Origin of the sequence: Caproiciproducens sp. CPB-2, assembly GCF_036287215.1 — a bacterium.
Classification (GTDB): Bacteria; Bacillota; Clostridia; order Oscillospirales; family Acutalibacteraceae; genus Caproiciproducens.
This window is the reverse complement of the sequence record NZ_CP142860.1, coordinates 628,772-686,442: the sequence shown is the minus strand read 5'-3', so window position 1 is coordinate 686,442 and position 57,671 is coordinate 628,772. Positions and strand designations below refer to the sequence as shown.

Sequence of the window (57,671 nt, the reverse complement as noted above, 5' to 3'; positions counted from 1 at the left end):
GATTTTTTGGAGGATGGGTAATTGACCTGAATATCCCAGAATTCTATCGTCCGGGAGTATTCATCGAAAATCTGATGTGTTCTGGAAAGGACCTCGTTCGGCGTAGGATCGCCGCCGGGCGAAAGAAATTCCACAATCTTCTCATTGGTCGAAACGATGGCGGATTCCTCAAACATCAGAAGCTCGATATAAAACTGGGTAATAGATTCAAATTCGATGCGGTCTGTAATTTCAAACGGAAACGTGTCCGATATCTGAATGAAAATATTGGAATAAGCGTACCCGTGGGCGTATTCATACTGCGCCATCCCATGCTCGTTCTCCACGATTTCCACAACGTCCCGGTCTATGACCCTGCCCATGTTTTCACCCTGCTGATAAATGGTCTCCATAAACAGCAGGGAAGCGAGCTCGTTGTTTTTAATCCGACCGCGCTGCCCGGGGATGGTGACAAACGCCTTCGGCGTACCCCTTTTCAGCACCTGATACCCGCGCTCAAGATATTCGTAAAAATTTTCGGTATCCCCGTTGTCCGTCTTAACCGTAAACTGGTTCCTGACAACGCTGTCCAGAAAATGGCTGAGCAGAAAGGGGCAGGAGAGGGACACCACCGACACAACGCCGCAGCTGCTCTGGCAGTCGACGGAAAGGATCAGGTCCACATAAGCGGGTTGGCCGATTTCGCCGCCCCCGGTCAGGTAAGTATCCGGCGTCGTCTCACCGGTAACGACGATTTTGATTTTTCCGAGGTAGTACCGCCGGATACGCTCCTTGAAGCCGCTGCCGTTTTTCGGGAAATCGTTTTGCTTTGGAACCCCCGATTCGAAATGCGTGCGGAAATCGAGCAGGTCCAAAAGCTGCGCCATGGTTTTATCGTATTTTCCCTGGCCCGCGTTTTCCAAAACGGAGAGGTCGCGGTACTCAATCGGAAAGCTCACATACACATCCGGAACGATGCTCCATTCCGACTGCCTGGTACGGAGCATTTCCCTGAGCAGGCCGTTATACAGAATCGGTCCGTCATAGGGGTGGGTCCGGTAATAAATAAAATAGTCCGTATTGCCTTCGGCGCGGGACTCCTCCGTGTTGTTGGCAAGACAGATATATTTCTGATAGGCAACCAGCTGCTCCCGGGTCACCTGTGCGATGACCGCCCGGCAGCGCTCCGACGGTTTTTTGATAAAGCTGTAAACGGCGCTGTTTTTTTCCACCCGAAAGCCCTGTATTTCCGCCGGACGGTGCGGAATCTGCTTTTCGCCGAACACAGCGGAAAGCGTTTCCTCATTGGGAACCGCCAGAGAAAGCTGTTCCGCATTTTCCGCGCCGGAGCTTTCCAGCAGCGGATTTCCCTTGACCAGATAATAATCCCCGCTGATCCTGTCAATGCGAAACCCCAGCTTTTTGTAAATGCCAAGGGATTCCGGGTTGGAAATATCGCTCAGCAGGGAATGGTTCGGGCAGCTTTCGCGCACAAACTGAACCAGACGGGTAGCCAGTCCCGCACGCCTGTGCGCTTCGTCGACACCCAGCGAAAGAAGATAGGTAGTGCGGACCCCGCATTCCTCCGCTTTCAGCTGAAGAAATCTGCGGTCCGACATGGTGGACGGATGGGTCAGCTGAAAGCGGGACCTTCCGCTCGCCTCATACCCGAAAAACCGGGACATCTGCCGCGGATTGGACTTGTTCAGCCGGTCGTAATCGAAAAAAAGGACGAAAGCGATCAGGCGTCCGTCTTCCCGGATGCCATACGCCCCGTCTTCCGCGCCGCAGTAAGAGACGGCGTCCAGAAAATTTTTCTTCAGCTCCGATTTTCTTTCCTGTTCCTCCGGGATCATCTTTTGAAAATATAAATCATTGATAAAGCAGGAAACCGCCAGATCGGCGGCCTGTTCCCGGTCGGATTCGGAAATTTCGGTTATTTCCATGCGGATTCCTCCACTGTCACGAAATACTTTTCAAGTACGTGAACGGGGTGATAGGACAGCTTGGAGGTCCTGAGCCCCAGGTCGCCGATATCCTCCTCACGGTTAATATAAGTCACTCTCTCATCCGCCTCATGTACGGCAAACTCCTTTACCATTACCTGATAAGAGCCTTCATATTCCTTCAGCGCTTTTTCAATATGGACAAACAGGGTGTCCCCCACGATTTCCCCCACGGAGAAGGCAACGATTTTTCCCTCCACCTCGATAAAGCCGCCGCACAGTCCGAACCGCTCAAAATACGGGAGGATTTCCTTCGCCCGGAAGGATTCTTCTTTGGCGATGGGGTTGTCCTTGACGTGCTCCTGTGCATAGCTGCCGAAAAATTCGATCACTCTGTCAATATTTCCGTTTTCAATAGGAACATAGCGGTAATCGGGATACAGCTTTTTAAACTTATTGATATGGTTGCGCTGGCCGCTGAACCTTCTTCCGGCAAACGTCTGCATGTCGGAACACAGGTACAGATAGTCGAACCAGTCGCGGTTTTCCGTGTGGGTAATTCTGCCGCCGTACCTTTTTTCCAGTACGCCGAGCGCGTTCAGCGGCACCGTACAAAAATAAAGGGGGATGTCCTTTTCCCTTGCATAATTTTCCAGCTGCGTCAGCGCACCGTCAACGGAGCCGGGGCCGACCGGGAAAGTAAACGCGACCGCCCCGTTCAGATATGTAACTTTGAAAAGCAACATATTTTCATAGATATCATACTCGCTGTAGAAAAATTTCCTCCACATAAAGATTCCTGCGATAGAATAGTCGCAGGTCCTGAACTGCTGGTACTCGAAATACTTGGATAAAGCCAAAATATTATCGGCTTCGATTGGTTTGAATGAAAGCATACATTCTCCTTAAATTATCTCTTTCTTTTGAGGATCGTTCCTATTATACCACAAAACTCAAAATTTCAGCCCAGGGGCAGCAAATTTTTTACGGGTCGAAAACTTCGCTTTGGCAAACAAACAAAAAAACGGAAAGAGCATATGCGGAAACCGCCCGTTCTATGGGCCTTTCCGGATATGCTCCCTGATTTTGAAGTCGGCCTTTTCACACAGCCGCGATTTTGATACGGTTACGCCGCCGCAATCAGCCTGGCGCTCACGCCGTGCGGCTTGGCGCCGTTTTCCACAGTGATCTGTGCCTGGACCGACTGGCCGCCGATAATTTCAAAAATAACGGCCCCGACACCGGTCTGCCTGCCGGTCACCACATACAGGTCCAGCCCATTTTTATTCTTTCCGGCATAATCGACTGTGGTGCAGGCGTTCTGGGAATGGACATTGAGTTTCTTGCGGTCGATTCCGCCGATTTTAACGCCGATATAGTATTTTCCGCCCGGGCTCAGGGTGTAAGAAGAGGTGTCCACCACGATGCTGCCCGCGGCGATGGCCGTTATCATTTTCTCTCCGCCGACATCGATGGTCACTCCGCCCTTCGCCACGCCGGTTACGGGATACACCCAACCGGTTTTTCCGTTTTTATTATACGCGGCACCGGCTCCCACCGTTGCCACGGAGGAATTGTAGGACATGGCGACCGGCGGCGTTTTGGAATCCGTAACGGCCAGAACCCAGTAGGTGTCGCCCGCTCCGATGGTAACGGCATAGGTATCCAGCGTCAGCCCGGAATCGGAGGGCTGCGACGACTGCGTACCGTAGGTCAGGATACAGGAGTCGGACCGGTAATCCGCCAGTCTGTCTCCTCTTTGGTCCACAAGGTAAGCGATCAGAGTCGCCTTATAGGACTCGGACGACGTGCCCCTTGCGGATACCTGGCAGGAAAGCCCGCTTCCGCTGATCGTGAAGCCGCTGGTTTCCCCGTGCAGCTCCCAGACGACCTTCGTTCCTTCCGCGAACTGCGAAAAGGAAGGCTTTACGCTCGCCACGACCGTAACCGGATTTTTGCCGTCCAGCGCAACGGAGGATTTGCTCAGGGTAATTCCTTCTTTCAGGTTGCTGTCCAGTACAAATTCATCCATATCACCGTCGTCCGACGTTTCTCTTTCCAGTTCAAAATCATATAGGACGACTTCGTCTTCGCCCACCATGCCTCTGTCGGCCTGAAAGGCCGTCTGGCCGTCTCTGGCGGAATTGTTGAAATTCAATAACGGCTTATCCGATATCCCGTTGTGGATAGTCAGCTTTCCGGTATTGAAGGAGAGCGTTCCGGGTCCCGTCAGCGTATCCAGTTCCAGCCACGAGGTGGTGACAAATTCGCCTTTCTGGGCAATCGTCAGATTGCCCGCGTACACACTGCCGTTTGCCGTCACCGTGCTGCCGGCATCCACCACAATGGAGCTCATGTCCGTAATGTAGGGCAGCTTTCCGCTGTAGCTCTTCAGATTGAGCGTCGCCGTATCTTCTCCGTCCAGTTCTTTGACCTTCAGTCCGTTTCCGGTCAAATTAATCGTGCCGTCGGCCTGAATGGACCCCGAAATCGTACTGCCCGTGCTGCCGGAGGCATCCACTTCATTGCCGATGACTGAGCCGACGACGGTTACTTTCCCGCTGATCGTCACCTTCTGGTAAGACCGGGCGTCGCGCTTAACGGTGCCGCCCCTCAGCGTCATATCCCCGTTTGCTTCCAGAGAGCCGACGGTTCCGTCCGAAAGCTCCACCGACCCGTCGCAGTCGACGTCACTCATGGTGCCGCCGGAAATGGTCACCTTACTGCTGCCGGACACCGTAACGTCCTTGATCTCCCCCGCCTTAATGGTCAGGTTGCCGCTGGCGATCACGTTGGAATCGGTCACTTCCGTAAAATTGTCCTCGTTCCATGTAGTGCTCCACGCAGAAACAGCTCCCTGGTAGGTTTTTGCACCATGCTTATCGATAATTTCATCACTGGACGCCGCCTGTACAGCCACCGGCGCCGACAAAACGATCACCGCCAGCGATAATAAAACGGAAAGGATCTTTTTCAATCAAATTCCTCCTTCTGTGAGCAAAGAAAACCCGTTTCGGCTTCTGTTTTACCTTATTATAAAATATATCGGCCCGTTTCCCGATTTATAAAGGGTGTTTTCCCTCGGGCCCCGGACAATGTGGAGATGTTTTCCATATTCCCTATTATAATGAATCGATGCAAAAACCGCAAGCTTAAAACAAACTGATGGGGAGCTTTCATTTTACGGGAAATATCCCGAAGCAGGGCAAAGCACGGATTCCGGGATGCCGGGTTAAGCCAGCAAATGCCTGACGGCGGCCCAGATCAGCGGCACCGCTTTCTCAAAAGAGTAGGAAAGGCACAGCCTCTCCGTAAATTGATGTGCGTCCCTGCCGTGGGGCCCGACGTTCAGAAACGGGATGTTGAGCTGTGCGATCGTTTCCAAAGGGATCCGGTACCCGGAACCCCATACGGGAAAATCCTTCGTCAGGCCGGCAACGTCAATCCGGGCGGACAATCCCAGATAGCTCATGTCGGACAGCCCGGGAAAAAACGGCTCCGTCAGCAGGGTTTCCCCGTACTGCGTCCGGGCCGTCTCCACAAGATACCCCGCCGTTTCCGCCGCCCTGCTGTCCGGAGACGGAAGGTCGGAGTGCGGGTAAAACGGAGGCGCATAGAAAACAATCACCATCGGCCCCCGGTACGGGTAAAAGGTATGGGCCTCCCTGACAGCCGCGACCGACAGGTCCCTCAGGTCCGCGCCGAGATTTTCCGTCTGCAGCTTATGAATATATTCCTTCATATGCCGGTCAAATTCCCGCCCGCGCGCTTTCAGGCAGCAGTCGTACAGTTCCTGAAAGGAAACCACCTTTGGTTCCACGGAAGGCAATGGGACGGGGTTCCCGGTGATCCGCGCGTATTTTCCGGCGTTATTCCGAATATCTTCCAGAGCTGCGGAAAAGGCGTCCTCCGCCGCTTGGATCATGCGCTCCATCACCTGTGCGGGCGTCTGCGTCAGGGTCATGTAGTTGAAATACGCATACGCCGCGGGCGGCGTCTGTACGGAATAGGCCGTTCTGACATCCGCCTGCTTTAAGCAAACCGGCGGCGGAACATGTGTCCCCCCGGCAAAATCGCACAGCTCCGGGTTCGAGTCCACCCTTTCGATGATTTTGGAGGTCAGAAGGTTGGGGTTTAAGCCCGCGAACGGCTCACAGGCGTGCGTTTCCCTGCCGACGCAGTAGAATGCCGGAAGCAGCTTTCCCACCGTTCCGGTATAAAGATACTTTCCCCCATCCCCCGGATATTTTGGAAAATGGGGCTCGGACACGAGGCAGCAGCGGTAATCCAGCCGTTTTTCCCTTTTCATGGACAAAAGCAGTTCCACCGCGGCCAGCATACCGGCTGAATTTGCTTCTTCATCCGGGACGGAAAGGAACAGCAGATTTCCCTCAAAATCAGTCAGATGCTCCCCGGCCCTTCTCAGCATTTCCAGATCGGCCGCAATGCCGAACTTCATGTCCATGGTTCCCCTGCCGAATAAATAATCGCCGGATTTCAGATCCCTTTTCGCTTCTTCGGGCAGCCGCACCTCGGGATGGGTCCTTAAATAATGCGTATAAGCCGCCGGGTCAAAGGCAAATCCTTTCAGTACCCCGAATTCTTCAACGCCCACAACATCAAAATGGCTGAGCAGAACCACCGTTTTTTCGCTCTTTATCCCACCCTCAAGAAGCGCGTACACAAAGCTTCTGCGGCAAGGGTCACCCGGCACCGGGCAGAACCGAACCTGGTGCGGACGGGAATGAAAATACGGAATTTCTTTCAGCATCGCAGCGATTTTTTCAGCCATCTTCCATTCGCCGTCGGTTTCCGAAACGCTCGGCACCCCGCATAATTCCAAAAAATTTTGATAAATTGTCTCATTCAGCATGAACTATCCCCATGGTCTTTCTTCCATTCTATTTTAATTTTTCGACTGCATTTTTCATTATATTCTCAGCCGCCGCTGTTTTCAACAGCGGCGAAAGCGTCGAAAAACTTGTCAGGTGTTTTCAACGGCGGAATGGATGAATTGCAGAAGATGCCCGGAACAAAACCGCCCCGCCGGAAACTCGGCGGGGCTATGTGCGCTTTTATTTCTTTTCCAGTGAGAGGCAGATGCCGAGCAAAAATTCCCCCGCCAGCATTTCAAGGCAGGCGGCCTGTTTCAGGCTTGTATCCGCCGTAAAATCGCCGTGTATCAGCGTCGGCGTGGAAATGTCGGCCCGGATTCCCTTCCCGGACAGATCCGTACAGGCCGTCGCGGCGAGCATATTGCTGAGCTCGGACACCGCGCTCTGCACCATTTCATCGAACCGGGAAACCTCCATCCCGCCCATCATGGCGGAAGCGATCGAATTCGCGCAGTCCTCCTGCATGGTAAAATACACGTTTCCGTGAAGGTCGCCCGTAATACCGACTATCACTACGATACCGGGGGAACGGATCAAACGGCCGCATTCCGTTTCCCCTTTATACTGAACGTCCGGTATTCCGAGCTGTGGCATTACATTTAGAAAAGCAGTGGAAAACGATTCTGTATAATCTTTATTCATCAGTTCACGCCCCTGTTAAACCCTACATTGAAATAGACTTCCCCGAAATCGGTCGCCGCCCTCGCGGAAGAAACCGTATCCAGCACCGATTTGGATATTTTAATACATTCACCGTAAACAATCGTCGGGGGCGCTACGCGCAGTCCGAAAAGCGAATTGTTTTTATTCATCAGCGAACAGGCGTTGCCGGCGATAATATTGGGAAGCTCCCCCATCACATTGATCATCTGCTCCTTTGTCGGCTCCTCTTTTTTCAGCAGAAATTTTGCTATGTTCCCGGCGGTGACCTCGGACATGTCCAGGATCATCCTGCCGCCATACTTGCCGATAATCCCCATGACAACCGACATGCCCCTCGAAACCTGTTCTTCTTTGGTGGTTTGCTTTTCCTGAAAGTCGGGAACGGATTTGAAAAACCGATTGAACGTATCGGACAGCGCTTCCCGAAACACATTGTAATACAGGCCGTCAAGCTGTACGAACAGCTCGTCGTCGGACATTGCCCTCTGAATCGCCAGACAAAGCTCCTCTTCATCCACGGGCTTTTGCACATAACCGGATATTCCCGCCTTCTGCGCCCTACGTACAATTTCGTCATCCATCATGGAGCTTACAATGATTACTTTTACATCGGGGTCAACCGCGCGGATCGCCTGCGTACATTCAATCCCATCCGCGCCCGGCATCGTCATGTCCATTGTAACAAGGTCCGGTTTCAGCCTGGAAACCGCCTCTACGGCTTCCTCCAGGGAATTGGCGCTTCCTTCGACAAGAAATCCTCTGGAAGTAAGGGTGTTGGTCAGCATGGCAACCGAGAAAGGGGAGTCGTCAACCACTACAATTCTGATTTTTTTCACATTCATCCCAGCTTTTTATATGATCTTAGTTGATGGGGCTTTTTCAAAAATCGGAAATCATCTGTCACAAATTTTGTCACATAAATGAGTATAAGGTATTTTTTTGCAATTATCAATCCGGAATTTAACCATTCTTTTTCCTGTTCCCACTACAAATTCTAAAACAAAAGCACAGAGACCGGTGCCCCGTTCCCTGTGTCTCTCTGTGAACCTGCTTGCCGCCAAGCACTCCACCCTTGGAAAGGTATTCGCCATTGCGCATTTATCCGTAAAGTCTTATAGCAATTTCATTTCCGTTCGCGAAGAAAACGCGTTCCTCCCCCGCCTACGGCGGGGGAGGAACGCAACCTTGTTGCAGAATCAGCTGGAAATGCTGTAAAAAAATGATTATTTTTTTACTTCAGGTACTTGCAATCGGAAGAAAAAGGGTGTATATTAATAATAGAAAACAATAACAGTTATTATTATTAAATTATAATTAGGAGGTCAAACAAATGCCAGCTTTTGCAAATCCCTTTCAGGGAAATGTCGAACGGAAATTGACAAAGGAGGAGCTGATCCAGGCAATCCGGCTGGATATCGCCGGTGAACTGGAGGCGATCTACCTTTACGACGCACATGTGCAGGCCACGGACAATGTAATGGCCAAGGAAGTGATCGGCGATATACGCGACGAGGAAAAAGCGCACGTCGGGGAATTGATGACGCTGCTGCGGAACCTCGACCCGAAAGAGGCCGAATGGTTCGCTTCCGGGGAATCGGAGGTAAAAGAAATGCTGGAGGGACTCGGCCTTTCCGGTCCGCCCGCACAACAGAACGCCGAAACACACGCAGAGCTTACCGTAGGCGGCCTGCTTAACCAATAGAATATAGGAGGTATCATCATGAGTTACTTATCCAGAGAAAATGCTCCGATCGGATCGGACCTATGGAAAAAAATCGACTCCGAGGTAATCAGTGCGGCACGCTCCGCGCTGACGGGAAGAAAATTTCTACATATCTACGGCCCGCTGGGAATCGGAGCGGAAAGCATCCGGGTGGACGATTCCCAATCGGCTGACGAAGCCGAGGCGGACGGCCTGATTACCGCGAAGGGCAGAAACTACGTTCAAATCCCCACGCTGTACGAGGACTTTGCCCTTTTAGCGAAAGATTTGGAAAGCGACGGCAAGACCGGTTACCCGACCGACCTTTCCGGCGCGGCTTATGCCGCGGAAACCTGCGCGAGAAAGGAAGACCGCCTGATCTTTTTCGGCAGCGAAGCAAACGGATACGAGGGGCTGCTGACGGCGTCCGGAATCCACAGGATCAAACGGTCGGACTGGGCCGCCGATGAAAACGCGTTTTCCGACCTTGCCGCCGGCCTGGAATGGTTCACGGCAAACGGCATTTACGGCGCCTACGCGCTGATCGTCAGCCCGGACCTTTTCCTGAAGCTGCAGCGGATTCAGCCGGGAACCGGTCTGCTGGAAATCGAGCGGATCAGTCGGCTGTTAAAAGGCAATGTGTTCACCTCGCCGGTGCTCGGCGCTGAAAAAGCGGTTCTCGTCTGCTCCGAACCCAGATACATGGACCTGGTCATCGGACAGGATCTGGCGGCCGCCTATCTGGAGCAAAAGGACCTGAACCATCGTTTCCGCGTTCTTGAGACGGTGCTGCCGCGCATCAGGCGCAAAGAAGCCGTCGTGGCTTTTGAATAAATCCACTGTGAAGTCTTTGCAGGTCGGACCTGTATGATCAATAGAATCATAATATGGATGAATGAAGGAGAAATGTAAAATGTCTGAAGTTGCTTTCTATCGTTGTGAATTATGCGGAAATATGGTGGCCCTGATCAAGAAGGGCGACGGAACGCTTACCTGCTGCGGTCAGGAAATGACCAAGCTGGAAGCCAATACCACGGACGCCGCACAGGAAAAGCATGTGCCGGTCGTTACCCGCGAGGGCGGAAAAATCAAGGTATCCGTCGGTTCGGTGCTGCACCCGATGCTCCCCGAGCACCACATTGAATGGATTGCCCTTGTCACGGACGACAGGGTGGAAATCGCCTATCTGAAGCCCGGCATGGAGCCAAAAGCGGAATTCAATGAGTCCGCCTCCGGCACCGTCTACGAATACTGCAACCTGCACGGCCTGTGGAAAGCGGATTTTTAACGCTTTCCGGGCTTTCACATACAACCTCAATCGGAAAAGAGCCTTGCGGAAAACCGCAAGGTTCTTTTCCTTTACAGACCAGCCGGCAGCTGACCAGGAGCACCGTTCAGGGAACCGGGCCGTTTTTGCCCGGGTGCGGGAATTTCAAAGATAGCGCACACGGCGAAGCAAGGGGAATTCTCTGTATTTAGCGAAAGTACACAAATTATCTTTCGTTTATTCCTGAAATTTTTCTCAGAAAACACTTGCATTCTCAGGTAATAAAGAGTATATTATAAACAACAAAAACAATAACAATTACTATTATTGAATTTTAGGAGGTTTTCTTATGACAAGCAATTTCAGTATCAACAATATGAACGGTATCTCGAACAAGGACGAAGTTCGCTTCGGCATCAACAACATGAACGCACTTACGGACAGGAATGACATTTCCCTCCGCTACGACAATGAGAACGGCGTATCCGAGCTGGACTCCGCCATCTACCACATCAACAACATGAATGGCATCTCGTTCACATCCGCGCATTCTTCCCCGGCACTGACCCTGTTCAGAATTTTAAGCTCCGTGGCAAAGGGGGATTCCTGCCGCCGTCGCCTGCAGCCCGCAGAGGCCAAGTAACGAACCGGATATTTTAAGAATACCATCAGTATCTTATCAAAATTAAGGAGGAACAAAGCAATGTCCGTAAAAAATGCAATGACTTTCGATTTTCTTCATTCCGCGTACGGCGGGGAAAGCATGGCGCACATGAGATATCTGATCTGGGCAGATGCGGCCCGCAAAGAGGGCTTTCCAAACATTGGAAAGCTGTTTGAGGCAATCGCCTATGCCGAAAGAGTACACGCGGGCAACCATTTCCGCGAAATCGGCGGCAGCACTGCGGACGCCACAGTGACCGCCGGAGCAGTTTTCGGAACCGGTAAAACGGTGGAGAACCTTCAGGGCGCGATTAACGGCGAGCTTCACGAAGTGCAGCAGATGTATCCCGTTTACCTGAACGCCGCAGAATTTCAGAAGGAACCCGGCGCGCAGCGTTCCTTCCACTTTGCGCTTGAGGCGGAGAAGATTCACGCCGCACTGTTCCAGAAAGCGCAGAACGCCGCAAAGGAAGGGAAAGATGTCGAACTGAAATCCGTTTACGTCTGCCCGGTCTGCGGCCACACGATTCTGGACGGCGCGCCCGACAGCTGCCCGATCTGCGGAGCAAAAAAAGAACTGTACGTAAAGTTCTGACCGATAAATGCCACATCGGAAATTTGATCCCTATCGAAAACAGAACAGCCGCTCCGATGAAAGGAGGATGCCTTATCGTAAGGCATCCTCCTTTTTTCGTCAATGCGCGGGTTCCTCTCCCGCTGCGGGGAATACTGACGGCGGAGCGGAAGTGTGGTATAATAGCCTCACCCGCCGGAGGGAACCAGCCGGCGGGAAAGAAAGGTATCCTATATAAATGAAAAATAAATTGACCGCAGCCATCTGCGTTTTAAACTCCAAATATATTCATTCCTCCCTTGCGCCGTGGTGCCTTTCGGCGGGCGTGGACGCCTACTGCGGGCCGGAAATTTCCGCTGAGGTTGTGGAGGGCACGATCAATGAGCGGCTGGAGGACGTCGCACAGCGCATCCTGGCGCTGAACCCGCGGGTCATCGGCTTCAGCTGCTACATCTGGAATATTTCCGCTACAAAGGAGCTGATACGGCTTGTGAAGAGCCGCCTGCCCGGCGCCGTCGTCGTGCTGGGCGGCCCGGAGGTAAGCTACTGCGCGGAAAAGCTGCTGTGCGGGGAGCCGGAGGTGCAGTACGTTCTCTCCGGGGAAGGCGAAAAGCCTTTCGCTCTTCTGCTGAACGCAATCAGCCGTGGGGAGACACCTGAAAACATCCCCGGGGTCTACCGCCGCCGCGGCGGAAAGGTAATAGCCGTTCCTCCTTATACTCCGGAGGAAGACCCTCCTTCACCGTACACCCCGAAATACCTGAACGCGCTGAAGGGGCGCATCGCGTACCTGGAAACCAGCCGCGGATGTCCCTATTCCTGCGCTTTCTGCCTTTCCGGGCGGTGCGGCAGCGCACGCTTCTTTCCCTTGGACAGGGCCAAGAGGGAATTGCTGCTGCTGGCCCGCAGCGGCGCAAAGACGGTAAAGCTGGTCGACCGCACTTTTAACGCAAACCGCGGACGGGCCATCGAGCTGTTCCGCTTCATCATCGCGAACTACGGAACCGAAATTCCCGCCGGAGTGTGCTTTCATTTTGAAATCGCGGGCGATCTTCTGGACGAGGAAACGCTGAATCTTCTGGCGCAGGCACCCGTCGGCGCCATGCAGATGGAAATCGGGCTGCAGAGCTTCAACCCAAAAACGCTTGCCGCCATCAACCGGAAAACGGACGTGGAGCGGCTGAAGAAAAACATCCGCCGCCTGATCGCCAACGCGAATATGCATATTCACATCGACCTGATTGCGGGCCTGCCCTATGAGGATTTCTTCAGCTTCGCCGAAAGCTTCAATACCGCCTACTTTTTGGGGCCCAACATGCTGCAGCTGGGATTTTTAAAACTGCTGTACGGCGCGCCCATGCGGGAAAACCCGGAGGAATTTCCCTGCCGGTATGATGAACAGCCGCCGTATGAGGTAATACGGACGCCCTGGCTTTCCGAAGAAGAGCTGCTGCGGCTGCATCACACGGAAGACGCTTTAGAACGCCTGTACAACAGCGGCCGCTTCCGCAGGACGCTCGCCTATCTTCTGGAAAAGAGCACAATGACGCCGTTCGGGCTGTTTGACCGGTTCGGCGAATTCGCCGCCCGAAAGGGAACGGATGAAATCCCGCTGGACGACTACACAACCCTGCTCTTCGCCTTTTTCAGCGGGCAGAGCGGCATTGACAGGGAGGTTTTGCGCGACAGGATGGTCTGCGACCGGCTGGCCACCAACGCTTCGGGCAGGCTCCCGCCCGTCCTGCGCGTCCGTGATCCCGCGCTGGGAAGGGCAATCCGCGAGCTTGAGGATACAGACCGTCCCTCAAAAGGGATAAAAAGGGGATACGCACTGCTGTACACCGGGCACTGCCTGGTTTATGCGGATTATAAAAACCGGAACCCTGTCAGCGGGGAATATCCTCTCTTTGAATTCCGGCCCGAACTCTGGAAAGAATCCATGCAGTCCACCGGACGTTAAGGCTGTCCGGCGGACTGTTTTTTAATTCATTCTGTACAATCGGATTCCCTTTTATAAAATAATTCCCACAGCAGTCTTATAGTTACGAAATTGCTCTTTCAATTTTTCCAGAATCTGCACTTTTTTAAATTTACATAAAATCCATTTCAAAATCCGGAGAAAAAGGGTAAATATTGACCTTGCACATCTGAGAATTTTTGATTATCATAGATGTGCTTCTGTTATAAAAATAACATTCATTTGCCTTTCAAGGGAAAAGTGTTGTGTATTTGGTGTGTTTGCAGAAGAGAAACATGGAGAAATGGTGGTTTTATTGCAATGATCGTTACTCTCATAATCTTTCCTTTTATTGCAGCTCTGATTCTATCCATGGTCAAACCGGGAAAACCGCGGGATATGGTTGTATTTTCAAGCTGCGCCGTCCTCGTCGTGATGGTGGTCGCCTTTTCCGTAAGTTCCCTGCTTGGCGGGGCGGACCAGGCTTACCTTGCGGAAACCCGGCTGCTCGACAAAGCGATGCTTCTGGCGGAATTCGGGCTGATGGGTCTTGTGTTTTATTATTCCTTCCGGTATAAGCAGTATTACTGTGCCCTGCTTTCGGCGGCGCAGACCCTGCCCGTTGCATGGATGGAGCTTACCGGTCGTTCTGCGGAAGGCGGAAACCATATTATTGTAGACGACCTCACGATTATCATGTGTATGGTGATCGGTATTGTGGGGTGCCTGATCTGCGTATACGCGGTGGGATACATCAGGGAATACCACAAGCATCACACCGAGTACAAGGACCGGTCGCCCTTTTTCTTCGCCATGCTTTTTGTGTTTTTGGGCGCTATGTTCGGATTGGTTTTTTCCGGCAATCTCACCTGGATCTATTTCTTCTGGGAAATCACCAGCATCTGTTCGTTCCTGCTGATCGGCTATAATCAGACTCCGGAGGCGATCCGGAATTCTTTCCGCGCGCTCTGGATGAACCTTTTGGGCGGCCTCGGCTTTGCGGGGGCCATCCTGTACTGTTCTCTCAAACTGGATATCGCCAATATCCGGGAGCTGGTCATTCTGGGCACAGGGAACCAGGCAGCGCTCATCCCGGTGATTCTGCTGGCTTTCGCGGCGCTGACCAAAAGCGCGCAGATGCCGTTTTCCCGCTGGCTGCTGGGGGCTATGGTCGCGCCGACGCCTACCTCCGCCCTGTTGCATTCCGCAACGATGGTCAAGGCCGGCGTTTACCTTTTGATCCGCCTTTCCCCCGCGCTCAACGGCAACCTGGCGGGGATCATGGTCACCACTATCGGCGGGTTTACCTTTTTTGCCGCTTCCCTGCTCGCCATTTCGCAGAGCGACGGCAAAAAAGTGCTCGCGTATTCCACCATTTCCAATCTGGGCCTGATTACCGCGTGCGCGGGCGTCGGCCTGCATGAAGCCGTATGGGCGGGTATCCTGCTTCTGGTGTTCCACGCGGTTTCCAAATCGCTGCTGTTCCTTTCGGTCGGCGCGGTGGAAAACAGCACCGGCAGCCGTAATATTGAGGATATGCACGGTCTGATCGTCAAGCTGCCCAAGCTTGCCTTCGTGATGATCGTGGGAATCTGCGGAATGTTCCTCGCGCCCTTCGGCATGCTGATTTCCAAATGGGCGGCGCTCAAGGCGTTTGTGGATTCCAAAAGCGTCTGGCTGGTGATTTTCCTGGTATTCGGAAGCGCCAGCACGCTGTTCTACTGGGGAAAATGGCTGGGCAAGCTGGTCGCGGTGATCCACCGTTCCGAACGGCTGCCCGACAAGCTGGAAAAAAGCGACTGGTTTTCGATTTACACGCTGGCGATCCTGGTCATTGCCCTGTGCGTTTCTTTCCCGCTGCTGTCCACTTATCTGGTGCAGCCCTTCCTGATTCAGACGTTCCATGAGCCTTTGATGACGCTCATCAGCAGCAGCGACCTCAAGATCATGTTCCTGATGTTCTGCACCATTCTGGTTCTGCCCGTCATGGTGCGCCTGCTGACCTTCGGCAAAAGAAATAAAATCGTCATCTCCTATATGAGCGGTGCCAACACCGGCGACGACCGTCATTTTACGGATTCCTTCGGGCGGGAATCATCCATGTATCTTGCGAACTGGTATATGGAGGATCTTTTCGGGGAAAAGAAGATATTGAAGCCTTCGCTGGTTCTCGCCTCCGCCGGCTTGATTATCCTGATGATCGTTGCGATCGGAGGTGTAATTTAAGATGCAGATTTTACTGAAAATTATATTGTTCCTGATTCTGGCCCCCGTTCTGGGCGGCCTGCTCTCCGGATTCGACCGAAAAATCGGCGCGCGGTTTCAGGGCCGTCAGGGTCCGCCGCTGATACAGCCCTTTTACGATCTGCACAAGCTTTTTTCCAAGCAGTCCGTCGTGGTAAACGGCGTACAGGATTTTCTGGTCGGCGGATTCTTTGTATTCGTCGTATTTACGGGATGCATTTTCTTCGCGGGCGGCGACCTGCTGCTCGTCTTTTTCGCGCTGACGCTGGCAGAGGTGTTTTTGATCCTGTCCGCGACCTCGGCGAATTCCCCCTACAGCGCCATGGGCGCGCAGAGGGAGCTGGTACAGATGATGGCCTACGAGCCGATGATGCTTCTGGCGGCGATCGGGTTTTATATTGCCGACGGCAGCTTCAACGTGGTCGATATCGTACACACCGGCACTTCCGCCATTGCCGTTCTTCCGGGCATGTTTTTCGGATTTCTCTATATCCTGACGATCAAACTGCGCAAATCGCCTTTCGATATCAGTACCTCGCACCACGCCCATCAGGAGATGGTAAAGGGCCTTACTACGGAGCTGTCCGGCAATGTTCTGGGGCTGGTGGAGCTGGCGGGCTGGTATGAAGACGTACTTCTGCTCGGTTTCATAGGACTGTTCATCATCAACCTTCAGTGGTGGAGCATTCTCGCCGCGGTGCTGGTATGCGCTTTGTCGTTTGTCCTTGAAACGTTTATCGACAATCTTTTTCCCCGTGTCAAATGGGATAAAATGCTCGGTTCCACCTGGCTGGTCACACTGGTCGCAGGCGGCATTAACCTGCTGATCCTGACGCTCATTCATTAAGGAAGGTGCTTTCGCGAATGATGAAGATATCAAAGTCCCCCTGGCTTCTGCATTACGACGGCTCCAGCTGCAACGGCTGCGACATCGAGGTGCTGGCCTGCCTGACGCCCGTTTATGATATTGAACGCTTCGGCGTCGTCAACACCGGCAACCCCAAACACGCCGATATCCTTCTGATTACCGGCGGCATCAACCATCAGAACGAGCTGGTGGTAAAACAGATTTACTCCCAGATGCCGGAAATCAAGGTGGTCGTCGCGGTCGGCATCTGCGCCTGCGACGGCGGGATTTTCAAGGAGTGCTACAATATCCTGGGCGGCGTGGACAAGGTGATCCCCGTGGACATTTACGTTCCCGGCTGCGCCGCAAGACCGGAAGCGATTATTGACGGCGTGGTCAAGGCTGTCGCGCTTCTGGACAGAAAACGCGAGCTGAAAAAATTCGGCGCGGCGGCGCTGCACAAGGAGGCTTAATCATGCCGGAAAATATCATTATCCCCATTTCTTCCGAAGTCCTGCTGGAAGAGGTCCTGAAAATGAAGGGCGGCGGCTGCCGTCTGGTACAGATCTGCGCCACAAGAATCCCCGACGGCTACGAGCTTTCCTATTCGTTCGGAAAGGATTTCGATTTGTACACCCTGCGCTTCAATATCGGCGAAGAGGTTGAAATCCCCAGCATCAGCGGCATTTATCCCGCGTCCTTCTTATATGAAAATGAAATTCACGATCTTTTCGGCGTACCGATCAAGATGATTTCCCTCGACTATAAAGGCGGCCTGTACCGCACCGAAAAGAAAACGCCTTTTAAATAAATCGTAGGAGTGATACCAGATGTCCAAACGCAGCATTGTACCGTTCGGCCCTCAGCATCCGGTCCTTCCGGAACCGATCCATCTCGACCTGGCGCTGGAAGACGAAAAGGTGGTGGAGGCGATCCCCTCCATCGGCTTTGTGCACAGGGGCCTTGAAAAGCTGGTGGAGAAAAAAGACTTTAATGAATACGTATATGTCGCGGAGCGAATCTGCGGAATCTGCAGCTTTATGCACGGAATGGGTTACTGTGAATCGGTGGAAAATATCATGGAAGTGGAAATTCCGCCCCGCGCCAAATACCTGCGCACCATCTGGTGTGAGATGTCGCGGATTCACAGCCATCTTTTATGGCTCGGCCTGCTGGCCGACGCGTTCGGCTTTGAAAGCCTGTTCATGGAAACATGGAGAATGCGCGAAAAGGTGCTGGATATGTTTGAATATTCCACCGGCGGCCGCGTGATTTTCTCGGTCAATAAGATCGGCGGCCAGCGCAAGGATATGGACAACGACATGATCCGGGAGTTTCTCTCTGTCTTCGCCGACATGGAACGCGATCTGAAGGAGCTCGTCAAAACCTTTCTGAATAATTCCGCGGTCAACAGCCGTCTGCGGGACGTCGGTTTCCTGACCAAGCAGCAGGCGTTCGACCTCGGCGCCGTGGGACCGTTTATGCGTTCCAGCGGCATCAGCCGCGACACCCGCAAGCTCGGCTACGCCGCGTACCCCTTCCTCGATTTCGAGCCGATCACGAGCGACGTAGGCGACTGCTACGCGCGGACCGACGTGCGTATCCGGGAAATCTTCCAGTCCATCGACCTCATCCGCCAGGCGGCGGCAAAGATTCCGAACGGCGAGGTTTCCGTCCCGGTCAAGGGCTTCCCGCAGGGGGAATATTTCATGCGGGTAGAGCAGCCGCGCGGCGAAGCGATTTACTATGTGAAGGCAAACGGAACCAAGTTTTTAGACCGGGTGCGGGTGCGCACCCCTACGTTTGCCAATCTGCCGGGAATGCTGGAAACCATGAAGGGCTGTCAGCTTGCCGACGTCCCCATTTTGATATTGACGATCGATCCCTGCATCAGCTGTACCGAAAGGTGATGAAACAATGAGTTTACTGACTTTCGCAAAAATCGAACTGCACAATTTATTTTCAAAACCGGCTACCCGGCCTTACCCGGAGCAGCCGAGAGAATATCCCCCGCGCACAAGGGGCCATATTGAAAACGACGTGGACGCCTGCGTTTTCTGCGGGCTTTGTTCCAAAAAATGCCCGACCGGCGCCATTCAGGTAAACCGGGGAGAAAAAAGCTGGTCGATTCAGCGCTTCAGCTGCATCCAGTGCGGCTGCTGTGTGGAAAGCTGCCCCAAGAAATGCCTTTCCATGCATCAGAGCTACACCGAGCCCGCTCAGCGCAAAACCATCGATACCGTTTGCCAGACCCCCGTGGAAAACCAGAACGCGTCTTAGGAACCATTAAGAACGAAAAGGAGCCGTTATCATGCACGATTATCATAAAGCCGCCGATTTTCTGAAGGAAGCCTCCGAAAAAGCGGAAGCGGCGGGAAAAAAGAAGGTTACAGCCATCAACATTGCGGTAGGGGAAGATTCCGGGTACTCGGGAGAAAGCATCCAGATGTACTTTGAGGATTTATCCAAGGGCACCGTCTGCGAAGGCGCGCAGATGAATGTCCGTTCCGTCAAATCGAAGCTGCGCTGCCCCAAATGCAACGAGCTGTTTGAACGCAGGCGCTTTGATTTTTCCTGCCCCACGTGCGGCACTCAGGGAGAGCCGAGTGAAGTGGGCAGAGAAGTAAAGATAGAGAGCATTGAAATGGAATGAATGTTTTCATTACCGTTTCCGGCATCGTACAGGGTGTGGGATACCGTCCCTTTGTAGCCGGGCTGGCGCACAGGCTGGATATTTCCGGCAGCGTGCGCAACAGCGGCGGGATTGTTGAGATCGCCGCCTGTGGGGAAAAACAGCGGGTGAAGGAATTTCTGCATTCCCTTCACACCGAAGCACCCAACGGCGCGCTGGTGACGGAAATCAAGACAGAGCCTCTGCCGGAACAGCGCTTTGACGGCTTTTCCATTCTGAAAAGCGGCAGAGACGCGCAAAACGAGGCGGGCACGCCGATGATTCCGCCGGACCTGCCGATGTGCGACGAATGCAGAAAAGAGCTGTATTCGCCCGAAAACCGGCGCCGGGGATATCCGTTTATCAGCTGCGCTTCCTGCGGGCCGAGGTTCAGCATTATGAACGCCCTGCCTTACGACCGCGAAACCACCACCATGAAGGACTTTGCCATGTGCCCCGACTGCGAGCGCGAGTATGCATCCGGGCGCAGGCGCCACGCACAGACGATCTCCTGCCACAGCTGCGGGCCGCAGCTGCAGCTGCTTACCGGCGGAATCACGCTGGAAAAGCAGGAGGCCCTGGAACGGGCGGTCACCCTTCTGAAGGACGGGGCTGTTCTCGCCGTAAAAGGCATGGGCGGATATCAGTTTGTCTGTTTCCCCTGCCTTGAAGACACGGTGGAGCGCCTGCGTCTTTTAAAGGGACGGGAAAAGAAGCCCTTTGCCGTTATGTTTCCCGATTTGGAAAGCATCCGCAAAATGTGCGTTGTGAATCAGGAAGAAGAAGCCATGCTGCTGTCCGCGGCACGCCCCATTGTCCTGCTGAACAACCCGTCGGACGGGTTTTGTTCCGGTGTCTGCGGGGAAAGCCGTTTCCTCGGCGCGTTTCTGCCCTGCACCGGTTTGCATCAGCTTCTGACGGACGCCTGCGGCCCCCTCATTGTCACGAGCGGGAATTTCACCTCCGAGCCGATGATTTATAAGGACGACGAACTGCTTCGGTCGGACATTCCCTATCTTGCGGGAATCCTGTACAATACCCGCCGGATCGTGACCCCGCTGGACGATTCCGTCGGGCGGGTCGCGTGCTCGGTTCCCCAGATTCTCCGCCGCAGCCGGGGGTATGTTCCCCTGCCCGTCCTGCTGGAACAGCGGGCGGAACATCCGGTTCTGGCTATGGGCGGGGACCTGAAAAGCTGCTTCTGCCTGCTCAGCGGCGACCGCGCCTATCTGAGCCAGTATTTCGGGGACATCGAAAATTACAAGGTCTATGAGAATTACAAAATCGGCCTGAAGCGTATGGAGCAGCTTCTGCGGATTTCCCCGCGGAGGATTGCGTGCGACCTGCATCCCGGCTATCAGTCCCACGCGCTGGCGCAGAGGATCGCGCGGGACTTCGGTTTGGAAAGCCCCGTCCTCATTCAGCACCATCACGCTCACGCCGCCTCCGTCATGGCGGAGCATCGTCTGGACGGCTGTATCGGCGTGATTTTCGACGGCACCGGCTACGGCACGGACAAAACGGTCTGGGGCGGGGAATTTTTGCTGTGCCGCGGCGCGAATTTTGCTCGGCGGGCGCACCTGAGCCCTGTCCGGCTCTGCGGCGGCGACGCGGCGGCGAAAAATGCCGTGCTGACCTCGGACTGTTACCGGTTCGCCGCGGGCGAGAAATCCGGCAGCGAGCGTTTCCCGTTCGTCAGGGCCGCCCTCAAGCATCAGGTCAATACACAGGAAAGCTCCAGCGCGGGGCGGCTGTTCGACGCAGTCTGCGCCATACTGGGCATCAAAGAAGAGAATTCCTACGAAGGGGAATGCGCCGTCGCGCTGGAAAACGCGGCCGCGGCCGCGGAAGAAGCCGGGGAAGAACCGGTGCCGTTCCGTTTTTCCCTCAGCCGGAATCCCGCCGGGGAACTGGAAGCAGACCAGGCCGATTTTATCCGCCGGCTTCTGCAAACGGCTGCAAAAGGGGAAAACAGGAACCGCATTGCGCTTGGGTTCCACCGGGCGCTTGCCGAAATGATCCTGACGGTCTGCCGGAGCATCCGGGAAGAAAGCGGCGAAAACCGCGTGGCCCTGAGCGGAGGCGTTTTCGCAAACCTTCTGCTCCTGCGGGACTGCCATGACCGATTGACCGCGGACGGTTTTCAGGTCTATTTCAATTCCGCCGTGCCGTCCAACGACGGCGGCATCTGTCTGGGGCAGGCGTGGCTCTGTGCGCGGACAGAGAACATTCGCAGATAAGCCACCGAATACTCAAAAGATTCCAACCAAAAGGAGATTGCCATGTGTGTTGCACTGCCCGGCAGGGTTGTTAAAGTAAACGGTAGAAAAGCGACGGTGGATTTCAGCGGAAATACGCTGGAAGCAGAGGCCGGCCTGGTGAAAATCAAACCGGGCGACAGCGTTCTGGTTCACGCCGGGTGCATCCTACAGGTGCTGACGGAGCAGGACCGCGACGCGCTGGAGGAGCTTCTGAAGGAAATGGAAGAGCTATGACGGATATCCAATCGTATCTGAAAGCCTACGACGGGCAGCCCCTGCGGCTGATGGAGGTCTGCGGGACCCACACGGCGCAGATTTCCCGCTGCGGCATTACCGGGATGCTCTCCCCCGCCATCCGGATGATCTCCGGGCCCGGATGCCCCGTCTGCGTTACGGTCACCGCCTATATCGACAGGCTTGTCGCACTTAGCATGGAACCGGAAAACGTGGTCGCCACGTTCGGGGACATGCTGCGCGTACCGGGCGGCAGCCAAAGCCTGAACGACGCGAAAGCCGCGGGCGGCCACGTGCGGATGGTTTATTCCCCGCTGGACACGCTGAAGCTGGCGGCGGACGATCCCGCCCGCACCTATATTTTCGCGGCGGTCGGATTTGAAACCACCGCCCCGGTGTACGCCATGCTGCTTGAGGAAGCGGTTTCAAACGGCATCTCCAACGTAAAGATCCTGACCTCCCTGAAAACCATGCCCCCGGTGATCGACTGGATCTGCAAAAACCAGGGCGGCGTGGACGGCTTTCTCGCGCCCGGCCACGTCAGCGTCATTACCGGCAGCCGTATTTTTGAACCTTTGTCCGAGAAATACGGCATTCCGTTCGCGGTCGCGGGCTTTGAAGGACCGCAGATTCTGGCGGCGATCTACGCGCTCGTCCGGAAAAGCGGGAAAGCCGGGGTCATGAACCTGTACCCCGGCGCGGTAACGGAGGAAGGCAACCGGACCGCGCAGAAAATGGTGGACAAATATTTTACTCCCTGTGACGCCGCGTGGCGCGGGATGGGGAGCATTCCGGATTCCGGCCTGCTTCTGCGGGAGGATTACGCCCGCTTCGACGCGGGCAGCGCCGGCCTGAACGACGACCGCGGCGCCAACGCCCGCTGCCGCTGCGCACAGGTGCTGACCGGGGCAATTTCCCCGAACGAATGTCCCCTGTTCGGTTCCGCCTGTACCCCGCAGACACCGCAGGGCGCGTGTATGGTGTCGATGGAGGGCAGCTGCTACAATTATTTTACAAATATGAGGAAACGGTAATGAAAATAACCATGGCGCACGGCAGCGGCGGAAAAGCTACCGCCGAGCTGATCGAAGATATTTTTGAAAAAAGCTTTCACAATCCCGTTTTGGCCAAAATGGAGGATTCCGCCGTTGTCCCCGGAGCGGAAAAAATCGCCGTGACGACGGACAGCTTCGTGGTAACGCCCCTGTTTTTCCCGGGCGGCGATATCGGCAGGCTGTCCGTCTGCGGGACGGTGAACGACCTCCTGATGAGCGGTGCGAAGCCCCGCTACCTTACCTGCGGATTCATTCTGGAGGAAGGCGCCGACACGGAGGAGCTCAAAAAAATAGCGGCCTCCATGGCGGAGACCGCCGCGGAAGCCGGAATCAGTATTGTGGCGGGCGACACCAAGGTCGTGGAAGGCAAGGGCGGCGTCTACATCAACACCGCCGGCGTGGGCTTTGTGCCGCCGGACGTTTCGCTCAGCGCGTCCTCCTGCGAAGAGGGCGACGTGATCCTGCTTTCGGGCAATCTGGGCGACCATCACGCGGCCATTCTGAGCGAGCGGATGAATATCCGGAACACCATTCAAAGCGACTGTGCACCCCTGAACGAAATGGTGAACGCGCTTCTGGAAAGCGGTGTAAAGGTGAAAGCCATGCGTGACGTCACCCGCGGCGGCCTGGGAACGGTACTGAATGAATTTGCCGGCGCCTCGGCCTGCTGCATGGAGCTTGAGGAAACAGCGATTCCCGTTTCCGCACAGGTACGCGGTTTCTGTGAAATATTGGGACTTGACCCCCTTTATATGGGCAACGAGGGAAAAATGACCGCCGTCGTAGCCGCCGGGGACGCACAGAAAGCGCTTGCCTGCATGAAGGAAAGCCGGTACGGAGAAAACGCGGCCATTATCGGAAAGGTCGTTTCCGGCGAGCCCGGCACCGTACTGCTGCGCACCCCCATCGGGGGCACCCGTATTGTCACTGTTCTTTACGGCGAGGGGCTGCCGAGAATCTGTTAAGGGCTTTATAACTGATAGGAAAGGCAGCCGCTGAGCGGCTGCCTTTTTGATTTACGGTGATTCTTCTGCGTTTTGTTCCGCGATCCGGTCGGCAAGCTCGTTCAGGTAGACCCAGCGCTCGGTTTTGGCGTCAAGCCCGGCCTCCAGCGCTTCCTTTTCCGCAATCAGTTCGGAAAGCAGGACGTAGTTGCTGGACTGCTGTGCAATTTCCCGTTCCGCGGCGGCGATTTTTTCCTCCAAATCGGCGATGACCGAATCGATTTCCTCGTATTCCCGCTGCTCCTTAAAGGAAAATTTCAGCTTGGCCGGCTTTTCCCGGTAAGCGGCTTTCGGCCTGCTTTCCTTTGCCTTCGGCGCTTCCTCCGCCTCGGGCCTTTTCTGTTCCAGATAGTCGGAATAGCCGCCGGTATAATCGTGGATTTCCCCGTTTTCAAACGCGAAAATATGCTCCGCGACCTTATCCAGGAAATAGCGGTCATGGGACACGACGACAACGGCGCCCGAAAAGTTCCGGAGATAGTCCTCCAGAATGGTAAGCGTCTGGATGTCAAGGTCGTTTGTGGGCTCGTCGAAAAGCAGAACGTTCGGCGCCTGCATCAGAATGCCGAGCAGGTAGAGCCTGCGGCGTTCCCCTCCGGACAGCCTGCCGATCACCGAATACTGCAGATCGGACGTGAACAGGAACTTTTCCATCAGCTGGGAAGCGGTCAGCGTCCCTTCCGGGGTCATGACCTCAGCGGAAATATTCTTAATATAGTCGATTGCGCGCAGACCGGGGTCCATATCTTCACATTCCTGCAAAAAACAGCCGATCCGTACGGTTTCCCCCACGGTAACCGTACCGCTGTCCGGCGCGACCTGTCCGGTAATCATTTTCAGCAGCGTTGATTTTCCGCAGCCGTTTGCGCCGATAATGCCGATACGGTCCCCGCGCAGCAGGTTGTAGGAAAAATTCCGGATGAGCCGCCTGTCGCCGTAGCGCTTTTCAATCCCGTCGATTTCAATGATTTTTCGGCCGAGCCGCGTGCTCACGGAGCTCATCGCCAGCTTTTCCCGCTCCGTCCCGACCTCCTGCGCGCTCAGCTGCGCAAACCGCTCCACCCGGAATCGCTGCTTTGTGCTGCGCGCCCGCGCGCCGCGCTGGATCCACTCCAGCTCCTTTCGGAGCAGGCTCTGGCGCTTGCGCTCACTCGCGGCCTCCATGCTTTCCCGCTCCGCTTTCAGCTCCAGATATTTCGTGTAATTTGCCTGATAGCTGTACAGATTCCCGTCCTGCAGTTCAATGATCCGGTTGGTCACGCGGTCAAGAAAATAACGGTCGTGCGTCACCATGAGCAGCGCGCCCGGGTAACGGGCAAGGTAGTTTTCCAGCCAGTCGACCATATCGTTATCCATATGGTTGGTGGGCTCGTCCAGCACCAGCACCTCCACAGGGGTTACCAGCGCGCTGGCCAGCGATACGCGCTTTTTCTGCCCGCCGGAAAGCCGGCTGACCGGTTCGTCAAAATCCGCAATCCCAAGCCGGGTCAAAATCGCCTTGCATTCATAGTCCTTCGATTCCCGCTGCTGCTGCGCAATCCCCTGTTTGACCTGTTCCAGCACCGTAATCCCTTCCGGAAAAACCGGGTTCTGCGGCAGATACCCCACGCGCACGCTTCCGAATTTAGTGACCGCGCCGCTGTCCGGGCTTTCCTGTCCCGCGACGATTTTCAAAAGCGTGCTTTTCCCGGTTCCGTTCACGCCGATCATCCCGATTTTATCCCCTTCCTGAATCCCCAGGGAGACATCCTTCAGCAGTATTTTTTCACTGTAGCTTTTCCTGATTTTTTCCGCAGATAACAACAGCACAATTTTACCCTCTGTTTCCATATCGTCAATATTGGAACGGTATCCGCCCATAGAGCAGGCCGTTTATTTAGATATTTTTCTATGGATTCCATCATAACACAGAAGCAGCCGGATGAAAACCGCGAAACCGTATTCCATCAAATTATTTGAGGGATCCCATATATTGTCAGATAAATTGTGCTAAAATAAAAGAAAGGCTTTTGAAAGCAATCATTTTCTATCGGTGCGCATTATGGTATAATAGCCACAAAGCGGCTATTATATTAGCTTCGCCACGAAATAGGACAACCTGCCGATGTACCAAAGGCCGGCGACGGATTGGAAAGGGACGGAAAATGGAACTTAATAAAAGCAATATGAAGAAAATCGCCCTGCTCATTGCTTTCAGCATTGCGCTTTACCTGGGGCTGAAAAATTTATACCGGTTTTCGGAGCTGACCGGGATCATTGCGGGTATTTTTGAGCCGATCCTGCTCGGCCTTGCAATCACCTTCATCCTCAATGTCCTGATGCGGCATGTAGAAAGCCGCCTGCTTGCGCCGATTAACCGCCGCTACACGAAAAACTGGCCGAAAGTGAGGCGCGCGGTCAGCATTCTGATCACCTTTTTGATTGTCATCGGCATTATCGCCCTGATTATGCTGATCCTGATTCCGGAGCTCGTCCGCACAATTACCAGCCTGACCAACAACATTCCGGGCTTTTTCACCGAGCTTCAGAACAACCTGATCGCAATTGGAAACAAGTATCCCGCGGTCAGGGAATACGTCAGCAATATGAAAATCGACTGGACAAACATCAGCCAGATGCTGGCCCAGTACGGGCAGAAGCTGGCCAACACGCTGGTGGGTTCCACCGTTACGGTGGCTGCGAATCTGTTCCACGCGGTCATTACCCTGGTGCTCGGCCTTGTCTTCGCCATCAACATTCTCGCGCAAAAAGAAAAGCTGGAAGCCCAGACAAAGCGTTTCCTGTACGCTTATTTCCCCAAAAAGCCGGCTGACACCATCGTACGGGTGTGCAGCCTGACCGACCGTGCCTTTTCCAATTTTATTGCCGGTCAGTGTACCGAGGCCTGTATTCTCGGCTCGCTCTGCTTTATCGGAATGCAGATTTTCAGCTTCCCCTATGCGCTGCTTGTCTCCGTGATTGTGGCGTTTATGGCTCTGATTCCGATTTTCGGCGCGTTTTTAAGCACCTGTATCGGCGCGCTGCTGATTTTGGTCGTCAACCCTATTCAGGCGGTCTGGTTCGTCATATTCTTCGTCGTCCTCCAGCAGCTGGAGGGCAACCTGATCTTCCCGCGCGTGGTCGGCTCAAAGGTCGGCCTGCCGGCGCTGTGGGTGCTTGCCGCCGTCACCATCGGCGGCAACACGTTCGGTCTGGTCGGGATGCTGGTCAACATTCCTCTCTGCGCCGTGATGTACACGCTCCTGCGGGAAAACATCAATAAGCGTCTGGAAGAGAAAAAGCTGAAATGTCAGCTTCCAAAGGAGGAAGAAACTATCCTGAAATAAAACAGGCTTCTCACACCTTTAGCGTGTGAGCGTGCTGATAGAAAACAAGAGGAAGCATTCGGATGAAACCAAACCCGATGCTTCCTTTTCTTATAGTAAGATTCCGCTCTGCCGAATGTAAACGGAAGGTTAATTCCGCCTTAAAATCAATGGTAAATTCTGTGGGACGGCATAAAAAATGATATACTGAAACCGTTGAAAAAAGATCATATTAAACGATGGGAAGGGTATTTTCATTGTGCGTAACAATCAGAAAACGATCAAGAATAAGCTTGTTCAATTTACAGCAATTATTATTCTCTGCACAGTCAGTGTTCTTTGCATTTTTTCCGCTTTCTTCATTGTCCGCTCCACGGAGCAGTCCCTGCAGAAAACGCTGAGCAAAACGGCCGGCATCGTCTCTTCCGAAATCAGCGCTCAGCTCAGGCAGTACGAAATTATGGCCCAGTCGGTCTCGATGATCAAAAACACCGTCGGGGCTGACTACGGAGCCACCAGGCAGTACATCAACAGCCTCGTCAAGGAAAACGGGCTGGTGAAGGTGGACATCATCAAGGAGGATGGAATTTCCGCCCTGAACGGAAACGACTATCAGGAAAATCAGGCCTTTGTACAGGCGAAGCAGGGGACCCCCTACCTGAGCGACCCTGTCACGGAAAACGGGGAAGTGCATTTTGACTACGCCTATCCCTCCGCGCCGCATGTCATTCTGATCAGCATTCCGTACAATTCGCTGGGCGACATTGCCGCCAAAGTGAAAGTAGGCAATCAAGGCAATACCTATATCCTCAACCATTCCGGCACCAAGGTGGTGCAAAGCAGTTCCGCAGCTTCCGCAAAGGAAAAGAACAGTAAATCCGATCCTGTCGTCGCCAAAATGGAAGCCAACATGGTTCAGGGAAAAACGGGATTTGCCCTTTACAAAAGGAACGGCCAGCAGTATTTCGGCGCATACGCTCCCATTTCGGGAACAGACGGATGGTCCGTCAATGTTTCGGAAGCCCATTCAGAATTCATGTCCAGCGTACCGGCCGCCATTTCCCTGATGATCGGCGTTGGAATCGTGTCCTTCCTCATTGCCCTTTTCTTTGCTTTCCGGATCGCCGGGAACATTACCAGGCCGGTTTTGCAGGTAACGGAGGGCATTGAACGGATTTCCGGCGGAGATCTGGATATCCGTCTCGAAGTGAAATCTCAGGATGAGACGGGCAGAATCGCGAATGCCCTGAATACTACGTCGGAAAATCTGCGCCGGATGATCACAGACCTCTGCATGATTTTGAAAGCGATTTCCTCCGGCGACCTGTCCCTGCAGAGCGGCGCCGCCTATCCGGGAGATTTTCACGAAATCCTGACCGCGATCGACGGAATTCTTTCCGGCCTGAATCAGACGATTTCCCAGGTGCGTCTGGTCGCCGTCCAGGTAGACGGCTCGGCGGGCCAGATGTCCGACGTGGCTCAGGCGCTGGCTATGAACGCCTCCGAGGAAGTGAGCTCCATTGAAAAGCTTTCCTCCTCCGTTCAGGAAATCTCCGGCCACGCACAGACGAGCGCGGAAAACGCCCAGCAGGCAAACGTCATGCTGTCCGGAATCGTGCGGGATATCCAGGACGGGAACCGGAAAATGGATCAGCTGATCACCGCCATGAAGGATATTTCCCAAACCTCGCAGGAAATAGAGCGGATTGTCAAGACGATCGACGACATCGCGTTCCAGACAAACATTCTGGCTCTGAATGCCGCGGTAGAGGCCGCGCGGGCCGGAGCCTACGGCAAAGGCTTCGCGGTCGTGGCGAACGAGGTGCGCAGTCTGGCCGGCAAAAGCACCCGTGCCGTGGGGGATACCTCCGCTCTGATTGCCAATACCGTTCATGCGATTACAACCGGCGCAAAGGCAGTGGACGAGGTGGAAAGGTCCCTGCAGGTGATCGTGCAAAAGTCGGAAGCGCTCTTCCAGCTTGTCGGTGAAATCACGCAGGCCTCCGACGCACAGGCCGTTTTCGTAACGCAGACAACGGGAAACATCACGCAGATTTCCGACGCGATTCAGAATATTTCCCTCATGGCCGAGAAAAGCGCCGCGGCGGGCGAAGAGCTCTCGTCCCAATCCAAGGTGCTGACCGACCTTTTATCCCGGTTCCAGCTGAAAGAAGAAGCAGAATAAAAAACAGACATCCCCATGGGACTGTACTGCAGAGAAAAGCACAGGCTTTTCCATCGCCGTACGCCATGGGGATTTTATGAAAACAGCTGATATTCAGAATGCCGCGGGCTTCCGTTCCCGATTCAGAGATTCGCCTGACAAAACGCTTTCAGCTTTGCACAGTCCGCCCGCTCCTGTTCCCCTTCCGCCCGGAAGGTAATCGTGTCGTTTTGTTTCACGTTCAGGTTCATTACCGAAAACAGACGCTTGGCGTCCGCCGTTTTTCCGTTGAATACAATGCTTACCGCACAGCTGCAGCCCTGCGCACACTTGACGAGCAGCCCGGCCGGGCGCGCATGAAGGCCGGCCGAATCCTGAATGGTATAAGTAAACTGTTCCATAATACATACCTCCTGCAAACAATAAATGAATAGGTCCTTGAGCCGGATTCAATGATCCTCAGAACTCATGATAACGCTTCCGATCGACTTTTCAACCTGATCGCCGCTCCGCCCGGGGGCTATCACGCTGACCAGGTCTCCGTAAATGAAATTGAAGCCCATGATTTCCATGACTTTTTTTGCATTGCACCGGACTCCGTCTTTCTCAAGGTAAACCGCTCCGGGATGCGCGAGCGCGATACCGGCAATCCTGCTGGCCGGCCTTGCATGAAGCCCATTCCTGTCCATAACTCTGACCTGTACCATCACGCTTCCCCCTTTGTCTATGCACGCCGGGCCGCGGGACTCCTTTCAAAAGCCCGCGGCGCTTGTATAAAATATTCATTTCAGGACAAGGTCCATCAATCTGTCCCCTGCACGGACACTTCCCCGGCAGATTTGCAGATTGCCGACCTTGTCCATGTTCGTAATTAATACAGGCGTGACAATCTCCTTGTTCTGTGACTGAAGGTACTGCAAATTCACCTCCATAACGCTGTCCCCCGCTTTCACGCGCATACCTTCGTCCTTCAGCCTTTTAAAGCCCATTCCCTTTAATCTTACCGTATCCAAACCTATATGAACCAAAACCTCCAGCCCGTCGTCACTGAGAATACAGAAGGCATGGTTGGTGTCTATGACCTGAACAATCCTTCCGTTGCATGGCGAACAAATCAGATTGTCCTCCGGAATGACCGCGCAGCCGTCCCCTACCACTCTTCCTGAAAAAACCGGATCATTTACCTCGTCCAGGCTGATAATCCGACCGTTTGCAGGCGACTGAATCGTCATTCGTTTTTTAAAAAATTGTAACATAATCATTATCCTCCGTATATAGGTTTCCCGGCCCTTTTGATCCGTCCTAAAACAACAGCGCAGACCTCAGGCTCAAAACGGGCTTTAAAAATATCCGTTTCTTTTCAGAAACGAAAATCAGCATAATAAGGATTTCAGCGCAAATAGTAATTCACGCTGAAATCCGTAAGCGGTATCATACGACGGCAGTTCAAAACAGTCTGAAAAAATTACTCAAGCCCCAGGATCTCAACAATATGGTTCTTGTAGATAACGGCCTTCGTGCCGAAAACCGCCTGGATGCCGTCCCCTATCGTCAGTACGTCCGTTGCTCCAAGCTCTTTCAGCTTTGCGTTGTCCACCTGCTCAATGTTTTTAACCGATACCCTCAGCCGGGTAATGCAGGCATCCACGTCTTCAATATTCTCTCTTCCTCCGAACGCCGCAATAATCTGAAGCGCTTTTTCTTTTACGGAAGACTTGGATACCGCAGCCGCCGTCGCTACCGTAGCCCCCGACGCATCGTCGTCTTCCGCCCGGCCCGGCGTCATGATATTGAATTTTTTGATAAAGAACCGGAAGGAAAAATAGTACAGGCAGGCCCATACGATGCCGACCGGGATCACAAGCATCCAGTTCGTCCTGTCGTTCCCCTGCAGAATTCCGAACAGGCTGAAATCAATGAATCCGCCGGAAAAGGTATTGCCGATGCGGATATTCAGCAAATCAGCGACCAGAAAGGAAACACCGTCGAGGAAAGAATGAAACACATAAAGGAGCGGGCTGACAAACAGGAACATATATTCAATCGGTTCCGTAATTCCGGTGATGAACGATGTCAGTGCGACCCCAAGGAACAGTCCCGCGAACTTTTTCTGCCGCGCCTTCGGTACGCTGTGATACATCGCGAGGCAGGCGGCGGGAAGCCCAAACATCATGGTCGCGAAACGGCCGGCAAAGAACCGGGTCCCGTGAGTGAACAGTCCGACATGGTTCGGGTCGGCAAGCTGCGCGAAGAAAATTTTCTGAGCGCCCGCAATGCTGACCCCCGCGACCGTTTCCGTACCGCCCAGCTGCGTGTACCAGAACATCGGATAAATCATATGGTGCAAACCGACCGCGCCGCATAACCTCATCAGGAAGCCGTAAAGGAAGGTACCCACAACACCCATAGAGGCGATTCCCTGACCGGCACTGACCAGAAGGTTCTGGAACGGAGGCCAGACAAGATAGAACAGCGCGCCGACAAAAATAGCGGAAAAAGAAGTTACAATCGGCACGAACCGGGAACCGCCAAAGAAGCCCAATGCCTGTGGCAGTTCGATGTTATGATAGCGATTATGTAGGGTCACGGCAATGCTGCCCATGACCAAAGCGCCGATCACGCCGGTGTCAATCGCATTTCCTTTTGGGTTGAAGATGGTCAGCATAACGGAGGTCGTCGCCGTCATCACCAGATATCCCACAATACCGGCTAAGGCCGCCGTTCCCCTGTCAGCCTTGGCAAGGCCGATACACAGGCCGATGCAGAGCAGAAGAGCAAGGTTGTTGAAGATGGCGCTTCCGGCAGAGCTCATGATCTGGAAAATAGCCTGCGCGACGGTATTTTGCAGGAACGGGTACGCCGCGATGGTACTGGGGTTGCTGAATGCGCCGCCGATGCCCAGCAGCAGACCCGCGGCCGGCAGAATCGCAATCGGCAGCATAAAGGATTTCCCTATTTTTTGCAGTTGTTTGAACATGATGATAGTCCCCCCTCATTTTATAATAATGTCCTGGTAAATTTCTCCGTGATATTTTGCGGACGGGTGATCGCCCCGCCGACAACGGCCGAATAGGCCCCGGATTGAAAAACAGCTTTCAGATCCTCCGGCGTGTTGATTTTTCCTTCCGCTATCACAGGAATGCGGAGATTCTTCTTTAGTTTTTCGATAAAAGACAAATTGGGTCCCGGCAAATTTTCGGAATACGGCGTATAGCCGCAAAGGGTGGTGGAGACGCAGTCAAAGCCGATCTTTTCGGCGTTGACTGCCTCGTCATAGGTGGAACAGTCGGCCATCACCAGCCTGCCCCGGCCCTTAACATACCGGACCAGCTCTTCCAGCTTTTCGTCATTCGGCCTTCTCCGAAGGGTGGCATCAAGAGCGATCATTTCGCATTGCGTTTCCAAAAGCTCCTCGATTTCCTTCTTAGTAGGAGTAATGTAGATTTCGGAATCGGCATAATTCCTTTTGACGATCCCGATTACGGGCAAACCCGCCACCTTGATGATCTCGTCGATATCCCCTTTGCTCTGCGCCCGGATTCCTGCGGCTCCTCCCTGTTTTGCCGCCAGTGCCATTCTTCCCATAATGAAAGAACTGTGCAGCGGTTCATCCGGCAGAGCCTGACACGATACAACCAGTTTTCCTTTGATTTTCTCAAGCATGAAAATTTCCTCCTCGTAAAAATAATTGATTCGGCCTTTCGAATAACCGCTCTTCACCCCTTTCCCGGCCATATAGTGAATTAAAAAAAGCATAAACTTCACAATATCACATTGCTCAGTTTATGCCTGAATGAACAGTAACACACCTTACATGATTCACTTTTTGTTTTTCAGGGTTCTTGCAATCCGGTCAATATGAATGGCAAGATATCCGAGCTCTCCGTCCGGCAGCTCCAACCCCAGCTCCTGCTTGACGATCTCTCCCACCTGCTGCGCCAGCGCGTAAGCCTTTTTAAAATTTTTCCGCACCGCCGGCAGAAGAGGATTCTCAGCAATGATATTTTTTTCGACCCGGTCCATGCTGGCCCGGAAATGATTAATCAGCCGTATATAGGTCAGGTCCCTTTCAAATTTCACACCCAGATTTTCCTCTAAAACCGAAATCATCATTTTCACAACTCTTGTTTTGTTGAGGGATTCTGAAACTTCTTCATTCTGCTTTGCGGCGTTCAGATGCAGCGCAATAAACGCCACCTCGTCATCATTGATTTCTACGTGAATTTGCTTTCTGAGCATCGTTTTCGCCGCAAGTCCGATTTCATACTCGTCCGGGTAAAGAGTCTTGATTTCATAAACAAACGGGTTTTGGATCGCCATTCCTCTCTTAATCCTCTCAATCGCGAAATTGATATGATCCGTCAGGACAATCAGCAGGTTTTCATTCAGCTTCCCCATCTTTTTTTCCGCAAGCAAAGTGATCTCGGAACAAACCCCAATCAGCTTGTCGTCAAATTGTTCAATCAGATTGAGATATTTCATCTTTCCCTGCGTATCGTAGACCAGAAAGGATTTCTCAATCTGCGACTGGTCCAGCGCGATTTTCATACCGACCTTTTTGGAAAATCCCAAGCCCTTCCCAATTAAAATGAACTGGGTTCCCTTCGGCTCTTTCTGGACTAAAACAACGTTGTGATTCAATACGCCTATAATTTCAAAATTCTCCATTTTCAAAATCACCTTACTCAAAAAAAAGGCATTAACACAGATTAAACAATCTGGTTAGTGCCTGATCAACAGTAACACACCGTTATTCAAATTTTATATAGAACATGTTAACATAGATTTATTGTATTGTCAATCATTTTGAGCCTGACTTTTCCAACAAAATTTGTGATACTTGAACATATTTCTGGCACTAAATCACCTTAATCGCGTCCGAATCCATCCTCTTTTCCCGGATTTTACAGTTCGCAGCGTCGGCTTTTCGGCCCGAAACAGCAGCCGCTATTCGGTGTTGCTTTCCCGGTACCCGCCGATCGTCTGTCCGGTAAACTTCTTGAACACGCGGCAAAAATAGGTGGGGTTGGAATATCCGGTGTGCTCCGCTATTTCTTTGATGGAAAGGCGGGTTACGCCCGCCAGTTTGATGGCTTCCTGCATTCTTACCTGCGTAAGATAGCCGATGAAGGTCTGCCCCAGCTCCTGTTTCAGCAGAGGGTCCATTTTCCCCCTTGCACAGTCATAGCAGCTGCGAATTTCAACCGCCGCCCCATTCTCCAATATTTCTGTTTTGGCGTCTTTCTCCAAACTGACCAATAACTGCTGATACCTTTCCTTTTCCATCAGGACTGCCTCCTTTAATGATCCGGTCCTGTGCCCCGGATTGATTCTATAGAATGATCATAACATCCAAAATGAGAATAGTCGATTATATATTTCTGCACTGATTCTCTTATCTTGCAATCCCGGCCGGGGAAGCGTAACCATGAATCCGGCTAAAAGAAGCGAATGTTCTTTTTTATATTGAGCGACAGCTCTTGACAAATGCAAAGCAAGGATGCATAATAGTTGAAACCGCAACGGAGCGTATCAAGGAAATTTCCTGATACGCTCTTTTTTTTTGAAAAAATTTTTAGGTATAAAAAAGGATGCCGCCGCCCCTGCTTGAATAAAACAAAGTGATACTGAAGCGATGAAAAGCAAGGGGTTTCATTGCTTTTGGACTGTGAAAAATGCCTTTTTATGTCAACTATCAGCAAAATGACGGCGGTTCCCGACTGTGCGTTTCAAAAGCACGGAACGGACCATTGACAAAACCATATTTTCAGGAAAGGAACTCTCTGAATGCTGAATTTTAAATACTCGATCCCGACAGAAATATTTTTTGGAAAGGGCCAGATTTCCGCTCTTTCAGATGAACTGCTCCGCTATGGAAACAGCGTACTGCTTGTTTACGGCGGCGGCAGCATCAAGCGGGCGAGACTTTACGACACCGTTGTACGGCTGCTTGCCGATGCGAAAATCGCTTACTGGGAGCTTGGCGGCGTTGAGCCGAACCCCAGGATCGACACGGTACGCGCCGGCGCACAGCTGTGCAAAGAGAATGGAATCGACACGGTCCTCGCGATCGGCGGCGGCAGCAGCATCGATTGCGCGAAGGTTGTGGCGGCCGCGGCAAATTATGACGGCGACGCATGGGACTTAGTGCTGCATCCTGATAAGATCGGCAAGGTTCTCCCCATTGCCGCCGTGCTCACCATTGCGGCGACCGGCTCGGAAATGGACCGGATCGCCGTGATATCCAACATGGCTACGAACGAGAAGCTTGCGACGAGCCATGACGGCCTGCGCCCGCGCTTCGCCGTCATGGACCCGGAATACACCTACACGGTTCCGAAATACCAGACCGCTTCCGGAACGGCGGATATTTTCAGCCATGTGCTTGAAAGCTACTTTGTAAAAACCCCCGGCGTTTATCTCCAAAGACGGTTTTGCGAGGCTCTGCTGAAAACGTGTCTGCATTACGGACCGAAAGCGATGACCGATCCGGAGAATTATGAAGCGCGCGCCAACCTCATGTGGGCTTCCTCCCTCGCGATCAACGACCTGATCACCTACGGGACGGAACGCCGGTGGACGGTACACCCCATCGAGCATGTGCTCAGCGCGCATTACGATATCACACACGGCGTCGGCCTTGCCGTATTGACGCCGAGCTGGATGCGCTTTGTGTGCGGATTTTCGGAAAACCTTCCGTATTTCGCGGAATACGGTGTCAATGTGTGGAACCTTACTGCCGGCCTTCCGCAGGAAGTGCTGGCACAGCAGGCCATTGAAAAAACGGAGAGCTTCTTCGAAGCGCTGGGCCTGCCGAAACATCTGAGCGAACTGGGGATTCCTTTTGACCTTCTGGAGCCAATGGCGGAACAGGCGGCCGGCAGCGGACGGGTCGGAGGGTTCCAGCCCCTTTCAAAAGAGGATGTATTCTCCATTTTAAAAATGTCGTACTAATTTACATCACAATGAATACTATAAAGTTAAATGAATTTTCTCCGTACTGATCATTCATTTATAAAAAGCGTTTTGTTATCTTGCATCATTTTTGGAAACAGATATCCTACTTATTTGTAAGCATTCCCACCTAAACGCTATTGACACGATCCCATGTAACCGCTATAATAATCACATATAAAGCACAGTGATGAATAAAAACAGAGAACAAAGGCGTTCTGACTTTAACCGTCAGAGCGCCTTCGCTTATATGCAGGAAATTATCAATTATTATTCAAATCGACCCTAAACGACTGCATATCGATCCGTGAATTTTTCAGCGACCTAATAAAATCGGAGGGAAATGAGAAGCAATGAAACTGAGTGAGTATGGTAAAACGGCGGAAGATGTGAAGGCTCTGGTCAAAAAGTATATGATCGACACCTACGAGCGCTATAACTTCGTCTGTGAGCGCGCGAAAGACATGTACCTTTACAATGAGAAGGGCGAAGCGTACCTTGATTTTTACGGCGGAATCGCGGTGAACAGTGCGGGCAACTGCAACGAAAAGGTCGTAGCGGCCGTTCGGGACCAGGTCGGCGACGTGATCCATACCTTCAACTATCCGTACACCCTGCCGCAGGCGCTGCTTGCCGAAAAAATCTGCACCACACTGGGTTTTGACAAGATTTTTTATCAGAGCACCGGAACCGAAGCAAACGAAGCGATGATAAAAATGGCAAGAAAATACGGGGTCGAAAAATACGGAAAGAACAAATACCACATCATCACCGCGAAAAAAGGCTTCCACGGCAGGACCTACGGCTCCATGTCGGCAACCGGTCAGCCGGACAACGCCTGCCAGATCGGGTTCAAGCCGATACTTCCGGGCTTCACCTACGCGGATTACAACGATCTGGAATCGTTCCGGTCCCAGGTAACCGAGGACACCATCGCCATTATGGTCGAGCCGATTCAGGGAGAGGGCGGCGTCATTCCCGCAACCCCGGAGTTTTTGAAGGGGCTGCGTTCCCTCTGCGATGAAAAGGGGCTGCTGCTGCTGTTTGACGAGGTACAGACCGGCTGGTGCAGAACGGGGGACGTCATGGCCTTTATGGGATACGGGGTAAAGCCGGATATTCTCTCCATGGCCAAGGCGATGGGCGGCGGGATGCCGATTTCCGCCATCGTTACCAGCGCGGAAATCGCAAAGGCCTTTACCATGGGCTCCCACGGGACCACCTACGGCGGCAACGCCGTCTGCTGCGCGGCCTCGCTCGCGCAGGTAACCGAGCTGATCGACCGGGATCTGGCCGGCAACGCAAAGAAAATGGGCCGTTACCTTACGGAAAAGCTCCGCACGCTTCCCCATGTAAAAGAGGTCCGGGGCAAGGGCCTCCTGATCGGCATCGAGTACGACGGGCCGGTCGGGCTGGAAATCAAGCACGGCTGTTTTGACCGTAAGATGCTGGTCACGCTGATCGGCGACCGCGTTATCCGCCTGATTCCGCCGCTGATTCTGACGGAAAAGAACTGCGACGCAGCCTTCGAAATTCTGAAAGAGGTCTCGGAAACAATCTGAATTCATTTGAATCATTTGTGAAGTTAGCAAGGGCGCTTATGAACAAACCGTTCATCTGCGCCCTTTTCCTATCTCCGCGGCGGCCCGGCGGGCCGGATTCAGGATTACAATTTTTGATAAGTCAGGAGGTATCGGACAGATGGGTGCCAATATCAAAATGGAAAACATCGATAAACGCTATAAGCTGGCAAATGTCATCAGGGACGTCAATATTGAAATTCAGGACGGGGAATTCCTGACGATTCTGGGGCCGAGCGGCGCCGGAAAAACCACGCTGCTGAAGATGATCGCCGGATTTGAGGACCCCTCCAAAGGAAAAATCCTCATCAACGGGAACGACATTTCCAGAACGCCGATTCATAAGCGCAATATCGGGATGCTGTTCCAGAACTACGCGCTGTTTCCACATATGACGGTGTATAAAAATGTGGAATACCCGCTGAGCGTGCGAAAAATGGCAAAGAAGGAACGCAGGGAAAAAATCGACGCCGTTCTCAAGCGGGTACGCCTGTCGGAATACGCGTCGCGTTATCCCCGGGAACTCAGCGGCGGCCAGCAGCAGCGTGTCGCGCTGGCCAGAGCACTGGTGTTCGATCCGCTGATCCTTCTGCTGGACGAACCGATGGCCGCGCTTGACAAACAGCTGAGAAAACAGATGCAGCTGGAAATCAAGGAAATTCACCGGGAGCTGGGCATCACCACGGTTTCCGTCACGCACGATCAGGAGGAAGCCCTGACCATGGCGTCCAAGGTCTGCATTATGAAGGACGGCATGATCGAGCAGGTCGCAACGCCCGTGGAAATATACGAAAAACCGGCGTCCGTATTCTGTGCCAAATTTATCGGAGAAGCAAACGTGATCCCCTGCCCGGTGGTTTCCGTCGATGCCGCCGGAAAAGGAAAGATCGGCGTTCACGGGCTGGTGATCCCGGCCCCGGACCAGACGCGGAGCTATGCGGAGGACGATACGGTCAACATTGTGATCCGGCCGGAAAAAATCAATCTGGTCGACGATTCCTACGGCGGACTGAAGTTCAGGGGGATTGTCGAGCAGTGCGTTTATATCGGAGACTGTCTGAAGCTGAAGGTCCGCCTGACGAACGGGCACCATCTGAAAGTCAAGGTATTTACCAGCTATGCGCTGTCCTTAGACGTGGGTGACGAAGTGCTGCTCGGCATTTCGGAAGAGGATATTGTTCAGGTAAAGCCCTGAAACAGGTCTTTTGCGCTTAACTGTCTATGTTCTATATAGAGGAGAACCACATTCTGTCGAAACAAGAGGAGGCTACAACGATGAAAAAGAGTGCAAATGCGAAAAAAGGGATCCGGGTCCTTTCCGCTGTAATGATCGGAACCATTTTCCTTTCCCTGACCGCCTGCGGCGGCAGCCAGACCGCCACATCCTCCGCAGCGGGTTCCGCATCCGCCGCCGGAGCGTCCAGCGGGAAAAAATGGGCCGGAAAAACCCTGACGGTCTGCAGCTGGGGCGGCGCGATTCAGGCGGCACAGAAAAAAACGATCTTCGATAAGTTTGCCGAAGAGACCGGCTGCACCATCGTGGAAGATACCGATCCGAGCCCCGCAAAGGTAAAAGCAGCGGTTCAGGCGGGAAAAATGGAGGTCGACGTATGGGACGTTGACACGGACTTTGCTTTCCGCGGTGAAAAAGAGGGCTTATTCGAAAAGCTCGACTTCAATGTCATCAAAAAAGACGGTCTGGTTGAGAACTTCATAACGGAATATTCCGTGCCGTCGGAAATGTCCGCGATCTGTATTTCGTGGAATACGAATCAATTCTCCGAATCGAACCGGCCGAAAAACTGGACGGAATTCTTTGACACCGCGAAATTTCCCGGCAGCCGCACGCTGTACTCCAACCCGATGTCCATGCTGGAAGCGGTGTTGATGGCGGACGGCGTTTCGATCGACGAAATGTATCCGCTCGATGTGGACCGGGCCTTCAAATATCTGGACGCGCATAAAAAAGACATCCAGACCTTCTGGGATTCCGGTTCCCAGTCCGTCCAGCTGGTTTCCAGCGGCGACAACCCGCTCGGCGAGGTCTGGGCGGGACGTATCATCAAGGCAAAGGAAGAGGGCCAGCCGGTGGAATATGACTGGAATCAGGCGATCATCACCAGCGATTCCTGGGTGATCGGGAAAGGCTCGAAAAACGTTGAGATGGCAAACGACTTCATCGCATTCGCGACCTCCGCGCAGGTTGTGGCAGACTACGCGATCGAGTACCCCGGCAACGCTCCCTGCAACACGGACGCCTACAAGCTTATGACGCAGGAACAGGTCGACAAGCTGGCGTCCTCACCGGAAAAGGTAAAAAATCAGGTCTACTACGATGTAAAATGGTGGGTCGACAATTACGACGCCGTCTACCAGCGCTTCCAGGAATGGAAATTAAGCTGACGTATTGACCCGATTGTCTTTACGGCAAACCGCCGCGGCGCAGCACCGCGGCGGACTGCCGTTTCCGTAATAAGAAGAAACACGAACCGATTTTTACAGCTTAGCTGAAAACACAGCGGGAGGGCTTTATGATGCTAAAAGATTTTGAAGTCGCGATGGACGGAGTCCGATACAAAGACACGGCGAAGACGGTGAAAGACGAAAAAACGGAGCGGAGGGGTCTGCCCGGAAGAAATTTGCTCAGGCCGTGGATGCTGATTATCCCTCCCGCGCTGTTTTTTGCGGTTTTCCTGATTTTCCCGCTGCTGCAGATTCTTGCGCTCAGCTTTACGGGCGCCCAGAGCGCCCTGACCGTGGATTCCTATGTCAAATTCTTCAGCAGCGACGTCTACCTGAAGGTGATTGCGACCACCTTCCGCATCAGCATCGTCGTAACCCTGGCCTGTCTGGTTCTGGGCTATCCCGTGGCATACGCCATGACGGTCTGTTCCAAAAGGATCAGCTGCCTGATTATGATCGGCGTGATGATTCCCTTCTGGACCAGCCTGCTGGTACGCACCTACGCGTGGATGATCCTGCTGCAGGCCAACGGCGTGATCAACGACATCCTGAAGACTCTCGGCCTGATTCAGCAGCCGCTGGAACTGATGCACAACGAGCTCGGCATTTATGTCGGCATGACGCATATTCTTCTTCCCTACATGATTCTTTCGCTTTACCCCGTGATGCAGGGAATCGACCGCAATCTGATTCTGGCTTCCCGCACGCTGGGGGCGAAAAAGGGCTATACCTTCTTCCGGGTTTTCGTACCGCTCAGCATGCCCGGCGTTTCCTGCGGCTCGATCATCGTTTTCGTCAGCAGTATCGGCTACTACATCACCCCTTCCCTGCTGGGCGGAACCAAAAACGTGATGATTTCGCAGACCATACAGGCACAGATCAACAAGCTGATGAACTGGCCGTTCGCTTCCTCTATTTCCGTTGTGCTTCTGGTTCTGACGTATATCATTCTGTTCCTGTCCAAAAAAATTATGCATGTGGAAAAACTGTGGTAGAAAGGAGGAGCATCGATGATGTTATGGATTGTCGCAGCTCTGATTATGCTTTTTCTGGTCCTGCCGGTACTGATTATCGTACCGATGTCATTCAGCTCGTCCCGGTATCTGGAATTTCCGCCCCCGGGCTTTTCCCCGCAGTGGTACCAGGCATTCTTCGGCAACGCCCAGTGGGTGAATTCCCTGAAAATCAGCTTTGAGCTGGCGATCCTTACAACGATTCTTTCGCTGATTCTGGGAATCCTCGCCGCGGAGGGGCTTTCCAAATCGGAATTCAGGGGCAAAAACGCCATTATCGAAACCTTCATGATGCCCATGCTGGTGCCCGGCATTATCGTCGGCATCGCGGTCTACCGGTTCGAAGCGGGAATCAACCTTTCCGGCACCTTCAGCGGGCTGCTGATCGCCCACGTCCTGATGGCGGTTCCGTTTGTAATCCGCACGGCGCTCGCCAGCCTGTCCGGCCTGAACCCGAACTATGAGCTGGCGTCCCGCAGCCTGGGAGCGAACAGCTTCCTCACCTTTCTGCGCGTGACCGTGCCGATGATCAAATCCGCGCTGTTTTCCGGCGCGATGTTCGCTTTCGCTACGTCGTTCGACGAGATCATCGTGACGCAGTTCCTCTGCGGCGTGCAGATCACGACCCTTCCGAAGAGAATCTGGGACGGCCTGAATCAGCAGCTCGATCCCACCATTACCGCCATAGCGGCGATCGTGATCGTTTTCATCACGGCAGTTATGCTCCTTTCCAACGCGAAGACCCTGTTCGGCCGCGAGCCGAAATACCAGATTCAGGAAGAAATTGTACTGGACGACGACTGACCGATAAAAATTTGCAGCAAGGGCGGAAAAACAATGACAGATTATAAAGCGGAAATTTTACAGAAGAGCAGAGAGTACTGGAACCCCAGCAAGGTGGAGGATTTCCATAAAAAGGGGATCGACCTTGTAATGGGAAAACGGGAGGGCTACCGCTTCTGGGATATGGACGGCACGGAATTTCTCGACATCCATCTGAACGGCGGCACCTACAATCTGGGACACCGCAACCCCGAGGTGATCGGGGCGATGATTCAGGCGACGGAGGAATTCGACGTCGGGAACCATCACTTCCCGTCCATTGCAAGAGCGGAGCTGGCGGAACAGCTGGCAAAGCTCTGCCCCGGGAATCTGAATTATTCCGTTTTCTCCACCTGCGGAGGCGAAGCGGTGGACGTCGCCATTAAGAGTGCCCGTTACGCGACCGGACGGAAAAAGGTGATTTCCATCAAGGGCTGCTACCACGGACACACTGGGCTTTCCGTCTCCGCGGGAGACGACATGTTCAAGCTGCCGTTTCACTGCGAGGGCGAGCCGAACGCCTTTGTGCAGGTTCCGCTCAACGATATCGGCGCCATGGAAGCGGAGCTGAAAAAGGAGGACACCGCCTGCGTTCTGGTGGAAACCATTCTGGCCACCTACGGCTTTCCCCTGCCGGAGACGGGCTATCTCAAAGCGGTAAAAAAGCTTTGCGAACGGTACGGCGCGCTGTATGTCGCTGACGAGGTGCAGACCGGCCTGATGCGTACCGGCAAGCTGTGGGGCTTTGAGCACGAGGGGTTCGTGCCCGATATGCTGGTGACCGCAAAGGGCTTCGGCGGCGGAATTTATCCGATTTCGGCGACGGTCATGAACCGGACGGCGGGAAAATGGCTGTTTGAGATCGGGCGCCTGCACGGCTCCACCTGCGGCGGCTCCGAAATCGGCTGCAGGGTGGCCGCCAAGGTGCTGGAGATAACCACGCGCCCCTCTACGGTCGAAAATGTCGTTCAAAATCAGGCGGTCCTGAAACACGGCGTTGATGATCTGATGAAAAAATATCCCGGCTTCCTGACCGGGTACTCCCAGCGCGGGGTCATTCTGGGACTGGATTTTGACTGCGAGGACGCCAGCGTGTCCGTATCAAAGCCGCTTTACGACCACGGCGTATGGGCGCACAACGCCCGCCTGCATCCCGGGACCCTGCAGATGAAGGTGGGGCTGCTGTGCGACCGGGCATTTATCGACGAGCTTTTTGCCAGAATGGACGAGGGGCTAAAAGAAGCTTACCAAAATTACAGAGGAAGGTGACTGCAATCTTGAAACGGATAGACACACCGGAGGTGCTTTTGGAAACCGTACGCCGGGAATTTGAACGGATGTTTCTTTTCCCGGACCATGCGGAAATCGGACTTCTTAAGAATTCGGAAAATCTGACCTTTACGGTCGCTTCTCCCGTACGCAAAGCCGTTCTGCGCGTGAACCGGCCCGGATATCATACAAAAGAGGAACTGCTCGCCGAGCTGCAGTGGATGGAACAGATCCGCCGCGGCGGAAAGCTCGCCGTACCACAGGTGTTTTCCGGCAGGAACGGCAGCCCTTTGCAGTCCTTCCGTTCCCCGGAAAGCGGAGTGGAGTACAACTGCTCCCTGTTCTCCTTTCTTCCCGGCGAAGCAGTCTGCGAGCTGCACGGACAGCAATTGCTCTCCAGAGTACGCCAGGTCGGCGCGGCCGCGGCCATCCTTCACACACAGGTGCAAAAGGAGACGGAAACCGCCCGCCTTCGGCGGTTCGCCTGGGATTTTGAAAACCTGCTGGGCGAAAACGCCCGCTGGGGGTCCTGGAGCGATTATCCTGGTTTGACACGGAAGGACAGGATCCTTTTCAGGCAGGCCTCGGCGATCATCGAAGAACGGCTTTCCGCCTACGGCAAGGAGCCCGACCGCTACGGCCTGATTCATTCGGACCTGCATCTGTCCAACATCATTATGGACGGCGAGAAGCTCCAGATCATCGATTTCGACGACTGCGGCTTCGGATGGTTCCTGTATGATTTAGGATGCAGCCTGGTGCAGTACAGCGACGGTCTGGAAGAGCTTTGCAAGGCGTGGCTGCAGGGCTACCAGACGGTGCGCTGCCTTTCTTTACAGGATTTCGCGGAAATGCCCACCTTTGTTCTCATGCGGCGCATTGTCAGGCTGGCGTGGCTCGGCAGCCACAGGGAAAGCGACACGGCGAAAACGGTCGGGGCGGACTATCTGGAAAAAACGCGCCGCATGGCCTATGAATTTGTCCGCAGGAACGTACAAAAGGCGGCGGCGGTGTGCTGAGCGAAAAAGTAGCGCTTGTGACCGGCGCGGGGTCCGGAATCGGCTTCGGAATCGCGCGCGAGCTGGCCGCGAAGGGAGCTTTCGTTATCCTGGCCGGCCGTTCCGGGCAGGCAAAAGCCGCGTCGGAGGAATTGAACCGGCAAAATTTCCATACAGCGACGGTCAAAATGGACATTGCGGACCGGGAAAGCGTAAGTGCCGGGGTGGCAGGCGCGCTGATGCAATACGGGCGCATCGACATTCTGGTCAATAACGCGGGGATCGCGAAGCTTTCCCGGTTTGAGGCCTTTCCGGATGAACTGCGCGACCGGCATATCGACATCAACCTGAAGGGCACGTGGAATGTGACAAAGGCGGTCCTTCCCTGTATGCTGAAGAACCGGTGGGGACGCATCATCAATATCGCTTCCGTGACGGGCCCTTATGTCAGCGACCCGGGATACACCGCTTACGCCATGACAAAGGCGGGGCTGGTCGGGTTTACCAAATCGCTGGCGGTAGAACTGGCGAAGGACGGAATTACGGTCAACGCCATCTGCCCCGGCTTTATTTTAACGCCGAATGTCCGCAGGAGCGCGGCGGCAACCAATCCCCGGAATCCCAATCTTGTGCTGGAAAGCATCGCGGCCGGAGTCCCGATGGGCCGTCTGGGCGCGCCGGAAGAGGTGGGAAAGCTGGCGGCCTTTCTCGCCGGCGAGGAATCCTCGTATATTACCGGCACGGAAAACGTGATCGACGGGGGCAATCTGCTGCCGGAGACAAACGTGATGGGGATAAAGAAACCCTAATGAGAAAAGCGTTTCCTGTGTCAGGCTCTCTGTGAACGGTCTGTGTTAAAAGCGCCCATAGAACCGAAATCCGGTTCTATGGGCGCTTCGTCGTATGATCAGGACGCTTTGAAGCTCAGATGCAAAACATTCTGATAAAACGCCTGGATCGCTTTGATCGGGCTTGGTATCTTGACATCGAAAGCCATAAGCGTCCCAAGTACGAACACCAGCAGAAAAATAACCGAATAGATGGCAAGATCGCGCCAACGCTTGTTTTTGATCATATCAGGCAGATCGAGCAGGGCGATGCCGATAAAAGCGATGATTATCAGCAGCAGATTCATGCCCCCACCTCCTGCGCTTTGCCAATCTTCCGCAGGCAGACTACCAGCAGGGATACGGCCGGAAGCAAAAACTCAAAGGTCAGCGAGAAAAAGGGAGCCGTCGTTGCGCCCCAATTCATATTTTCCATCATGGACTCGAAAACAAAGAGCGAATAGAAAAACACGAATGCCACGGAGATAAGCATAAGCGGAGGAGCGCTGTGCTGCCCCTGCAGCTGTTCCGTTTCGCAGGATTGTCCCTTGTGATCAGGATTTGCCCGCGGGGGGCTTTTCCCGCTCAGCATCTGGGTTAATCCCAGTACAAATGCATACAGCAGGATGCTTACCTTAAATAAAAACAGAATCACAAGGACCACCGCATAAATGCTCTCCATCCGGGTGAGGATACCCGCAAGGCTTACATAACGCATCGATTCAAAGGACGGCAGAGACACGATCGCGACAAGCGGACCCAACGTGATAATATCGCGCATGATGACAAACACCATGGACGCGGCCGACAAAGCTAATCCCAGCAGAAGGGGCTTTCCGGCTTTTTTGCCCTTTTCCAGCATGGGAGTGATCATTGTGAAGGCCAAAATCTCTCCCATTGGAACCGCCGCCACAGAGACCGTTCCCTGAACGAATTCGGGGAATTTCAGTTGAAAAAACGGCTTCAGAAATTCCGGCTGCACGTCCTTGAGCAGCAGAATGGAGTTGACAGCCAGCGCTCCCATGGCAATGATAGTAAAAAGAACTGACAGGTGCATAAGGTTCTCAATTCCCTTGCGGAGCGCATAAGCGCACCCGACCAGAAAGACGAGGGTAACCGCCGCGATCGGGGTCTCCGGCATCATATAGCCCGCCACAAAGTTTCCAAGATCGCGGGTATTGAGCGCGGCCAGCGACACAAAAAAGAACAGGTACAAAGCAGACAGAATTTTCCCAAAAACCGGGCCGAATACAATATCGTCGATCTCGATCAGGTTCTTTCCGGGAAATTTTCGCAGCAGACCGGTATAGACAGCCAGAATCGGGAGAGTGAGCAAAAAGCCGGTAATGGCCATCGCCCAGGAGTCCTGCCGGGTCACGCTGATGATGAAGCCGGAACGCAGCACGGTACCCTGCATAAAGCAAAACACCGAGAACATCAGGTCTTTCGATGATATGCTTCCCTTTTCCAGTTTCATTGCGCACCTCCCGGAGTCACCGGCTTTACCAAGCCGCCTTCAGAACCCAGCTCGGCATTTACCTGAACATCCATGCCGATCTTCGGGAATTCCTGATCCCAGTTTCCTTTCATCTTTTCCCATTCTTCCGGATATTCCCGGCGGATTGCCTCGCCAAATCCCAATACATCGGCGGAAAGCGCTCTCGCCTGCGCAAGCGCGCTCCCGACATCTGAGCGGACAGCGTCCTCCATCCGTCCTTTCAGCATTGCAACATTCTCTGGGCGGGACATGTTTTCGGCGGTCTCATTGCCTTGAATAGCCCCTTCCACGTCAATTGTAAGCTTCATCCTGATCGTCCCATCCTCCCCTTTAACAGGCTTTAAATTGCTGCTGGAATGGAGGATTTCCAAAGTGACCTGTCCCCACGGTGTATTTACGGTCTTCTCTCCGCTTTGAGCCTTGTTCGTCACCCACAGGACTCCTCTTGTCTGTTCCGTATTCAGCTCCCCGATCATTTTTCCCTTTTTAAAGACCGCGGTGCCTTCAAGCTTTGCGTACTTCTTCCCTTCGGATTCGTATAATTTTACCATCGGGGCCACAGGAGCGGCAGAATCGCTTAGGATCGCAATCGCAAAATCGCGCAGGGTTACAGTCACTGTTTCCGAATTGGATTTCTGATTTCCCATCAGCTTGGAAATATGAAGAGCAGGAATCTTTTCCAGTTCAACATTTTCGTTCAATATCTCCGACGCCTTGCCCTTTGAGATTAGAATATTGATATTCATGCGCGTCTCATAATCGCGTATGAATACGTCCAGCCCCTCCGCGATGTCCTTTTTTTCCAGATCACTGCTGAAAATAAGCACTTCATTATGCGCAAAATACAGCCTTCGGTTCTGCATGCGCGTCAGTTCACGGACAGCGGCAAGCACACTGCTGTCCGTATAACTGACGTTTACATAGGCTTTTCCCTCGGACCCGCCCCCCTTTGTGGATGTTCCGGAGCCAAGCTCCGACGCCTTGACCACCTGTGCGGTCAGCGTCAATGTGTCCGGCTGATCGCCTACGTCCAGAGCGGTGCCGAGCACAATGGCCAGAGTGTTGAGCTCCCGTTGGCTCCAGCAGGAGCAAAGGCATAAAATGAGCAGAATACAGAGCAAAAATACGCCGGCGCGGCGCGCCCCCTTTTGGCATTTCCGGGAAAGGGACGCGGAGAAAGTTCGGAGAACCTTCCCGCCGGTTTTAACAGCCTGTTTTTTCATGGATTTTCCCCCTGTTTGTCCCCGCTGCCGACGGGCGGGTCATTGGGGGAAGGAATATTCTCCCGTTTCACGTCCTGCGGTTTTATTTCTTCGGGGCGGGTCCGCATGGCCCAAAGCGGGGAGCGCACCGCGGTATCCTTGAGATCGGCCGTTTGGAACGGCGCTACGGGCGCCAGATAACGGGAGCCAAAAGATCTCAGTGAGGCAAGATGCATGAGTATGATCAACGCGCCTATGGTAATCCCAAAACTCCCCATGGTGGCCGCCATGATTACCAGGAACCATCTCAGGATTGCTACGGCGTCAGTGATAAAGGGAATGGCAAAGCTCGACACAGCGGTAATTGCGACGACGATGACGACCGGAGCACCGACTATTCCGGCCTGCACGGCGGCTTCTCCCATCACCAGGGCACCCACGATGCTGATGGTCTGCCCGACCGGCCGGGGCATACGGATACCGGCTTCCCGGAGGATTTCGAAAATAACCATCATAATGCCTACCTCCACTACCGCGGGAAAGGGCACCCCCTCAGCGGATGCCGCTATCGTAAACAGCAAAGTGGTTGGGACCAATTCCTGATGATAGGTAGTGAGCGCTATATACACGGCCGGCGCAAACAGGCTGATAGAAAACGCCACCAGGCGCAGTATGCGCATCATGGTTGCGTAATAACTGCGCGTGATATAGTCCTCCGCATTCTGTAAGTTCTCTACAAACAGCATCGGCACCGTCATCACAAACGGGGAACCGTCCACGGCAATGGCAACCCGGCCCTCCAGCAGCTTTCCGGCGACCGCGTCCGGTTTTTCACTGCACCAGATGGTCGGAAAAGCCGTGTACGGCGAGTCCTCGATATACTCTTCCAGATAACCTGTAGCAAGCACCACATCGGTGTCAATTTTCTTCAGTCGGCGCTCGACCTCGCAAATGAGTTCCGGGTCTGTAATTCCGTCCATATAGAGGATGTTCACCTGCGTGTGCGTACGTTTCCCAATGACGGCAGCACGGATTTTGAGCGCCGGATCTTTTATCTTCCGACGGATCATGGTCGTGTTTGTCCTCAGATTTTCGGTAAACCCTTCCCGGGGCCCGCGGATAGCGGTCTCGCTGGTCGGCTCGGAAACGGCTCTTTTCTCCCAGCCCTTTGCACCTATGTCAAGGGCCTTGCAGGAACCCTCGGTCATAAGCACGGCGTCGCCTGACAAACAGGCCTCCGTCACTTTGTTATAAGTATAGACCGTTTTTACTTCTCCGACGGTCAACAGCCTGTCCCGGATTTCATCCATACCCGACAGGTCCGACGTTTCCCCCCTGCGGGAAAGCCAGCCCTGACGCATAAGCGGCTCTATGATGTCATCATTTATGGTGGAAAGATTTACCATTCCGTCCAGAAAAATCAGTGCAGCCTTCTTTCCCCCGTCTTTCTCTTTTCCAAAAAAAAATTCACGGATGATGAGGTCGGAACTCTCCCCAAACCTGGCTCTGACGGCATCGAGGTTACCTTTGAGCTCCGGGGACAGGATCTGCGCGCTCACCTTCCCGCCCTGTTTCTCCTCTCCGCTCCAGTTATTCCCGTCCGCTTCTTTGCTTTGTTCATGCTGTTGTTTAAGCAATCGAACCAACTTTGTAAAAAAACGCATTTTCGTCGACCTCTTTAGCACACTTGGTGGCCTACACCCTCAATTTTGAGAATCATCCAAAAAAACTTTTTGAACCGGATCAGGCGCCCTTTCGGTCCACGGGCACAACAAAACAGTGCTGACATATTTTCTCCGAAGCTGCAAAAAAAATGGTTATCAGCCCTCATTCCCTGATATGGGATTTTTATTAGAATTTACATATTATGTAAATTTATACAAATGGGAATCCAGGAAGCGGGGCCGGGACACTGGGGCGGCAGAAAATCCCCCTAAAATCTGGTATTTCCCTGTTACCGTCCTTCTATTGAAATCCGTGTCATTGTAGAATATAATGAAGCATAGATTTAGTAATGTGCTGTTGACGGTCGAAACACGAAAGAGATTCCGTTTTTCCCCGTTTTTTTGGCACGGCGACCGCATCCCTCCCGGAGAGCGGGCGCTTCACAATCCATGAAACAGGTAAAGGAGAAATGGGAATGGGCGTTATTCTGATTCCGCTGTATATTCTGATTGCCGTCGCAGTGCTCTATCTTTTGATTTTTAAAATTCTGGGCCTGCGGATTATTGGCTCCAACGAGGTCGCCGTGGTTGAAAAATGGTGGAGCAGAAAAGGCTCTTTGAAGGATTCCATCATCGCCCTGCACGGCGAGGCCGGCTACGCGCCCGACCTTCTGCGCGGAGGCATGCACTTCAAATCCGCCCTGATGTATAAAATCCACAAATACCCCCTCATTACGGTTCCACAGGGCCAGATCGCCTATCTGTTCGCGCGGGACGGCCTGCCGCTTGCTCCGACGCAGACGTTGGGAGAAGTAGTGGCGCAGGCCAACAATTTTCAGGACGTGCGCGGTTTTCTGCAGAACGGCGGCCAGCGCGGACCGCAGCGCGGGATTCTGAGAGAAGGTACATACGCCATCAATCTGGCGCAGTTCATTGTGATTACTCCGAGCGATATTAAGGCGATCGGCAATTCCCGCAGCGAACGCGCGGAGATCGCCAGCATGCAGCAGACGCTGCTGGAACGCGACGCGTTCCGCCCGGTGGTCATCATGGCCAACGCAAGCGATACCAGCGATATCGTGGGGATCGTCACCGTGCACGACGGCATGCCGCTGGAGCAGGGCGAAATCATCGCGCCGAGCGTGGGCGAAGGGCACTCGAGCTTTCAGGACCCGGAGCGGTTTCTGGAGCTGGGCGGCCGCCGCGGCAAGCAGCTGCAGGTGCTGACGGACGGCACCTATTACATCAACCGCCTGTTCGCTACGGTGGAATTCCGCCCGAAAACGGTGGTCCCCATCGGATTTGTCGGGGTCGTGGTTTCCTTCTTCGGAAAGGAAGGTGTCGACACGACGGGCGAGGATTACAAGCACGGCGAGCTGGTGGAGGCTGGCTGCAAGGGTGTGCTGGAGAAGCCGCTGATGCCCGGAAAGTATGCGTTTAACACCGATGCCGGACGCGTGGTGCTGGTACCCACCACCAATATCATTCTGAAATGGAACAAATCAGAGGTTGGGGACCATAAATACGACGAGAACCTGACCGAGGTCGATATCATCACCAAGGATGCGTTCGAGCCTTCGCTCCCGCTTTCCGTCGTCATGCATATCGACTACAAGCAGGCGCCGTGGGTCATCCAGCGCTTCGGCGACATCAACATGCTGGTCAACCAGTCCCTTGACCCGCTTGTAAGCGCGTACTTTAAGGATGTGGCGCAGACCAAGACCCTGATCGAGCTGATCCAGGAGCGCAGCGCCATCCGTGAACGCGCTGTAACCGAAATGCGCAATAAATTTCAGAAATACAACCTGCAGCTGGAGGAAGTACTCATCGGTACGCCGAGGTCTTCCCATGCGGATGTGCAGATTGAAAACATCCTGACGCAGCTGCGTGAACGCCAGATTGCGGAGGAAAAGAAAATCACCTATCAAAAGCAGCAGTCGGCGGCGGAAAGCGAAAAATCCCTGCGGGAGGCCCAGGCGGTCGCCGAGCAGCAGAATTTCCTGACCAAGTCGAAAATCCAGATTGAGATTGAAGGCAACAACGGCGCCGCCATGGCGAGCAGGGCGGAACAGGAAGCCAATCAGATCATCGCGCTGGCAAAAGCCAACGCATCAAAAGTGCGGCTGGAAGGCGAAGCCGAGGCTTCCAAGGAGTCCAACGTCGGCCTTGCCAAGGCGCAGGCCATTGACGCGCAGGTACGGGCTTACGGCGGCGCGGAGTACCGTGTCATTCAGGAAGTCGCCGACAAACTGACCGACGCGATCAAAAACTCCAAAGTGGATATTGTCCCGAAAACAGTCGTCAACATGGGCGGAAACGACGGGCAGCCGTCGGGCGGCAGCAACGGCGGCGGAAGCAACACGGTCATGGACACTCTGCTGAAGTTTTTGACGCTTGACAAACTGGGCGTGTCGCTCCAGCATATCTCCGAACCATCCACCACGGCGCAGGCCATTCAGTCGGCGGTGGAAGCGGCTAAAACCGGGCAGACCCCTTCCGCGGAACAGCCGGTCCCGGCGGCGGACGGCGGGCAGCCGAATCAGCCCGTACAGCCTGCGCCGCAGGAAACCGCGAAACCGACCGCACAGGAGAAAAAACAATCGTTTATTCCGAAGGAGAAAATTTAGGGATTCTCACCCCCATGGCAAAATAAAAGAGCACCCTCAGCGGGTGCTCTTTTATTTTGGTGGACCATCGGGAATTCAGATGCTTGCATCCTCTACCCGCGTTCCGCGGACACACCGTATTGAAGCTGTGAGAAGGCCGACACGTTTCCGGGCTTTGGCAGCTTGCACGCATCAACCGCGACAATTTCAGCTCCCGCCGCATACACTGCCTCTACGTCGCGGAGAGTAGGCGTGATGTAACACCAGTATCCGGGGTATGTATGTTTCATAAGACCGACCGCAGGGATTGCAATCAACTGGCGTGCCGCGAGAATCTCGGTCACACCGTTCACACCAACCGCGCCGACGATCTAACGTGGGGTTTTCACATACACGAAGCCGCTCCGGTTAAGGAGCGGCAGATAAACCAGGGACAAATATTTATATCCTTAGGAGTAGACAATGACTATATTTATTTTTTGCGGCTGCAAACCAGACGCTCAATGATATCGTCTAATATGCGCAAGTCCTGACTGTTCAAATCATCCAGTAAGGAAAGGATTCGTTTCAACGCTTTCGCACTTCCGCTATCACAGCTGTCGTTACAGTTGCCGCGATCTGATGCTGATTCGACGGCATCAAAATCGTCATTGACATAACGATTCAGGCTCAATGCAATACCTCCTTCATGAAAGATTAATACATAATATTCAAGTCATTAGTGGCTTGTCAATATGGTTATTAGGAATCCCGGATAGACAGAAAGAAACGCAAAAAACCGGCTCCTGCCGTAAAGCAAGAGCCGAAAAATACTGGGTCTCAGGCCAGCTCCCATCCGATTGCTTCCGACCGCATTTTCAGGAATTTCCGGTAGGTGCCTTCCTGCGCCATCAGTTCGGTATGCGTTCCGCGCTGGGTAATCCGTCCGTCTTCCACCACCAGAATCTGATCCGCATCCCGCACGGTAGTCAGCCGGTGAGCAATGGAAATCAAAGTTTTCCCTTTCGTGAGCTCCCGGATCGCGGCCAGCAGTTGGAATTCGTTTTCCGGGTCCACGCTGGAGGTGACCTCATCCAGAATGATAATGGGAGCATCCTTCAGAATTGCACGCGCTATGGAGATTCTCTGCTTTTCGCCGCCGGACAAAGTGGAACCGCCTTCCCCGACCATTGTATCATAGCCCTGCGGCAGGGCGGAAATAAACTCATGGCACCGGGCGCGTCCGGCCGCTTCCAACACTTGCTCGTGGGTAGCGTCCGGATTGCCGAAGCGGATGTTGTTCTCGATGGTATCGTGGAATAAATACACGTTCTGGAATACCATGCTGATGTACCGTATCAGGCTGTCAACCGTATAGCCTTTTACGCTCTGACCGCCGACCAATACCTGTCCCTCCTGCACATCCCAGAATCTCGCAATCAGATTGCACAGGGTCGTCTTTCCGGAGCCGGACGGCCCAACGATGGCGCAGGTGGTTCCCTGCGGAACCTTCAAAGAAACATCGTTTATGATCCGGCGGTCGTCGTAACCGAAGGAGACGTTCCGAAGTTCGATATCAAAGTTTTGCGGTTTCAAAACCTGTATACTGTTATCCATCTCCGGCATGTCAGTTACAGCTTCCAGACGGTTCAATTCGGTAGTGATTTTCCGGGCAAGAAACGCACCGTCGCCCATCTGTTCCATTTCGGAGTAGACCAGGAAGGCGCTGACAATAAACATCAGGCAGTAGGTCAGTGTGATGCTGCCCGCCAGATATAAGGCGGCTGCCGTGAACATCAGCGCACAGCCGGTCACTTTGTAGACCGCCTGATAAATTTTCAGAAGAGGGAGGGACGCGTATTCCTGGTCCAGGTCGGCCTGACGTTTGCGGTCAAAGGACTCATATACCGCGCCCTCGCTTCCATCCGCTTGGGAAAAGGCGCGCAGCACCGATATGCCGCGCACATATTCCAGCACCTGTGTGGTCATGTTTTCCTGTGCCGCCAGGACTCTGGGCGTCTGTTTGCTGGCTACGGACTGAATGATGTGCAGTACCAGCATGCCGACGCAGAGTCCCGCCAGCGTTACCAGCGCAAAGATCGGGTTGTAAAACAGGAAGAATATCATCATCACCAGCGTCATGAGAACCCCGCCGGTCAGGTCGGTGACGGCCAGCATGGAATACTGCTCCAGCTCCGTTACCGTGGAAGTCAGCACCGTCTGGATGCTGCCGAGGCGCTGCTCGGAGAAATAACCCAAAGGGGCCTTGCGCATCCGTTCTCCAATCGCCAGACGGTAATCCCGGAACATGTCAAAGCCTTTGGCGCTCATGCAGATATCCATCAGCCACTGGAACAGGAACCGTCCCGCAACGCTCCCCAGCAGAATTCCCACCGCGGTCCAGATTACCCGCGGAGTCAATGCGTTCAGGTGATCCACGACCACGTAAACGGCAAACAGCATCATGGCCATGGAGACGCTTTTTAAAAAGTTCAGGAAGATGCCCAGTAGAATTTTTGACTGATGGCGGCCGGAAATTTTAAGAATCCGTTTGATCATGTTCAGCATAACGCCTCGCTCCTCTCCTGCGTGAAATCCGCAGCGCCGATATGTTCTTCCCACATGGTTTTGTACAGCGGGCAATTCTGGAGAAGCTCGGACTGCGTCCCCCGTCCTACAATCTTTCCTCGGTCCACAACCAGGATCTGATGGGCGTTTCGGATGGTGGACAGCCGGTGCGCTACCACGATCAGCGTTTTCCCCCGTACCAGCCGCCCCACAGCCTGCTGAATCTGAGCTTCGCTTTCCGGATCGGCATAGGCGGTGGCTTCGTCTAAAATGACCACGGAGGATTTTTTCAGCATCGCCCGCGCAATGGTAATACGCTGGCGTTCCCCGCCGGAGAGGCGGTCCCCCGCATCCCCGGCCCGCGTATCGTAGCCATGCGGGAGCTGCAAAATAAAATTGTGGCAGTTGGCCGCTTTTGCCGCAGCCTCCACTTCCGCATCGGAAGCCTTCGGATTGCCGATGCGGATATTTTCCCGGATGGATTTATCAAACAGGAAATTATCCTGCGCCACATAGCCGATTTCCTCCATCATCTGGTCAAACGGAATTTCCTGAATATCCTTGCCGCCGTAGCGCACCGTACCGCCCGTAGCGTCCCAAAATCCAGCCATCAGCTTGGCAATGGTGGATTTTCCCGAACCGGAGGGCCCTACGATCGCGGTCATCGTTCCGGGCTGTGTCCGGAACGAGACGCCGTGCAGCACTTCCTTGGAAGCGTCATAGGAAAAGGAGACATTTTCAAACGAATAGGAGTTGTCGCGAAGCGTCACGCGCTCTTCGGGGCGCGTCTGCTCCGATGTGGCAAAGAACTCCCGGATCGGCTTCAGGTTCGCCGCGATGGTGGTCAGCTGTTCACTGCCGAAGGCCAGCTTCATGAACGGCGCGATAAAGCCGATGGGGATTACAATGCAGGCAATGAAAACCGGCAGCGTAATCTCGCCGTGCATATACAGCAGAGCGCCGACCGGCAGGCTTCCCAACAGCGTAGAAGGGAGAATCGCCTTGACCACCGCCATCCAGAACCAGCACTGACGCCACCAGTCCAGCGTGCTGTCGTGGAAAAAGTCCACCGCATCGGAAAATTTTCCAAACGAAGCCCCGGTTCTTCCAAAAGCCTTGATTACCTGAATGCCGCCCACATATTCCACCAGCGCCGCATTCATCTCGTTGCCGGAGCGCAGGTATGTTTTCATCTTTTCACCATATCCGCGCATCATTCCGAAAATGAAAGGGACGGAAAGCGGCAGGGTGATAAGGGATGCAAGCCCCATCCGCCAGTCCAGCACAAAAATCAAAATCAGACAGGACGCCATTGCCGCAACCTGCGAGGGCGTTTCCGGGATGATGTGGGCGATGGAGTCCTCCAGCTTGCCCACGTTGTCAACCATCAGGGTCTTGTAAACGCCGGACGGAGTCTCCAGCATAACACCAAGCGGTACACGGCGCATCTTATCGGCAATGGAACGACGGATATTCCTTAAAATAGTGAACGCAATGCGGTGGCTTTTTGCCGAAGATCTGGTGCATAGAAATGTGCGCATCATAATCCCCAACGCGGCGCCTCCCGCCCACAGCAACGCACTTTTTACGGTTGCCGTTCCGGCGTACACCTCGTTGGCGAGCATAGCCGCCGCCAGAAACGGCAGCATCCCGAACAATTCCCCCAGGGTTGCCAGGATTACGGAGATTGTCATCTTTCCTTTTTCCTCTCCCACAAACCGGAAGAGGTATCTGATTGGGTTTTCCTGTTTTTCGTTCATGTAGCACCTCCAGTATAGTTAGCTGTTGCTAACCGATATGTAAAAGAAATGGGGCTGCGGATTACAGCCCCAGAACAGCCCGCCAGCCGGGATAGAAAAATGCCTGCAGCGTTAAAAGATAATGCGCAGCTTCTTCTTTCGAAAAATCATGCACAACTACTTCAAAAATCGCGGTGGCATAAGCGCTGAGCAAAAGATGCAGTTCCCGCGGCTCTATTTCACGGACGGGAATTCCCTTCTTCCGGGCGGTTTCCATGTATTCCAGCGTTTCTTTTTGTTCAAGCACTACAAAGTCGTGAATGAAATTTTCGTATTTTGTCCCGGAAGAACAGCAGAGTAAAAGCTTGAATTCCTCAAAATGGCCGTAAATCAGATCCAGAAAATAACGGATTTCCGCACTGTCTCTCCACATTTCGTCCAGAGAACCGGTTTTCAGATATTCATAGTCCCGCTTCCGGATAGAGTCGTAGACCCCATCAAGCTGATTAAGCAGCGGGTTCACCAAAGCGGCAAACAGCGCTTCCTTATCGGCAAAATGGCGGTAGAGTCCTGCGGCACTCATGCCGGCCTTGGCAGCAATGTCCCGCAGGGATGCCTGCTCAAAGCCCTTTTTCAAAAACTCTTCTTTCGCAGCCAAAATAATTTTAGGGTAGCTTTCCGTTTTGCTTTTCGGCATAATTCTCTCCTTGTGAACGCTGTTAGCTAACAACGTTCACAGTATATCATATCCAAGATATGCTGTCAACCATAACTGTTTTAAAGATCATAAGGGAAAAGCAGCCGCAGCTGCATATCCTGACAGGCAATTGGAGTTTAGCAGTGTTTTACTCCCTTACCTGTTTCAAAACATATGGCTAATAGAAGGTCCGACCGAAATGTTGCTTACCGGCGGTTGATAATCTTGATCTGAAGGCCATCCATCACGTCCAGGGCTTTTTCATTCATCGCATCATCGCTGCTCCCCGTACAAGCGGCATCCACTACAATCAGTGATTCGGGAAGGGCCGCCTTTGCCAGCACGGCGTTGGAAATCACAC

Annotated in this window: 53 protein-coding genes (2 of these 53 running past the window's edge); 29 read left to right on the top strand and 24 right to left on the bottom strand. The window is 53.6% G+C overall.

Annotated elements, in window-relative coordinates; translation table 11 throughout:
• From VXK30_RS03455 to VXK30_RS03430, 6 genes are all read right to left on the bottom strand, one after another.
• Positions 1-1,925: the 5' portion of a GNAT family N-acetyltransferase gene (locus VXK30_RS03455; RefSeq protein WP_275716262.1), read on the bottom strand. 358 nt of this gene lie to the left of the window's left edge; only the first 1,925 of its 2,283 coding nucleotides appear in the window; the start codon lies at positions 1,923-1,925; the stop codon falls past the left edge of the window.
• Positions 1,916-2,821, bottom strand: coding sequence for a DUF2156 domain-containing protein (locus tag VXK30_RS03450; protein WP_275716260.1), 906 nt, complete (start codon positions 2,819-2,821; stop codon positions 1,916-1,918). The genes VXK30_RS03455 and VXK30_RS03450 overlap by 10 nt, the downstream gene beginning before the upstream one ends.
• Before the next feature lie 230 nt (positions 2,822-3,051).
• Entirely contained in the window at positions 3,052-4,902 is a 1,851-nt protein-coding gene (locus VXK30_RS03445; RefSeq protein ID WP_275716258.1) for a hypothetical protein, read from the bottom strand.
• A 255-nt stretch (positions 4,903-5,157) separates the two neighbouring features.
• The gene (locus VXK30_RS03440; protein ID WP_275716256.1) at positions 5,158-6,798 is read right to left on the bottom strand and encodes a M20/M25/M40 family metallo-hydrolase; all 1,641 of its coding nucleotides are present in this window, start codon (positions 6,796-6,798) and stop codon (positions 5,158-5,160) included.
• 202 nt (positions 6,799-7,000) lie between these two features.
• On the bottom strand, positions 7,001-7,462 hold the full coding sequence (locus tag VXK30_RS03435) for a chemotaxis protein CheX (RefSeq protein WP_275716254.1): 462 nt from the start codon (positions 7,460-7,462) through the stop codon (positions 7,001-7,003).
• Positions 7,462-8,319, bottom strand: a complete 858-nt coding sequence (locus tag VXK30_RS03430; protein WP_275716253.1) for a response regulator — start codon at positions 8,317-8,319, stop codon at positions 7,462-7,464. Before VXK30_RS03430 ends, VXK30_RS03435 begins: the two co-directional genes overlap by 1 nt.
• 494 nt (positions 8,320-8,813) lie before the next feature.
• On the opposite strand from VXK30_RS03430, the gene VXK30_RS03425 reads away from it, so the two are divergent.
• From VXK30_RS03425 to hypE, 17 genes are all read left to right on the top strand, one after another.
• Positions 8,814-9,185 (top strand): demethoxyubiquinone hydroxylase family protein, encoded by a 372-nt coding sequence (locus VXK30_RS03425; protein ID WP_038322718.1) that lies wholly within the window; start codon positions 8,814-8,816, stop codon positions 9,183-9,185.
• 18 nt (positions 9,186-9,203) lie between these two features.
• Positions 9,204-10,019 (top strand): family 1 encapsulin nanocompartment shell protein, encoded by an 816-nt coding sequence (locus tag VXK30_RS03420; RefSeq protein WP_275716250.1) that lies wholly within the window; start codon positions 9,204-9,206, stop codon positions 10,017-10,019.
• Between the two features lie 79 nt (positions 10,020-10,098).
• On the top strand, positions 10,099-10,473 hold the full coding sequence (locus tag VXK30_RS03415; RefSeq protein ID WP_275716248.1) for a desulfoferrodoxin: 375 nt from the start codon (positions 10,099-10,101) through the stop codon (positions 10,471-10,473).
• Between the two features lie 328 nt (positions 10,474-10,801).
• Complete coding sequence (locus tag VXK30_RS03410; RefSeq protein WP_275716246.1) at positions 10,802-11,095, top strand: hypothetical protein; 294 nt, start codon at positions 10,802-10,804, stop codon at positions 11,093-11,095.
• Between the two features lie 60 nt (positions 11,096-11,155).
• A complete protein-coding gene (locus VXK30_RS03405; RefSeq protein ID WP_275716244.1) occupies positions 11,156-11,710 on the top strand; it encodes a rubrerythrin family protein in 555 nt (184 codons plus the stop codon).
• Positions 11,711-11,927: 217 nt separating this feature from the next.
• Positions 11,928-13,649 carry a B12-binding domain-containing radical SAM protein gene (locus tag VXK30_RS03400; RefSeq protein ID WP_275716242.1) on the top strand — a complete coding sequence of 574 codons (1,722 nt, stop codon included), beginning with the start codon at positions 11,928-11,930 and terminating at the stop codon, positions 13,647-13,649.
• A gap of 396 nt (positions 13,650-14,045) precedes the next feature.
• Positions 14,046-15,872 carry an NADH-quinone oxidoreductase subunit 5 family protein gene (locus VXK30_RS03395; RefSeq protein ID WP_275716240.1) on the top strand — a complete coding sequence of 609 codons (1,827 nt, stop codon included), beginning with the start codon at positions 14,046-14,048 and terminating at the stop codon, positions 15,870-15,872.
• Between the two features lies 1 nt (position 15,873).
• Positions 15,874-16,737 carry a respiratory chain complex I subunit 1 family protein gene (locus VXK30_RS03390; RefSeq protein ID WP_275716238.1) on the top strand — a complete coding sequence of 288 codons (864 nt, stop codon included), beginning with the start codon at positions 15,874-15,876 and terminating at the stop codon, positions 16,735-16,737.
• A gap of 17 nt (positions 16,738-16,754) precedes the next feature.
• The gene (locus tag VXK30_RS03385; RefSeq protein ID WP_038322707.1) at positions 16,755-17,210 is read left to right on the top strand and encodes an NADH-quinone oxidoreductase subunit B family protein; all 456 of its coding nucleotides are present in this window, start codon (positions 16,755-16,757) and stop codon (positions 17,208-17,210) included.
• Positions 17,211-17,212: 2 nt separating this feature from the next.
• Positions 17,213-17,548, top strand: coding sequence for an NADH-quinone oxidoreductase subunit C (locus VXK30_RS03380; RefSeq protein WP_275716234.1), 336 nt, complete (start codon positions 17,213-17,215; stop codon positions 17,546-17,548).
• 19 nt (positions 17,549-17,567) lie between these two features.
• A complete protein-coding gene (locus VXK30_RS03375; RefSeq protein ID WP_275716232.1) occupies positions 17,568-18,647 on the top strand; it encodes a hydrogenase large subunit in 1,080 nt (359 codons plus the stop codon).
• A gap of 7 nt (positions 18,648-18,654) precedes the next feature.
• The gene (locus VXK30_RS03370) at positions 18,655-19,017 is read left to right on the top strand and encodes a 4Fe-4S dicluster domain-containing protein (protein WP_275716230.1); all 363 of its coding nucleotides are present in this window, start codon (positions 18,655-18,657) and stop codon (positions 19,015-19,017) included.
• 31 nt (positions 19,018-19,048) lie between these two features.
• Positions 19,049-19,390, top strand: a complete 342-nt coding sequence (locus tag VXK30_RS03365) for a hydrogenase maturation nickel metallochaperone HypA/HybF (protein ID WP_275716228.1) — start codon at positions 19,049-19,051, stop codon at positions 19,388-19,390.
• Entirely contained in the window at positions 19,387-21,648 is a 2,262-nt protein-coding gene (gene hypF, locus VXK30_RS03360; RefSeq protein WP_275716226.1) for a carbamoyltransferase HypF, read from the top strand. Before VXK30_RS03365 ends, hypF begins: the two co-directional genes overlap by 4 nt.
• Positions 21,649-21,690: 42 nt before the next feature.
• Complete coding sequence (locus VXK30_RS03355) at positions 21,691-21,903, top strand: HypC/HybG/HupF family hydrogenase formation chaperone (RefSeq protein ID WP_038322697.1); 213 nt, start codon at positions 21,691-21,693, stop codon at positions 21,901-21,903.
• Positions 21,900-22,937, top strand: coding sequence for a hydrogenase formation protein HypD (hypD, locus tag VXK30_RS03350; RefSeq protein ID WP_275716223.1), 1,038 nt, complete (start codon positions 21,900-21,902; stop codon positions 22,935-22,937). The genes VXK30_RS03355 and hypD overlap by 4 nt, the downstream gene beginning before the upstream one ends.
• Positions 22,937-23,923: a hydrogenase expression/formation protein HypE gene (hypE, locus tag VXK30_RS03345; protein ID WP_275716219.1), complete on the top strand. Its 987-nt coding sequence runs from the start codon at positions 22,937-22,939 to the stop codon at positions 23,921-23,923. The genes hypD and hypE overlap by 1 nt, the downstream gene beginning before the upstream one ends.
• Positions 23,924-23,974: 51 nt before the next feature.
• Here hypE and VXK30_RS03340 read toward each other — a convergent pair whose 3' ends face one another.
• Positions 23,975-25,792 (bottom strand): ABC-F family ATP-binding cassette domain-containing protein, encoded by a 1,818-nt coding sequence (locus VXK30_RS03340; RefSeq protein ID WP_442868008.1) that lies wholly within the window; start codon positions 25,790-25,792, stop codon positions 23,975-23,977.
• A gap of 314 nt (positions 25,793-26,106) precedes the next feature.
• Between VXK30_RS03340 and VXK30_RS03335 the strand changes: the two genes are divergently transcribed.
• Together VXK30_RS03335 and VXK30_RS03330 are read left to right on the top strand one after the other, a co-directional pair.
• Positions 26,107-27,288: an AI-2E family transporter gene (locus tag VXK30_RS03335; protein WP_275716215.1), complete on the top strand. Its 1,182-nt coding sequence runs from the start codon at positions 26,107-26,109 to the stop codon at positions 27,286-27,288.
• A gap of 238 nt (positions 27,289-27,526) precedes the next feature.
• Positions 27,527-29,452: a methyl-accepting chemotaxis protein gene (locus tag VXK30_RS03330; RefSeq protein WP_275716213.1), complete on the top strand. Its 1,926-nt coding sequence runs from the start codon at positions 27,527-27,529 to the stop codon at positions 29,450-29,452.
• Positions 29,453-29,574: 122 nt separating this feature from the next.
• Here the strand turns inward: VXK30_RS03330 and VXK30_RS03325 are convergent, their stop codons facing one another.
• The 7 genes from VXK30_RS03325 to VXK30_RS03295 all read right to left on the bottom strand — a co-directional run bounded on the left by VXK30_RS03325 (position 29,575) and on the right by VXK30_RS03295 (position 34,717).
• A complete protein-coding gene (locus tag VXK30_RS03325) occupies positions 29,575-29,832 on the bottom strand; it encodes an HPr family phosphocarrier protein (RefSeq protein ID WP_275716211.1) in 258 nt (85 codons plus the stop codon).
• A gap of 48 nt (positions 29,833-29,880) precedes the next feature.
• Positions 29,881-30,138 (bottom strand): HPr family phosphocarrier protein, encoded by a 258-nt coding sequence (locus tag VXK30_RS03320; RefSeq protein WP_275716209.1) that lies wholly within the window; start codon positions 30,136-30,138, stop codon positions 29,881-29,883.
• Between the two features lie 75 nt (positions 30,139-30,213).
• Positions 30,214-30,687: a PTS sugar transporter subunit IIA gene (locus tag VXK30_RS03315; protein ID WP_275716207.1), complete on the bottom strand. Its 474-nt coding sequence runs from the start codon at positions 30,685-30,687 to the stop codon at positions 30,214-30,216.
• Positions 30,688-30,896: 209 nt separating this feature from the next.
• Positions 30,897-32,408: a PTS transporter subunit EIIC gene (locus tag VXK30_RS03310; protein ID WP_275716205.1), complete on the bottom strand. Its 1,512-nt coding sequence runs from the start codon at positions 32,406-32,408 to the stop codon at positions 30,897-30,899.
• Between the two features lie 20 nt (positions 32,409-32,428).
• Entirely contained in the window at positions 32,429-33,094 is a 666-nt protein-coding gene (locus VXK30_RS03305; RefSeq protein ID WP_275716203.1) for an N-acetylmannosamine-6-phosphate 2-epimerase, read from the bottom strand.
• Between the two features lie 156 nt (positions 33,095-33,250).
• Positions 33,251-34,099, bottom strand: coding sequence for a PRD domain-containing protein (locus VXK30_RS03300; protein ID WP_275716201.1), 849 nt, complete (start codon positions 34,097-34,099; stop codon positions 33,251-33,253).
• Between the two features lie 279 nt (positions 34,100-34,378).
• Complete coding sequence (locus VXK30_RS03295; RefSeq protein WP_275716199.1) at positions 34,379-34,717, bottom strand: helix-turn-helix domain-containing protein; 339 nt, start codon at positions 34,715-34,717, stop codon at positions 34,379-34,381.
• A gap of 501 nt (positions 34,718-35,218) precedes the next feature.
• On the opposite strand from VXK30_RS03295, the gene VXK30_RS03290 reads away from it, so the two are divergent.
• The 9 genes from VXK30_RS03290 to VXK30_RS03250 all read left to right on the top strand — a co-directional run bounded on the left by VXK30_RS03290 (position 35,219) and on the right by VXK30_RS03250 (position 45,339).
• The gene (locus VXK30_RS03290) at positions 35,219-36,385 is read left to right on the top strand and encodes an iron-containing alcohol dehydrogenase (RefSeq protein ID WP_275716197.1); all 1,167 of its coding nucleotides are present in this window, start codon (positions 35,219-35,221) and stop codon (positions 36,383-36,385) included.
• A 353-nt stretch (positions 36,386-36,738) separates the two neighbouring features.
• Positions 36,739-37,947, top strand: a complete 1,209-nt coding sequence (locus tag VXK30_RS03285) for an aspartate aminotransferase family protein (RefSeq protein ID WP_275716194.1) — start codon at positions 36,739-36,741, stop codon at positions 37,945-37,947.
• A gap of 139 nt (positions 37,948-38,086) precedes the next feature.
• Positions 38,087-39,160: an ABC transporter ATP-binding protein gene (locus VXK30_RS03280; RefSeq protein WP_275716192.1), complete on the top strand. Its 1,074-nt coding sequence runs from the start codon at positions 38,087-38,089 to the stop codon at positions 39,158-39,160.
• Between the two features lie 80 nt (positions 39,161-39,240).
• Positions 39,241-40,368, top strand: coding sequence for an ABC transporter substrate-binding protein (locus tag VXK30_RS03275; RefSeq protein WP_275716190.1), 1,128 nt, complete (start codon positions 39,241-39,243; stop codon positions 40,366-40,368).
• A gap of 128 nt (positions 40,369-40,496) precedes the next feature.
• A complete protein-coding gene (locus VXK30_RS03270) occupies positions 40,497-41,423 on the top strand; it encodes an ABC transporter permease (protein ID WP_275716188.1) in 927 nt (308 codons plus the stop codon).
• A gap of 15 nt (positions 41,424-41,438) precedes the next feature.
• Complete coding sequence (locus VXK30_RS03265) at positions 41,439-42,245, top strand: ABC transporter permease (protein ID WP_042081393.1); 807 nt, start codon at positions 41,439-41,441, stop codon at positions 42,243-42,245.
• Positions 42,246-42,278: 33 nt separating this feature from the next.
• Positions 42,279-43,532 carry a class-III pyridoxal-phosphate-dependent aminotransferase gene (locus VXK30_RS03260; RefSeq protein WP_275716185.1) on the top strand — a complete coding sequence of 418 codons (1,254 nt, stop codon included), beginning with the start codon at positions 42,279-42,281 and terminating at the stop codon, positions 43,530-43,532.
• Between the two features lie 8 nt (positions 43,533-43,540).
• Entirely contained in the window at positions 43,541-44,551 is a 1,011-nt protein-coding gene (locus VXK30_RS03255; RefSeq protein WP_275716183.1) for a phosphotransferase enzyme family protein, read from the top strand.
• Positions 44,545-45,339, top strand: a complete 795-nt coding sequence (locus VXK30_RS03250) for a glucose 1-dehydrogenase (RefSeq protein WP_275716181.1) — start codon at positions 44,545-44,547, stop codon at positions 45,337-45,339. Before VXK30_RS03255 ends, VXK30_RS03250 begins: the two co-directional genes overlap by 7 nt.
• Positions 45,340-45,437: 98 nt before the next feature.
• Here the strand turns inward: VXK30_RS03250 and VXK30_RS03245 are convergent, their stop codons facing one another.
• Genes VXK30_RS03245 through VXK30_RS03230 form a run of 4 tightly spaced genes read right to left on the bottom strand, consistent with a single transcriptional unit; the run spans position 45,438 to position 49,694 of the window.
• Positions 45,438-45,665, bottom strand: a complete 228-nt coding sequence (locus tag VXK30_RS03245; protein ID WP_275716179.1) for a hypothetical protein — start codon at positions 45,663-45,665, stop codon at positions 45,438-45,440.
• On the bottom strand, positions 45,662-46,834 hold the full coding sequence (locus VXK30_RS03240; protein WP_275716177.1) for a GerAB/ArcD/ProY family transporter: 1,173 nt from the start codon (positions 46,832-46,834) through the stop codon (positions 45,662-45,664). Before VXK30_RS03240 ends, VXK30_RS03245 begins: the two co-directional genes overlap by 4 nt.
• Positions 46,831-48,078, bottom strand: coding sequence for a Ger(x)C family spore germination protein (locus VXK30_RS03235; protein WP_275716137.1), 1,248 nt, complete (start codon positions 48,076-48,078; stop codon positions 46,831-46,833). Before VXK30_RS03235 ends, VXK30_RS03240 begins: the two co-directional genes overlap by 4 nt.
• Positions 48,075-49,694 carry a spore germination protein gene (locus tag VXK30_RS03230; RefSeq protein WP_275716135.1) on the bottom strand — a complete coding sequence of 540 codons (1,620 nt, stop codon included), beginning with the start codon at positions 49,692-49,694 and terminating at the stop codon, positions 48,075-48,077. Before VXK30_RS03230 ends, VXK30_RS03235 begins: the two co-directional genes overlap by 4 nt.
• Before the next feature lie 503 nt (positions 49,695-50,197).
• Between VXK30_RS03230 and VXK30_RS03225 the strand changes: the two genes are divergently transcribed.
• Positions 50,198-52,348, top strand: a complete 2,151-nt coding sequence (locus VXK30_RS03225; protein WP_275716133.1) for an SPFH domain-containing protein — start codon at positions 50,198-50,200, stop codon at positions 52,346-52,348.
• A 92-nt stretch (positions 52,349-52,440) separates the two neighbouring features.
• On the opposite strand, the gene VXK30_RS03220 is transcribed toward VXK30_RS03225, so the two are convergent.
• The 6 genes from VXK30_RS03220 to VXK30_RS03195 form a co-directional block, all read right to left on the bottom strand.
• The gene (locus VXK30_RS03220; RefSeq protein ID WP_275716130.1) at positions 52,441-52,680 is read right to left on the bottom strand and encodes a hypothetical protein; all 240 of its coding nucleotides are present in this window, start codon (positions 52,678-52,680) and stop codon (positions 52,441-52,443) included.
• A 119-nt stretch (positions 52,681-52,799) separates the two neighbouring features.
• Positions 52,800-53,000 (bottom strand): hypothetical protein, encoded by a 201-nt coding sequence (locus tag VXK30_RS03215; RefSeq protein WP_243122568.1) that lies wholly within the window; start codon positions 52,998-53,000, stop codon positions 52,800-52,802.
• A gap of 146 nt (positions 53,001-53,146) precedes the next feature.
• Positions 53,147-54,874: an ABC transporter ATP-binding protein gene (locus tag VXK30_RS03210; protein WP_275716127.1), complete on the bottom strand. Its 1,728-nt coding sequence runs from the start codon at positions 54,872-54,874 to the stop codon at positions 53,147-53,149.
• Positions 54,868-56,634, bottom strand: a complete 1,767-nt coding sequence (locus VXK30_RS03205; protein ID WP_275716125.1) for an ABC transporter ATP-binding protein — start codon at positions 56,632-56,634, stop codon at positions 54,868-54,870. Before VXK30_RS03205 ends, VXK30_RS03210 begins: the two co-directional genes overlap by 7 nt.
• A 61-nt stretch (positions 56,635-56,695) precedes the next feature.
• A complete protein-coding gene (locus tag VXK30_RS03200; protein WP_275716123.1) occupies positions 56,696-57,310 on the bottom strand; it encodes a TetR/AcrR family transcriptional regulator in 615 nt (204 codons plus the stop codon).
• A 206-nt stretch (positions 57,311-57,516) separates the two neighbouring features.
• A protein-coding gene (locus VXK30_RS03195) for a cysteine hydrolase family protein (RefSeq protein ID WP_275716121.1) crosses the window boundary here: on the bottom strand, positions 57,517-57,671 show its 3' portion. Its footprint extends 376 nt past the window's final position; 155 of the gene's 531 nt are visible here — the last part of the coding sequence; its start codon lies beyond the right edge, outside the window — the gene reads right to left on this strand; its stop codon occupies positions 57,517-57,519.

Excerpts from the sequence above, each read along its gene's own strand:
- VXK30_RS03450 (WP_275716260.1), bottom strand. The coding sequence starts at position 2,821 with ATGCTTTCATTCAAACCAATCGAAGCCGATAATATTTTGGCTTTATCC.
- VXK30_RS03440 (WP_275716256.1), bottom strand. The coding sequence starts at position 6,798 with ATGCTGAATGAGACAATTTATCAAAATTTTTTGGAATTATGCGGGGTG.
- VXK30_RS03435 (WP_275716254.1), bottom strand. The coding sequence starts at position 7,462 with ATGAATAAAGATTATACAGAATCGTTTTCCACTGCTTTTCTAAATGTA.
- VXK30_RS03425 (WP_038322718.1), top strand. The coding sequence starts at position 8,814 with ATGCCAGCTTTTGCAAATCCCTTTCAGGGAAATGTCGAACGGAAATTG.
- VXK30_RS03420 (WP_275716250.1), top strand. The coding sequence starts at position 9,204 with ATGAGTTACTTATCCAGAGAAAATGCTCCGATCGGATCGGACCTATGG.
- VXK30_RS03415 (WP_275716248.1), top strand. The coding sequence starts at position 10,099 with ATGTCTGAAGTTGCTTTCTATCGTTGTGAATTATGCGGAAATATGGTG.
- VXK30_RS03410 (WP_275716246.1), top strand. The coding sequence starts at position 10,802 with ATGACAAGCAATTTCAGTATCAACAATATGAACGGTATCTCGAACAAG.
- VXK30_RS03405 (WP_275716244.1), top strand. The coding sequence starts at position 11,156 with ATGTCCGTAAAAAATGCAATGACTTTCGATTTTCTTCATTCCGCGTAC.
- VXK30_RS03400 (WP_275716242.1), top strand. The coding sequence starts at position 11,928 with ATGAAAAATAAATTGACCGCAGCCATCTGCGTTTTAAACTCCAAATAT.
- VXK30_RS03395 (WP_275716240.1), top strand. The coding sequence starts at position 14,046 with ATGGTTGTATTTTCAAGCTGCGCCGTCCTCGTCGTGATGGTGGTCGCC.
- VXK30_RS03390 (WP_275716238.1), top strand. The coding sequence starts at position 15,874 with ATGCAGATTTTACTGAAAATTATATTGTTCCTGATTCTGGCCCCCGTT.
- VXK30_RS03385 (WP_038322707.1), top strand. The coding sequence starts at position 16,755 with ATGATGAAGATATCAAAGTCCCCCTGGCTTCTGCATTACGACGGCTCC.
- VXK30_RS03380 (WP_275716234.1), top strand. The coding sequence starts at position 17,213 with ATGCCGGAAAATATCATTATCCCCATTTCTTCCGAAGTCCTGCTGGAA.
- VXK30_RS03375 (WP_275716232.1), top strand. The coding sequence starts at position 17,568 with ATGTCCAAACGCAGCATTGTACCGTTCGGCCCTCAGCATCCGGTCCTT.
- VXK30_RS03370 (WP_275716230.1), top strand. The coding sequence starts at position 18,655 with ATGAGTTTACTGACTTTCGCAAAAATCGAACTGCACAATTTATTTTCA.
- VXK30_RS03365 (WP_275716228.1), top strand. The coding sequence starts at position 19,049 with ATGCACGATTATCATAAAGCCGCCGATTTTCTGAAGGAAGCCTCCGAA.
- hypF (WP_275716226.1), top strand. The coding sequence starts at position 19,387 with ATGAATGTTTTCATTACCGTTTCCGGCATCGTACAGGGTGTGGGATAC.
- VXK30_RS03355 (WP_038322697.1), top strand. The coding sequence starts at position 21,691 with ATGTGTGTTGCACTGCCCGGCAGGGTTGTTAAAGTAAACGGTAGAAAA.
- hypD (WP_275716223.1), top strand. The coding sequence starts at position 21,900 with ATGACGGATATCCAATCGTATCTGAAAGCCTACGACGGGCAGCCCCTG.
- hypE (WP_275716219.1), top strand. The coding sequence starts at position 22,937 with ATGAAAATAACCATGGCGCACGGCAGCGGCGGAAAAGCTACCGCCGAG.
- VXK30_RS03340 (WP_442868008.1), bottom strand. The coding sequence starts at position 25,792 with ATGGAAACAGAGGGTAAAATTGTGCTGTTGTTATCTGCGGAAAAAATC.
- VXK30_RS03335 (WP_275716215.1), top strand. The coding sequence starts at position 26,107 with ATGGAACTTAATAAAAGCAATATGAAGAAAATCGCCCTGCTCATTGCT.
- VXK30_RS03325 (WP_275716211.1), bottom strand. The coding sequence starts at position 29,832 with ATGGAACAGTTTACTTATACCATTCAGGATTCGGCCGGCCTTCATGCG.
- VXK30_RS03320 (WP_275716209.1), bottom strand. The coding sequence starts at position 30,138 with ATGGTACAGGTCAGAGTTATGGACAGGAATGGGCTTCATGCAAGGCCG.
- VXK30_RS03315 (WP_275716207.1), bottom strand. The coding sequence starts at position 30,687 with ATGTTACAATTTTTTAAAAAACGAATGACGATTCAGTCGCCTGCAAAC.
- VXK30_RS03310 (WP_275716205.1), bottom strand. The coding sequence starts at position 32,408 with ATGTTCAAACAACTGCAAAAAATAGGGAAATCCTTTATGCTGCCGATT.
- VXK30_RS03305 (WP_275716203.1), bottom strand. The coding sequence starts at position 33,094 with ATGCTTGAGAAAATCAAAGGAAAACTGGTTGTATCGTGTCAGGCTCTG.
- VXK30_RS03300 (WP_275716201.1), bottom strand. The coding sequence starts at position 34,099 with ATGGAGAATTTTGAAATTATAGGCGTATTGAATCACAACGTTGTTTTA.
- VXK30_RS03295 (WP_275716199.1), bottom strand. The coding sequence starts at position 34,717 with ATGGAAAAGGAAAGGTATCAGCAGTTATTGGTCAGTTTGGAGAAAGAC.
- VXK30_RS03290 (WP_275716197.1), top strand. The coding sequence starts at position 35,219 with ATGCTGAATTTTAAATACTCGATCCCGACAGAAATATTTTTTGGAAAG.
- VXK30_RS03285 (WP_275716194.1), top strand. The coding sequence starts at position 36,739 with ATGAAACTGAGTGAGTATGGTAAAACGGCGGAAGATGTGAAGGCTCTG.
- VXK30_RS03280 (WP_275716192.1), top strand. The coding sequence starts at position 38,087 with ATGGGTGCCAATATCAAAATGGAAAACATCGATAAACGCTATAAGCTG.
- VXK30_RS03275 (WP_275716190.1), top strand. The coding sequence starts at position 39,241 with ATGAAAAAGAGTGCAAATGCGAAAAAAGGGATCCGGGTCCTTTCCGCT.
- VXK30_RS03270 (WP_275716188.1), top strand. The coding sequence starts at position 40,497 with ATGATGCTAAAAGATTTTGAAGTCGCGATGGACGGAGTCCGATACAAA.
- VXK30_RS03265 (WP_042081393.1), top strand. The coding sequence starts at position 41,439 with ATGATGTTATGGATTGTCGCAGCTCTGATTATGCTTTTTCTGGTCCTG.
- VXK30_RS03260 (WP_275716185.1), top strand. The coding sequence starts at position 42,279 with ATGACAGATTATAAAGCGGAAATTTTACAGAAGAGCAGAGAGTACTGG.
- VXK30_RS03245 (WP_275716179.1), bottom strand. The coding sequence starts at position 45,665 with ATGAATCTGCTGCTGATAATCATCGCTTTTATCGGCATCGCCCTGCTC.
- VXK30_RS03240 (WP_275716177.1), bottom strand. The coding sequence starts at position 46,834 with ATGAAACTGGAAAAGGGAAGCATATCATCGAAAGACCTGATGTTCTCG.
- VXK30_RS03235 (WP_275716137.1), bottom strand. The coding sequence starts at position 48,078 with ATGAAAAAACAGGCTGTTAAAACCGGCGGGAAGGTTCTCCGAACTTTC.
- VXK30_RS03225 (WP_275716133.1), top strand. The coding sequence starts at position 50,198 with ATGGGCGTTATTCTGATTCCGCTGTATATTCTGATTGCCGTCGCAGTG.
- VXK30_RS03210 (WP_275716127.1), bottom strand. The coding sequence starts at position 54,874 with ATGCTGAACATGATCAAACGGATTCTTAAAATTTCCGGCCGCCATCAG.
- VXK30_RS03205 (WP_275716125.1), bottom strand. The coding sequence starts at position 56,634 with ATGAACGAAAAACAGGAAAACCCAATCAGATACCTCTTCCGGTTTGTG.
- VXK30_RS03200 (WP_275716123.1), bottom strand. The coding sequence starts at position 57,310 with ATGCCGAAAAGCAAAACGGAAAGCTACCCTAAAATTATTTTGGCTGCG.